We start from the raw sequence: 55137 nt of genomic DNA, 5'->3' as shown, positions 1-55137 counted from the left end.
ATCCTTCAAATCCAACACTTCGCTACCCTCCGCCGAAAACGCAAATTGCCACTCAAATTTGACATGCTGCGCAGGCTATAGGTATCCAATGACTGCACCCCTGACGATTATTCAATGGATACTACTAGAACAACCCCAACCTAAATAAATGAGTCACACCCTTTTGGCTGTTAAGCCAGAGTGTGTAAAATGTCAGCACGGTATTTTGTATATCTGCGATATACGCGCCATGCTCGCGCTTCCGCTAGCTGATTAAGGTCACTATATTTCGGTAACAGTTAGACAGACTCAAAAGCCAAATGAAGGCAAGCGTCCCGCCCATCCACGTAGGTCAGGCGATACCGAAGCAGCTCTTGACTGAATCAAATTGCAATGCGAAGCAACTAATGATCGAAACGATAATGGCGGCTGTAGCTAGCCATCCCGTAAGCGGTACTTTGTCTCTCCAAAAGCTAAAAGTTTTCTGGTTTGCAATCCAGTCAATTTGATACTGCCAGAAGAATTTGTAGTGAGCGTACCAGTCGCTGAAGAGGATTTGTTTGCTGATAGAAGCATCATAGTATTGCGATTCAAATGCCGCCAAGCGCGCCCGGTAAAGAGAAAAGTCTGCATTCGGCGCGAGCGCTTCAACCTCCCGATACAGGTCTCGCAGACCATTAAAAATCTTGGTTATCTCCACGGCGGACTTTTCATAGTCCGATTTTTTTGAATCGTAAACCGAAATGTAAATACCCATAACCCCCAAAACAGCCAATGCTGCGGAGACGTCTTTGGCTGACAAAGAATCATAAACCAGAGAAAAAATGCCTATGGCAGTGCCAATGAATCCAATCAACCCCGGAATCTTTTCTACGATGTCATAGGTGGCCCAGTGCTTACGCCCCCCAAAACCAACGTTGTAGCCCGTTTCTGCGATGCTTTTGAGTAAAGACACTTGGCTCATATGCTTTCACTAATAGGTACGATTATTTCACTGCGGGCTACGACAACATCATCCTTCAGGATGTAGCACTCAACCAAGTGGTCGCCTTTGAAACTCGTGGACTCCTGAATTGTCTCATGTCCTTGGTCTGCTGTTATGTAGCCCCGGACGCAATCGCGCTTCTCAGCTTCTTGCCCGATATTGAGCACCTTCCATTTCACGGTGTACGGCTTTGGAACGTCGTTTCGAGCGATTTTAAATTTGAGTGTCTTGCGCGCTTGGAGTGGCAACCCAAGTGAAATCAGCTCACTCAGCAACCGTTGTTGGCGCTGATTGAAAACTGACCCACCCTGCCGATTGAAAATTGACCCAGGACGGATTGCTGATTTCTGTCCCAGCAATTGTGGATAAGCTTAGCAGCAGTGGGCCGATTCAAGACGCATCAACCCCCACCGCATGTAGGCATGCAGCAGGGTATTTATGGTGCGGATCAAAATGGCTCATCGTCCTCGACATCATCTCCGTCCTTGCGCTTTCGTTCCCGTGACTTGATCTTTGTCTGGGCGGCCAAGGTGCTGTGTTGTAGGCGGTAGGACTCGTTGCCCGTTTCGACGATGTGGCAGTGATGTGTCAGCCGATCCAACAACGCGGTGGTCATCTTGGCGTCGCCAAACACACTCGACCATTCCGAGAAGCTGAGGTTGGTGGTGATGACCACGCTGGTGTGTTCGTACAGTTTGGACAGCAGGTGAAATAACAGGGCACCGCCGCTTTGGCTAAAGGGCAAATATCCCAGCTCATCCAGTATCACCAGGTCTGTGCGAAGCAGTCCCTGGGCGATTCGCCCTGCCTTGCCATCGTACTTCTCACGCTCCAGCAGATTCACCAGATCCACCGTGGAAAAGAAGCGCACGCGTTTGTTGTGGGCCGTGATTCCGGATACAGCCAAGGCACTGGCCAGGTGTGTTTTCCCGGTTCCAGGGCCGCCAATGAACACGACATTCTGCGCCGTTTCAGTGAACGCTAAGCTGGATAGATCGCTGACCAGCCGGGCATCAGCGCTGGAAGCGCTGAAGTCAAAGCCAGCTAAGTCACGGTGCATGGGGAGTTTTGCCATGTTCATCTGATGATTCACCGAGCGCACCGCGCGATCCGCATGTTCCTGCTGAAGCAGATGTTCCAGCAGCCATTTCGATGAAGCCGTCGACGCTGTTCCTTGAGAGACCAGTTCTTCCCAAGCACTGGCCATGCCGTGCAGGCGAAGTTCTTTGAGTTCAGTCATTAGGTCACGCATTGCGATTCTCCTCATCGGTCGCACGGAGCCGGTCGTAGCGTGCTGTATTGGCAACAGGCGCGACCTTGAGTTGCAGGCTGGTTTCTACACTGGGAGGTAGTGCGGTGGAGGTCAGGCGGGCAAGGACATTGAGGATGTGATCGGCGCTCAGACTTCCCGATTCAAGTACCAGCTCCACCGCCACCAGCACAGGTTCGAGCCCCGCAATTGGCACAGCAGCCAGTACCTGCATCATGATTCGATCACCGTTGGTGTGACGCCTCAGTCCTCGTTTGAGAAGCCGTAACGGTTTTGGCAGATCAGCAAATGGCGCACCGTTGCGCAATGCACCAGGCTTGCGTTCGATGAGTGGGATGTAGTGCTGCCAGTCAAAACTGACCTGATCTCGATCAAAGAGGCGCTCGTGACTGGCGATCACCGTTTCGTCAGCAATGACCACGATCCGCGAAGGGTACAAACGGCTACTGACCCACTGGCCGACGCGCTCACATGGCACTGAATAGCGATTTCGCGCCACGCTGATCAGGCAGGTGCTGGAGACCCGCACGGTACGCTCGACGTAGCCATCAAATGCCGTCGGCATTGGCATCATTTCGACCTGCTCCAGCTCTAAGACCTCGGCCACCGTCAGCCCGTTGTACTGCGGATGCACCAGTTCGCTCCAGAGCGACCGACAACGTTGGCCGAGCCAGACATTCAGTTCCTCGAAGGTGTGAAACATACAGTTTTGAGCATCGAGCCAGATTCGCCTCCGGCTGTCCTGAACGTTCTTTTCGACGATGCCTTTTTCCCAGCCAGAGGCCACGTTGCAGAAGTCCGGATCGAACAGATAGTGCGCGCACATCACGGAAAACCGGGCGTTGACCGTGCGCCCTTTGCCTTTGTTGACCTTGTCGACAGCCGTTTTCATGTTGTCGTAGATGCCGCGACGCGGCACACCACCCAACGCTCCAAACGAACGGGTGTGGGCATCAAACAGCATCTCGTGGCCTTGGCTGGGGTACGCAACTAACCAGAATGCGCGGCTGGCACACAGCTTCATGTGGGAGACCTGGATACGTCGAAAAAGACCACCGATCAGCAGACCTTCTTCGCTCCAGTCAAATTGAAAGGCCTCACCGAGCGCAAACGTCAGCGGTACAAAAGCGCGTAAAGACTTGCCTTGCTCGCCTCGCCAAGAGCGCACAAACGCCGTGAGCTGGCTGTAACCGCCGTCATAACCCTCGGCTTTGATCTGCTCAAAAAGTGCTTTGGCGCTCCTGCGGTTGTGTTTTGGCCGGAACGAATCGGCCTTGAGCGCCTGCTCCAGGGTCTCGTGAAAAGGGCTGAGCTTATTGAAGGTTGCGCACCGTTGGTACGCTGGCTGAATGGCTTCGGGCGCTCTGACCCATTTTCGGATGGTGTTTCTCGACAGCCCGGTACGCTTGGCTATCTGATGCAGCGAGAGCTTGTCGCGGAAGTACATCCGCCGGATTTTTCCCAACATTTCCATGCTGATCACCCTGTGTTCTCCTGCTCGAAAAGTGAGCAGAAGCAGTTGAACACCTGGGTCAGTTTTCAGTCGGCAGAAGAGCCTCTACTGGGTCAGTTTTCGGTCAGCGGCAACACTGAAACCGTTCAAAGCAAAAGCCCAAACCCCTTCCATTCAGCCGAAACGCACCCTAGTATCAAGAGATAGGCCGCTGCACGAACCTCAAAAAAAATTCGTGCCCTACCGAATCAGATAACGGACTCTTCAGTACTCAAATGCTCAAGTCATTTTCAGTTGAAAACTATCGATCCTTTTCGCGAAAACAAGATATTGAATTGCGTCCATTAACGCTTTTCTTTGGCTGGAATAGTGGAGGAAAAAGCGCATTACTCCGCTTTTTACCGCTAGTCGCAGAGTCACTTAGAACTGGTGGCTCACCGATCTGGCTAGGGGGGGGAGGTCGGACGCCAAGCGACATGGCCATCCCTAGTGTCCAAAGCAACGGGGCGAGACGCTCTGTCTTTTTCGCTTAGCTGGGAAGAACCGCAAGAACTCACTGCGGAATGGAAGATCAAAGGTGATCTCCAAGGCCGCTGGCAGGAAATAGAATCGCTAGTAATTGACGGAGAAATAAATGATCCATCAGCTCGTAAATGGCTAGGGCTACTCCCAGAGAAAAAAAATGGAGTACCGCTTCCCGATGGCCTAACCAGGGCCCGCGAGAATCTGCTTGAGATCAGAGATCAAGTGCAGTGGATAGGTGGAGTTCGTAGCCGAGTTCCCAGAGCAACAATTTCCAGTGGTGATGCACAGCCTCTTATAAACCCGAATGGCTCTGACGCGGTTGAGCATCTAGTTTCAGCACAATTGAAAAGCACCGCAAACCCAGTTCTAGAGGCGACAAATAGTTTCTTTAATGAACTAAATGAACAACTTATTCTAGACAACCCGGCTGACGGCATATGGCGCGTCATTGTTCAACCAACTGGCAGCCCACATGTCCGAGTAGACCTGTGCGATACAGGAGAGGGCTACTCACAAGTTCTGCCAGTTCTAGTCGCACTTGCCCGCGCACGCACGGGCGGCCCAAAACTATTATGTTTAGAGCAACCAGAACTACACTTACATACACGCGCTCAGGCGGAGCTAGCAAGACAACTAATAACCACGGTAAAAAGTTCTAACACCCCACAAATCCTCGTTGAGACTCACTCCGAGGTACTACTAACAAGCATACAACTAGCAATTGCCAAAGGCGAAATCGCTCCGGAGCTTGTTCGTGTCTACTGGATCGAATCCCTTCAAGATGGAACCAGCGATGCAATTTCTGTAGATTTTAACGAAAAAGGTCAAGCAGAAAACTCCACTTTGAGCGGCGCCTTTGCAGAGGCCGTACAACTCGGCCAAGACCTTATCACCATGCAACTTTCTGCAGTTAAATCATGATAGCCATATTATCAGATGGTGTAATCGACACCTCATCAAAAACAGCGGACGTTATCAAACTACATAAATTATTTGGATTTGCAGCAGAGGGGAGGCACGTTCTCATTGCAGCCTCTACCGACGAGGCTTCTCGTTGGCTAGATACTCTTGACCCTCCGACACGCGCCATCTACCAACAGGCTCTACTGCTGTCGATTAGATCATCATCAACTCTTTCTATAAATACTGCCACGGTTCGCATAACGGCTACTGACACCCCTGCTAACTGGGACAAATTTTCAGCAACTTTAAACATAAACGATGCGTTAAATCTACTTCAAGAACCACTTGGAATTCTACTGGAAAATGCTAACAACGATTGGCATTTTTTGAGACGTATCATTCGCAGCTCAGAAAGGGTAAAGCTACAACGAGCCATAGACGCTCGTTGGGCGGAACCACTTCACGGTGGCGGTAGCGACCTAACCCAGCGCATAGCCGAACGAGCGAGCGTAGTTACAAAAAGACTTCGAACCTTTGTGCTCTTTGATAGTGATCGTCGTCATCCAGACGAACTAAATCCTGATTGGGCGCCTCAAGCTCCAGAAGCGTGCCAGGGATTTACTACCGAAAAAGTTGTAACCGAAGCTGCAATTGGTGGTTACTGGAGACTCAACAGACGGTTTATAGAGTCTTATATGCCAAAGCAAGAGATGACCCAAGTCTCCGCATTAAAAATTGAAACTGTAGATGCCTTTTTTCGACTAAGCAGGCAAGAACAATGGCACTTCAATATAAAAAAAGGATTCAAAGATGATGCGAAAGTTGAGAACGCGCATCGCGCAAAAAATTTATATGCCAACGTGAGCCCAGAGGACAAAGAACTACTTCATGATGGTCTCGGCAGAAAGGTAGCAGATCGCTACAGTGCCTCAGAGGCAATAGAGTTTGACTGGGATCAGGATGCACGACAAGAAGCATTGCGCGCCGTGCCACAGCTAATGCGTTTGCTATAAGTGAGATATTTATGTCAGAAGGCTTAACCGCTCTCGCATCAGAGAACTTGAACCCTAGCCTGCGCAGCTTGCTAGAAGATGTTCAAAAAGGGCACATCCGGGTGCCGCGCTTTCAACGACCATTTGTATGGATGGATTCGCAACGCTTAGATCTTCTTCGATCTATTCGCGACAACATGCCCATTGGGAGCCTACTCGTTTGGCGAACAGTAAAATTCAAACTAGCCTCCTTCGGAAATGTAGGCCCCCACAATATCCCCTCTATTATTGACATTGCACCCGCAACAGGATGGCAGTACCTCTTAGATGGTCACCAGCGGGTTTCAACATTATTAGGCCTTCTACTTCAGCCACTCCAACCAAGCCAGATTAGCGACGACCAGGATAGTGAAAGCATTGATTGGGATATTCAGTATAACTTACTAGAAAATGACTTTGTTTTCCGACGCAAAGCAGACCGAGGTAGAACCAAACAGCCCCTGCTTCCCCTATGGACGTTGCTAGATGGACGGTTGGTAAACAAACACATGCGGGACCTTCGAAAGCGAGCCGAACATGAAGGCTGGACCGATCAAGACTTAGAAGACTGGGAAGAGCGTGCGGATCAACTGTCTTATCGTTTTCAGCAGTGTCGTGTCCCCATCGTAGTAATGGTTTCCGACGATCTCGAACTTGCTGCGAGAACGTTTCAACGCATCAACAGCCTCGGAACTCCGATGGGTGAGGCACATCTTGTTGCGGCTCTAACTTGGAGAGATGACTTTGACTTGAGAGATCAAATCTCCCAGAGGCGTCGCGATCTACCTGCAGGGTGGCGACATATCGATGAAGGGCTATATCTACAAGTCTGCAAAGGGCTTACAGGCTTAGACGTCACGAAAGCAGGACAAACCGAGCTTGTAAAAAAACTATCCGACGACGCATCACTTCTCGACAGGGCAAGCAACTCAATCAAGCAAATAATAGACTGGTTGGCTAATGATATCGGTGTATCGCATGACGACCTTCAACCATACATACTCCAAATTGTAATTCTTGCGAGCATACTTGATAAACTAGCACTAACCAACATACCTAAACCCCAGTTCGAATTATGGCTTTGGAGAACAAGCTGGTCGGAAGTATTCGCAACCGCTGCTTATCGAGATGTACGCTTTGAAACAGAAGCTCTCGAAAACTTGGTAAAGAACAATATAAATGTGTCATGGACTAGAGAGTCCAAGCTACCAGACCGATTCGACTTTAGGTCTGCTAGAGTCCGTCTTTTCACACTTAGACTTGCAAATCAAAAAAATCTCACGGACGCATCAGGCCAAATCACATCAGGAAGAAAGCTTTTAACGGAACATGGTCGAGATGCACTAGTACGAATATTTACAACACCTAAAGGGGCTACACCATCCTTGAAAAAACTGATTCAAGGACCAGGAAATCGCTTCTTGCTATCACCCGAAACCGACACTATTTTTCGAGAAAGACTTAAACATGGGCCGGACTACTCTGAGGATGCATTAGCCGCTCACTTTATTGACTACCACAGCCTTCAATCTCTCCGCTCAGGTGATTTGGAAAGTTTTCTGAAAAATAGGGCTACCGCAATGGAGCAATGGGATCATGATGAGTGGACTTCTTGCGTTGCCCGGGCTGAGGTCTAACCCATTGGTTTGGGTATAAATGTAATTGTATTAACTTCACCGCCCCTACTGCAGATGTATCGTTCTTGAGAAAATCATTCAGCGATTCATCTACGGGGGGCCTTTCAAAACTCCCCATGATACCCATATTGGTATACTACAAGAGGTGGAAAACTTATACACATTCAGCATCTGAGGAGTGCTCGCCGGACATGACAAAAAAATACGCCACTCCCCCAGCTCACCATCGAACAGTCGAGCATGGCGCATCGCCGCCGCCTCTATCGGTCGCTCACGGTAATGGCTCACCATGATTTCACCCCCGAAACTTGTCGCGCACAAACCCTCCAGGGACTTATCCAACTCCGCATACAATAAACCCTTTAACGCTAAGAATTAACTCGACCCGTAAACAACCTTGCTCATAAGCGACCTCACTTCTCCTAGTAGCTCACGAAACTTTACCATCATGGCGTCATCGTCCACCGCCGGTGCTCCCTGCCCACGCTTCTCGCCCAGCCACAACTTCAATAAGCCCGCGACCCGCCCAAGGTCGCCAGCGACCTTGGCCAAGTCGGCGACGGCGGTCAGGTCAACGACAGACTTTATTGGGGTGTTCATATCAACGGCCAAGAGGTAAGCAGACAGGGACAAGTCCGTCTGATCGGGCCGCTCCTGAATCACGCCCCGTTCTTCATCAGACACCTCAACCTTGGTCGGTGGAAGCTCCCGCCGTGTCCTTGGCTTTTGCTCTGTTTCCATGCTTTTTCATTTCTGCTTTTTGAGTCACGGCACCGACGATAAGCCTCGCAGAGCAAGACTGTCCGTTGAGCCAAAGGCGAATAAGGCAAGGCGGTGGCGACCCTAGTTGCGGAGCAGCGTAGGCCTACAACACGCATTTTGCCGTCTCTCTATGCGTAAAACTGCGCAGTTTCGCGCTTGGATTTTGAAATCGTTATCGCGCATGGTTACGCGCTATTAATTGTTCCACTCGGTCAGAAAGAGAACCCCAGGATCTCATTTTGCCGAACGGCGTTGCCGAGCGATTTGCGAGGTGTTAGTAGGACGCCCTGGCCGAGCGCGATGATGCTCGGCACCAGGCGTTGCAAACTCACTACCGAGAACATGCTATGCCAGCCATGCCTCAACGTCCTCCAATCGCCCATACAAGGTAGCCTCGAGCTAGCGGGCCTTTGCTCAATCAGTCGCAATGCGTGGAACAAATCCGGCACACAAAAAAAGCAAAGTACTGCTGAATTCCGCTTCACACTGCACTACCATGCAACCACACAACTATATGATTTAAATTGAAAAAATTTAATTTCAACTATAATTCAATTACTTACGGTTCCGCTCATTTGTGCAGTTGCACTGCAACGGCCCGACGGGAAAGGTTTCGCGAATCAACGGTTGTTTTTCAATAGTCATGGGTGTCCTGCAAGCTCTCTGGCGCGTTCCAAGTGCAGTATGGTGTAGCTTGCCCCTGCTCTGGAAGGAGTCGATTGCGCGGTCTATCCGCTGCTAAGCTACACACGCGCCATTGAAATCCCCCGCTGCAGTCAGTCGCATTTGGAGCAACACCCATGGCGAATCAACAGATCATCTGCGAGCACTGCGACTGCGTGTACGAGAAAGTCACGCTCGCCAAACATCAAAAAGCCTTATGCGTACGTTGCTCGGGCGTACTGCAGCGCTATAACGGCTTGTCGGTGCAGCAACGCCTCGCCCTGACGGTGACTGCCGCAGTGCTGTGGACCTTCGCCAACTTTTATCCGGTGATGAGCATCAGCCTGCAGGGCTTGAAAAACAGCGCCACCCTCTGGGACTCAGTGGTTGCACTGAGCCTGGGGCCGATCACGTTCATTGCCTTGGTAGCGGCGATTTCCATCATTATCGCGCCGGTGTTTCAGCTGCTATTGCTGATCTGGGTGCTGAGTTTCGCCTTGGCCGGCAGGCGCTCGCCGGCGTTCAAGCTGTGCATGCGCTGGCTCGAAGCACTCCGGCCCTGGAGCATGCTGGAGGTGTGCCTGTTGGGCGCGATGGTCGCGGTGTTCAAGCTGGCCGGCATGCTGGATGTGATCCCAGGCACCGGCCTGTTCGCCTTGGCCGCCCTGAGCCTGTTGCTGATCCGCATTGCCGGGCGCGATGTGCGCGACCTGTGGGACACCGTATGAATTCACCGCCCACCGCCCGCGAGCTGAACCTGTGCCTGTGCCACACCTGCGGCCAGCCCTGCGACATGCGCCTTGAGCCCACCGAGTGCGACCGCTGTGGCGCCGCGCTGCATCGGCGCAAGGTGCAGTCCCTGACCCGAACCTGGGCCTACATGCTCACCGCCCTCGCCTTTTATGTTCCGGCCAATTTATTGCCAGTGATGAACACCACCATGCTCGGCTCGGGCGCAGACAGCACCATCATGAGCGGCGTGCTGGAGTTCTGGCAACATGGCGCCTGGGACATTGCGCTGATCATTTTCATCGCCAGCATTGCCGTGCCGGGCATCAAGTTCCTGTCGCTGGGGCTGCTGCTGGTCACTGTGCAGCGCAATAGCCAGTGGGCGCGCAAGGAGCGTTCGAAGCTGTTTCGGTTTATCGAACTGATCGGCTATTGGTCGATGCTCGATGTCATCGTGGTCGCCCTGGTGGCCGCACTGGTGAAGTTTCAAGCCCTGGGCACGATAGAACCGCGCCTGGGCATTCTGTTTTTTGGCCTGGTGGTCGTGTTTACGATGCTCGCGGCCATGAGCTTTGATCCCCGGCTAATCTGGGAAAACCCACATAACGAGGAGACCTCGGATGAGCTCATCCAAGGCTGACACCCCTGCGGGGCAACCCGTGATCAAGACGCGTCGTTTCAGTGTCTCGCTGGTCTGGATCGTGCCGATTGTCGCCGTACTGGTGGGGATCTCGCTGGTGATTCACAGCGTCATGCAACAAGGGCCGACCATCGTCCTCAACTTCAAGACCGGCAGCGGGCTGGTTGCCAACAAAACCGAGGTCAAATACCGCAACGTGGTGATCGGCCAAGTAACCGCCGTAGCTCTGAGTGATGACCAGAAAAGCGTCAATGCCACCGTCGAGCTGGTCAAACAGGCCGAAAGCTTCACCCGCGAAGATTCGAAATTCTGGGTGGTGCGCCCGCGCATTGGCGCAGGCGGCGTGTCGGGCATCGACACGTTGTTGTCCGGCGACTATATCGGCGCGGACATCGGTCAATCCGAGACCCGCGCCAAGCACTTCACCGGCTTGGAAAACCCGCCGCCCATCACCTACGGCGAGCCGGGCAAGCGCTTCACCCTGCACACCCAGGCCCTGGGTTCCCTGGACATCGGCTCCCCCGTCTATTACCGCAAGATCCCGGTGGGCCAGGTGGTGGCCTATGAGCTGGACAACGAGGGCAAGGGCGTGAATGTCGAAATCTTCGTGCATGCGCCCAATGATGTGTACATCACCGAGAACACGCGGTTCTGGAATGCCAGCGGCGTCGACTTGAGCGTCGGCGCCAATGGCTTTGCGCTGAAAACCGAATCCTTGTCGTCCATGTTGATGGGCGGGATCGCCTTCCAGGCGCCGCCCTACAACCCCAATGACAAACCGGCCGAAGAAAGTCGCAGCTTTGAATTGTTCGAAGACCAGCAAAGCGCCCTCGCCCCGCCCAACGGCAAGGGGCAATACATGGTCCTGCGCTTCGATCAGGCCCTGCGCGGGCTGAAAGTCGACGCACCGGTGGAGTTCCTCGGCGTCGAGTTCGGCAGGGTTGTATCGATCAACCTGGATTTCGATGCGAAGAAACGCACCTTCCCGGTCAATGTCGGCATCGTGATCTACCCGCAACTGCTCGGCGAGGCCCACACCAAGCTGCTCAAGGCCATGAACAATAACCCTGACGATGAGGCAGCCGGCGTACGCCTGATCGGGACCTTCATCGAAAACGGCCTGCGCGCCCAGGCTCGCAGCGGTAACTTGCTGACCGGCCAGCTCTACATCGCCCTGGACTTCTACCCCAAGGCGGAAAAAGTCGCGTTCGACCCGAACCAGCGCCCCGTGGGCATCCCCACCATCCCGGGCAACCTGGAACAGCTGCAAGAGAAGTTCGAAGGCATCGTCAACAAGATCAGCCAACTGCCTGTCGAGCGTATTGCCGGCAACCTCGACGCCAGCCTGGTCGAACTGCGCAAGGGCCTGGCGCAATTCAACGCCAAGACGCTGCCGGGTGTGCAAACGACCTTGGCCGACGTGAGCAAGACCCTGCAATCGGCCAGTTCAACCCTGGCCGAAGACTCGCCGCAGCGTGAACAACTGACCCAGACCCTCGACGAGTTGGGGCGCATGTCGCGTTCCCTGCGCGAGCTTTCGGATTATCTGGGCCGGCATCCGGAGTCGCTGATTCGCGGCCGCCCCGATAACGCCGCACCGACGGACCTGCAAGGGCCACCCCGCAAATGACCATTGGAGCCGCCATGACATTGCCGTTGAAGATCACGTTACTGAGCGCCCTGCTGCTGCTCGGTGCCTGTCGCAGTGAACCCATCGCTTTTCATACCCTGACCCCGGCGCACTTGAGCCCGAGTACGCGAGCAGAGGCCGGCGGTGTGCGCATTGAGAGCATCAGCGTGCCGCCTCAGGTCGACCGCGCGCAGATAGTGATCCGCCAGGGCGACAGCGGCCTGGCGATTCTTGAAACCCAGTGGTGGGCCGCCACCCTCGCCGATGAACTGAGGAGCGCCTTGGTCGATCAATTGGCCAACAGCAATGCCCGGCAAGCCGTGGCTTTACGCGTAGACGTGCAGCGGTTTGACTCGGTACCGGGGCAGTACGCATTGCTCGATGTGCGCTGGCGCCTGAGGCAAGTCAATGGCGATCGCCCGGCCTTGACCTGCCGCACCACCTTGCAATCACCTGCCGGGCCGAGCATCGACGAGTTGGTGGTGGCGCATCAGAACAACCTCAAGCGTTTCGCGGCGCTGATCAATCAGACCGTCGACACCTCACTCAAAGGCTGCCCGACCACGCCATAAACCCAGGGCTCAGGCCAACAAGCCCATGGCCTTGGCCCGCGCTACTGCCTGGGTACGACGCTCCACGCCGAGCTTGCTGTTGATGTGGCTGGCGTGGGTCTTCACCGTGTGCAGAGAGATGAACAACTGGTTGCTGATTTCCTGGTTTGAACAGCCTTGGGCAATCAGTTGCAGCACCGCCAGCTCTCGGGTGCTGAGGGTTTCCTGTTGAGGTGCGGCTTCAACTGCGCTGACTTGGGGCAGCAACGCCAGCAAGCTCTGATTGAGCAGCCCATGGGAATCCTTGCCCAACTGCTCGCGCATCCACTGCGGGTAACCCTCCAACAACCGTTGAAACGGCTGCAACGCACCACCCGAACCGGCTTCCAGGGCACGGGCGAACACCGGCCTGGCCTTGGCTTCCTGGCCATTATCCAGAAGTAACTGCACCTGCTGGACCAGCGCCATCAGGGCAATCATCTGGCGCCCACTGTCATGAGCCTGCTGGGCCAGCGCTTCCAGGCGTTGCAGCGCACTGTCGGGCTGATGGCGCGTGGCATCGAGCGCGGCTTGTTGCAGCTCGATATGTTGCGGCAGGTGCGGATGAAACTCGGGGGCGGCCGCGGCGTGCTCGCCGTTGTAGGTCTGCCCCAGGCGGGCCAGCCAGGCGTCGGCCAGGTCAGTGCGCCCCTGGGCCAGCCACAACTCGCATTTGATCAGGGTGATCATCGCCAGGTAATAGATCGGCGGCACATCCCAGATGTGCATCAAGCGTTCGGCCTCGGCCAGTTCGGCAAAAGCATGGGCAAACTCCCCACGCCGCCCTTCGAAGCTGGCGATGACGCAGTGCCCGATCAGCACGCTGATATCGCGGCAAGCACGGGCCTCGGCCAGGCCGGCGCGCAAACGCGCCAGGCCGGCTTCGGGCTGGTAACGCACCAGCAGCAGGTACCCCTCGTACAGCGACAGGCGTGCGCGCACGGCATACAGGCGCTGGGGCGCCAGCCCATGCAGGCGCTCGAGGCCCTGGCGGGCTTCATCCAGGGAACGCAGGATCTCCCCCCGCGCCTGCAGCACCCGCGCCCGGTCGTAATGGGCCAAGGCTTCAAACAAGGGGTTACCGACGCGCTGCGCCAGCTCCAACGATTCGCGGTTCAGACCACGAGCGCGCCACAGGTCGGCATCGACGATCGCCAGGTTGGACAGGGTCGAGAGGCACATCAGGCGCTGGCCGTAACGCTTTGGCGGCAAGCTTTCCAACGCTTCGTTGCAATAGCGCTGGGTCAGCTCACGGTCTCCGCGCCCACGGGCAATAATCCCGCTCAGCGCCAACCATTGGGCCAACATGGATTTTTGCGCGGTGGCCGATGGCGCCGGCAGGAAGCGGCTGAGGTAGCTGGACAGCTCCTGCGCTGCATCCAATTGGCATGCGAGCCCCAGCGCCCAGCTGTACAGCACGATCAAACGCGGCGTGCTGATCAGCAGGCTGTCGGGCAAGTCCATCTTCCAGCGCAGCAGCATGCCGATGTTCTGCTCTGCCAGCAGTTGCTCTTCGGACAGGTTCTGCACCAGATTCGCCGCCACATCCAGATGCCCGGCCCGCAGCGCCTGCTCCACCGCCTCGTCGATCAAGCCCTGGGTGTTAAACCAGCGACAGGCGCGCAAGTGCAGGCTGGCCGGCGGCAAGGTGGCGCTTTTCTCGCGGCGGGTACGCAGCAGATCGGAGAACAAATGGTGATAACGGTACCAGTGCCCTTGCTCATCCAACGGCACCAGGAACACTTGATGAGCCTGCAAATAGCGCAGGATTTCTGCGCTGTCATGGGCCTCGCGGACGGCGTCGCATAATTCGCTGCAAAAACGCTCCTGAGGTGCGGTGTCATACAGGAACGCTTGCACTTCTGCGGGCAGGCAGTCGATGACTTCTTCGAGCAGGTAATCGCGAATCAGCCCTTCGCCACCGTGCAGGCTTTGCGGCAAGGCGCCCTCACTGCCGGCTTCGGAGGCCGCCAACAACCAGAAGCGCAGGCCGGCGACCCAGCCCTCGCTACGACGGATCAGGTTTTCCAACGCCTCACCGCGCAATGCATTGCCGTGTCCATCCAGCACCGCCAGGGATTCGTCATGGGTCAGGCGCAGGTCTTGCTCATGCAGTTCCAACAGGTGTCGCGACAGACGCAGGCGTGCCAGGTGCCAGTCCGGACGCTGCCGGCTGGTGACCAGCACCACCAGGCCATCAGGCAAATGATTGAGAAAAAACTGCAGGCAGCGATCCAGCACCGGGCCCTGGGCCAGGTGATAGTCATCCAGCACCAGCAATAACGGCGAACGTGCAGACAGGTGCACGGCCAGTTCGTCGAGCAGGCCATCGAGCCATTCTTCGAAGGCAAAGGGTTGGTGACGCTGGCGCATTTTCAGCAACCCCAGGGATTGGGCGCCGAGTTGCGGAAAATACTGTTGCAAGCCGTCGAGCAGCCGCTCCAGGAAACGGCCGGGGTCACTGTCACGAGGGCTCAGGCCCAACCACAGGCTTTGCCACTGGGCTGGCAAGCCCTGGCAGAACTCCACCGCCAACGAACTCTTGCCGAACCCCGCGGGCGCGCTGACCAGCAACAGTCGCCCATCAAGGCCCGCATTCAGCCGTTCGCACAGGCGCGGGCGCAGCACGTAGCCGTCAGGCAACGGGGGCCGGTAGAAGCGGCCTTCCAGCGGCGGCATCACCACACTGGCAGGCCCATGGGTTCGGGACAGATCAGTCATCGCCGGGCTCTTGTAGAAGGCTGTTGTCGGCATTGCAGATGTCCGCAGACTAGCGGTAAAAGCGGCGGGATTGTAGATCTTTGCAACAAATGGCTGAAAAAGAACTGCGACAAGAAATATCCCTTCCAGCCGCCAAGCAAGAAGCAGGAGCGAGCTTGCTCGCGAAGCACAAAAAAAACGCGCCCATCCAGGAATGATCGTTCCCACGCTCTGCGTGGGAATGCAGACTTCGACGCTGCGCGTCGACTTTTGAGGCGTGACGCAGAGCGTCACAGGAAGCACTCCCACGCAGAGCGTGGGAGCGATCATTCAGAGAGCATCAGCAGAGGTTAGCGAACACCGTCCTGGCGCAGGGCCGCTGGGGTGAAGTCGCTGGTGCTGGCGGTGAAGCCGAAGTCATAGGCCTGCTTCTCTTCGTTCTTCATGCCCAGGGCCAGGTAGCGGCCGGACTGCAGGTCGTAGAGGGTTTCCAGGGCGTACCACGGCACTTGCTTGTCGTAGTAGTTCTCGCCATGGGCCTCGGCGACGCGCCACAGTTGGCCACGACCGTCGTAGTGGTCGATCACCGCTGCCTGCCAGGTGTCTTCGTCGATGTAGAAGTCACGCTTGGCGTAGATGTGGCGCTGGCCTTCCTTCAAGGTGGCGACCACGTGCCAGACACGGCGCAGCTCGTAGCGAGCCAGGTCCTGGTTGATGTGGCCAGCCTTGATGATATCGGCGTACTTGAGCTTGGGATCGTCGATCTTGTAGCTGTTGGAGGCAATGTAGATTTCTTTCTTGCCTTCCAGCTTCCAGTCGTAGCGGTCCGGCGCACCGTTGTACATGTCGAGGTTGTCGGAGGTGCGCAGGCCATCGGCGGCAGTACCCGGCCCGTCATAGGACACTTGCGGCGCCCGACGCACACGGCGCTGCCCGGCGTTGTAGACCCAGGCCGAACGCGGTTCTTTGACCTGGTCCAGGGTTTCGTGCACCAGCAGCACACCACCGGCCAGGCGCGCTGGCGCAGTCACTTGCTGCTTGAAGTAGAACAGCACGTTGCCTGGGTTTTTCGGATCGAAGTCCTTCATCTTGTCGCGGAACACGAACTGGTCGCGGAAGTACACCAGGCTGTAGGAACCGTTGGTTTGCGGGGTGGCCTGGGTAACCAGGCGGGTCACGCTGCCACCGCGATAACGGGTGATGTGGTTCCAGATCACTTCAACGCCGCTCTTGGGAATCGGGAACGGGACGGCGGTTTCAAAGTTTTCCAGACCGTTGCCGCCGGACACCAGGTTGGTGGTGGTGGCGTTTTTCTTGATCGAGGCAAACACCTCGGCCGGCACGGTGGCGCCGCGATGGGTCGGGTACACCGGCATCTTGAAGCTGTCCGGGTAACGCTTGAACATCGCGTATTGCCCGGGGGCCAGCTTGTCTTTGTACTGCTCGACGTTCTGCGCGGTGATGGTGAACTGCGGTTGCTCGCTGGCATACGGGTTGGCGAGGAAACCACGGGCGTCGACCGCACCGGCATTGGTCGGCAATGGCGACCATTTTGGAATGGTGCCGGCCGCGTTACCGGCCATCTCGGCGCCCATCGGGGTCAGGGTCGTGCCGAGCTTGGCGGCTTCATCTGCCGAGACTGCCGCCATGACGTTACTCGCCAGGATCGACAGCCCAAGCACACCCACGTGCAACAGACTTTTTGTTATTTTCATGCTCTGGTCTTCCTGAATACATGCCACTTGAAAAGAGTGTGCTTAGAAGTTGGCGCCGAAGCTCAAGGCGACAAAGTCGCGGTCATCCACAGTGCTGAACTTGCCACCAAAGAAGTTGGTGTACGCCAGGCTCGCGGTATAGGTGTTCTGGTATTCGGCATCCAGGCCCAGGCTGACCGCCTTGCGACCTTCTTCAAAGTTGCCGCCAGGGCCTGGCGAGTAACCTTTGACGTCATGGGACCAGGCCACGTTGGGTTTGAGGTTCACGCCCGCGAACACGTCCGGGTATTCCCAGATGGCACGGGCGCGGTAGCCCCAGGACGTTGCGGTGGTATAGCCGTCGTTGTTGCAGTTGGTGTTCAGGCCAGCAGCGTTGGGCAAGCCGGCGCCGTTGGCGGTGGAGTTGTTGAGGGCGTTGCAGAACCCACCTGGCAGCGTGCCTGGGCCGAACACCGGGTCGCGGCCGTAACGAGCCTGGGATTTGCTTTCCAGGCCACCCACGTGGGTCACGCCGATTTCACCGACGGTGGTGAGGCGGCTGGCGCCCATGACCTGGTCGAAGAAGTGCGTGAAGGTGGTCTGGAACTGGGTGACCTCCTTGCGGTTGTAGCCGTGCAGGTCCTGGCCCGGCGTGCCCTTGAGCACGGACGCATTGCCAAAGCCGGGGATCGGCGTGACACCGGCGAACAGAATGTCAGTGGTGCTCAACTGCACCGGCGCATTCGGACGGTAGCTCAACTCACCGCTCCAGGCGGTGCCGGTAGGCAAGGTGGTGGAGAAGCTCAGGCCGTAGAGGCGAATATCTTCCGGGTACTCGACGAAGTAGTTCGAGCTGCCCGCCACGATCAACGGTCGCAAGGCCCCCAGTGGCCCCAGCGGACGCGTGTAGGCCGCCGATGGCGCGCCCTGCGCGCTGAAGATCGGCGCACGGCTGTGGTAGTTCATGAAGTAGGCGCCGAATTCGGTATCCAGCGGTTCGAAGTTGTAGCGCATGGCCACGCCAAACTGGCCGCTGTCGCGGGCATCACGGTCCGGCCCACGGCGCACCAGCACGCCTTCGCTGTTCACGTCCACCCCCAAGGCACCCAGGGTCGGCAGGGCGGCGGCAGGAATGGTCGAACGCTTGTTCAGTAACCGCAGGTTATTGCTGCAACCATCGGAGATCACGTCCGGCTGCGAGAAGAACGTGCCGCAGTTATCGGTCACGGTCTGGTCCCACTCCAGCTGGTAAAACGCCTCGGCCGACAGGTTGTCGGTGAGCGACTGGGACACGTAGAACATGTTCACCGGGATCAAGCCTTCCTTGATCTCGGCCCCCGGACGGCGAAACGCCGACACGTCGATCGGGTTGATGGAGTTGATGCCGCCGCCGATGAAGGTACTTTCCCCCCAGCTCACCACCTGCTTACCAAAACGCACGGAACCCGGCGCATCGGCAATCGAGTAGTTGTGGTAGACGAACGCATCGAGAATCTGCCCGCCCGAAGACTTGGCGCCTTCCTTGCGGTTGTTGTCGCTGATGTCCTTGAACGGACGGCTTTCGTCCTTGAGTTCAAAGTCGTACCAGTACTTGCCCCGCACAAACACACCGGTGTCGCCGTACTTCAGTTCCAGGTCGTGGATGCCCTTGAAGATCTTCGAGAACGTTTCGCCGCGCTTGAAGTTCAAGTGCCCGTCATCGGAGGTCTGGGACAGGCCCTTGCCGCCGTTGTTGGCACCGATCAGGTCACGATTGGGTTTGGCCGTGGACCAGCTCGCCCCCACGGAAAGCGACGAGTCAAAGCTCCCTTCGATTTCACCAATGTTGAAACTGACGCCGAATGCCGGCCCGGCGAGCGTAGAAGCGAGGCTGACGGCCAGGGGCAGTCTTGCCCGGCGCCAGAACTGGTTTACTGAGGTCATCGACGCTACTCCATGTGCATATTTTATTGTTATGGCAGTGAGCCCTTTCTTCAGATGTAACGGCCGGGATACAACGATTCCAATGCCGCATCGCCACCGAGCCTCCATGGCTCGAAGCGCAACATCCGCGAAAAACTCTGAAAGGGACTATAGCCAGAGGGGGGTAGTGCTTGATCCCTCTAAAGTGTGATTTGCATCACCAACCTGTCTGCCACAACCCTTTCGCCACGCCGACGAAGGTCGACGCGGGAAGGATGGCTGAAATTCGGCAAATCACAAGTAAAGGCTTGATATAGAGCATTGCCGCGCCCGAACGGGCGCGGCGAGAGGGTTTAGAGCGTGGACAGGAACGTGCTGTTGTTGGCCTGCCATTCGATGATGTCGACACGGATACGTTTCTTGTCGAGTTTGCCGACACTGGTCTTGGGAATTTCAGTAACAACGGCGATCTGGCTCGGGATCGCCCACTTGCTCAAATGGCCCAGCTCGACAAAAGGCTTGAGGTGTTCCTTGAGCTCTCGCGCATCGATCACATGCCCTTCACGCACCACCAACAAGGCGAAGGGCCGCTCGCCCCATTGCGGGTCGGCAATGCCCACCACCGCCACTTCCCGTACCGCCGGGTGGCGGCTGACCAGATCTTCGAGTGCCAGGGAAGAGATCCATTCGCCGCCGGTCTTGATCACATCCTTGATGCGGTCGCGGATATCAATCACACCGAAGGCATCCAGCGTGGCCACATCACCGGTGTGCAGCCAGCCACCGGCCCATAGCTCGGCGCCCTTGTGCGGCTCGTTGTAGTAACCCTCGGTCAGCCACGGCGCGCGCAGCACCAGTTCGCCCTGGGTTTCGCCATCGGCGGGTAGGAAACGACCGTCGGTGTCCATGATTGCCGCCTCGACCAACGGGCCCGGCACACCGGCCTTGATGCGGTAGGTGGTGCGCTCATCTTCGCTGCCGGCCATCAGCTCATCATTGAGGTGAGCGCAGGACACCAGCGGCCCGGTCTCGGACATGCCATACGCAGCGGTCAGCTGAATGCCACGAGCCTTGGCAGCTTCATACAGCGAACGGTTGAGGGCGCTGCCGCCGATGACGATTTTCCAGCCGCCGAAATCCACGTTCTGCGCAGCCTTGGCGTTGAGCACCATTTGCAGAATGGTCGGCACACAGTGGGAGAACGTCACCTTCTCCTTGCGCCACAGTTCCACCAGGTATTCGGGGTCGTAGCGGCCGGGGTACACCTGTTTGAGCCCGAGCATGGTCGCCACATACGGCAAGCCCCAGGCGTGTACGTGGAACATCGGCGTGATCGGCATATACACATCGTTGGTGCCCAGCAGGCGCACACTGTCGACGCTGCCCATGATGGTCGCCACGCCAATGGTGTGCAGCACCAGTTGCCGGTGGGTGAAGTACACGCCCTTGGGGTTACCGGTGGTGCCGGTGGTGTAGAAGGTGGTGGCGACCGAGTTTTCGTCGAAATCCTCGAAGTCATAGATGGGGCTGGCCGCGGCCAGCAGGGTTTCATACTCACCCACCAGGTTGGGTAGCTCGGCGGTGAGGGTGTCACCATCGGTAATCAACAAGGTCTTGTCGACGGTGGTGAGCTGCCCGGCAATGGCCTGGTAGAGCCCCACGAACTCACTGTTGACCAGCACAAAGCGGTCTTCGGCGTGGTTCATGGTGTACAGAATCTGTTCTGGCGACAGGCGCACGTTGATGGTGTGAATCACCGCGCCGATCATCGGGATGGCGAACATACACTCTAGGTAACGGTGGCTGTCCCAGTCCATCACCGCCACAGTATCACCAGCCTTGACCCCGGCTTCGGTCAGCACATTGGCCAGGCGCGCAACGCGCTCGATCAGCGTCGGGTAGCTGTAGCGCAGCTTGTCGCGGTAGATAATTTCCCGGGTCTTCTCGTAGCGAGTCCCGGACATCAACAGGCGCTTGATCAACAGCGGGTACTGGTACGCACCTTCGGCGGGCGGGATAACACGGGTCTGCAACATAAGAATCCCTTTAATGACTGCACGGTCTTGGCTTGAAGACCTGCACTGTAGAGCGCTTATGTTTCAGCCAAATCAGCCAAAGGAATGATTTGCAGGGACCAGCAAATGCTAGCGTTACGCCATTACCGAGGACCTAATGAGACCCAATGTGGGAGCGGGCTTGCTCGCGAATGCGGAGTGTCAGCCAGTATATCTTTGACTGAACCACCGCATTCGCGAGCAAGCCCGCTCCCACATTTGGACTGTGCTGACTTGAGAAAAGTGATTATTTCATGCTGGTAAAGGCCAGCTTCACCCCGATGGCAATCAACACCGCGCCCATGGTCCGATCAAACCAATGACCCATCTTTGCAAACCCGGCGCGCACGCGCTGCTGGCTGAACAACATGGCCACCAGGCAAAACCACAGGGCCGTGGCCACCGCCAGGTACACACCGTAACCAGCCTGTACCGCCAGCGGCGTGTGGGGGTTGATCACCACGGTGAACAGCGACAGGAAGAACAGCGTGGCCTTGGGGTTCAAGCCATTGGTCACAAAGCCTGCGGTAAACGCGCCGCGTGGGGTGCGCTCGCCCGCTTCACGGTGCAACTCGCCCTCGGCTGCAGGCTTGGCCGGCTGAGCGCGCAGGGCCTTGAAGCCGATGTACAGCAGGTACGCGGCTGCGGCCCACTTCAACGCATTGAACAGCACAATAGACTGGGACACGATCAAGCCGATACCCAGCAACGAGTAACCCACATGCAGGAAAATCGCCGAACCGACACCCAAGGCCGTCCAGGTTCCGGCACGGCGGCCGTGGGTCACGCTTTCACGCACCACCACGGCGAAATCCGGGCCGGGGCTCGCCACTGCCAACAAGTGAATCAAGGCTACGGTCAAAAACTCGGCGACGTACATGCTCACTCCATTAAGTAACTGATTATTTCATCTGATAGGCTCGGCAGATTACGCCTTCGAACCTCGTCGCAAAAGGTACAGTTGATCATGAACAATCGCCGCGCCGTCTTCCTCGACCACCCTTCCCTGGACTTGGGCGACCTCGACCTCAGCGGTTTGCATGACTGCTTCAGCCAGCTTCAGTTGTTTGAACAGACCACGCCAGAAAATGTGCTGGAGCGCTTGCAGGGCGCCCAAGTCGCCATCAGCAATAAAATCCCGCTCACGGCGCAAACCCTGGCCGCCTGCCCCGAGCTCAAACTGATCCTGGTGTCGGCCACTGGCACCAACAATATCGACCTTGAAGCGGCCCGCGCCCACGGCATCACCGTGAGCAACTGCCAGGGCTATGGCACGCCGTCGGTGGCACAACATACGATCATGCTGCTGCTCAACCTCGCCACGCGCTTGAAGGACTATCAACAGGATGTGGCCGCTGGCAAATGGCAGCAGGCCAAACAGTTTTGCCTGCTGGACCATCCGATCGTCGAACTGGAAGGCAAAACCCTCGGCCTGCTCGGCCACGGTGAATTGGGCAGTGCCGTGGCACGCCTGGCTGAAGCGTTCGGCATGCGCGTGGTGCTCGGCGCGATACCTGGGCGCCCTGCCCGCGCCGACCGTGTGCCGCTGGACGAATTGCTGCCCCAGGTCGATGCGCTGACCCTGCATTGCCCACTCAATGAACACACCCGCGACTTTATCGGCGCTCGTGAACTGGCGCTGCTCAAGCCCGGCGCGTTTATCGTCAACACCGCACGCGGTGGCTTGATCAATGAACAGGCCCTGGCCGACGCGCTGCGCAGTGGTCATCTTGGCGGCGCGGCGACTGACGTGTTGAGTGTCGAGCCGCCAGTCACTGGTAATCCGCTGCTGGCGGGAAACATTCCACGCTTGATCGTCACGCCCCACAACGCCTGGGGCAGTCGCGAAGCGCGGCAGCGCATCGTCGGCCAGCTCACGGAAAACGCCCAGGGCTTTTTCAACGGCACCCCGCTGCGCGTCGTCAGTTGATAAACTGCGCCCCTTTTCAAGGAGCAGACTATGGATCCGCGCAGTGAAGTACTGCTTCGCCAGGCCGAACTTTTTCAAGGCAACCTGCTGCTCGTAGGTTTGCCTGCCGACGATTTGCTTGGGCGCCTGCCCAATGCCCACGGCTGGTGCTGGCATGCCGGTGACCAGGCGGCGCTCGATGCGCGCTTCGCCGAACGCAGCCAGTTTGGCGTGACGGTGCCCGAGCGCGCCTTTGATGCGGCGGTGATTTTCCTGCCCAAGTCCAAAGACCTCACCGACTACCTGCTCAACGCCGTGGCCGCGCGCCTGCCTGGCGCTGAGCTGTTTCTGGTGGGCGAGAAAAAGGGGGGTATCGAAAGCGCCGCCAAACAGATGGTTCCGTTCGGCAAACCGCGCAAGCTCGATAGTGCACGGCATTGCCAGCTGTGGCAGGTCACCGTCGCCAACGCGCCGCACGCCGTGGAGCTTGAGAGCCTGGCACAGGTCTTCGACGTACCGCTGGCCGAAGGCCCGCTGAAGGTGGTGAGCTTGCCAGGGGTGTTCAGCCATGGTCGCCTGGACCGCGGCACCGAGTTGTTGCTGGAGCACTTGGACAAGCTGCCCAGCGGCAACCTGCTCGATTTCGGTTGCGGCGCCGGGGTGTTGGGGGCTGCGGTCAAACGCCGCTACCCGCATAACACCGTGACGATGCTGGATGTGGATGCCTTCGCCGCCGCCAGCAGTCGCCTGACGCTGGCAGCGAACGGCCTGGAAGCTGATGTGTTGACCGGTGACGGCATCGACGCCGCGCCCATGGGTTTGAACGCGATTTTGAGCAATCCGCCGTTCCATGTCGGCGTGCACACCGATTATTTCGCCACGGAGAACCTGCTGCGAAAAGCGGCGAAACACCTGGCAAAAGGTGGCGAACTTCGCCTGGTCGCCAATAGTTTCCTGAAGTACCAGCCACTGATCGAAGAGCATTTGGGCATCTGCGCAATCAAGGCCGAAGGCAATGGTTTTCGCATTTACCGCGCCAAGCGTCCCTGACGGAGGTTTGAAAAAGAACGCTTGCCGAATGGGTTTTGCCTAGGCAGAATCCGCAGCGTCCTAGGGGAGTAGTCTCCCACGAGCGCCATGCTCGTCCGGCATACGTCAACATACTTGGTCAGCAGACCATGGCGTATGCGACCCAGGAGTCCGCACAGACGGACCGGGGTTTGACAAGACCTATGACACGCACACCTTACCCGGGGCGGGAAGGCTGTACGTGTCATAGCCGTGTCGACCCGCCCCTGGAAACTACCTGATGCTGGATTCACTACTCGTTCCTACCGCAATCGTTGCCTTGGCCGAAATCGGCGACAAGACGCAACTGCTCGCACTCATCCTTGCTGCGCGCTTTCGCAAGCCCTGGCCGATCATCGCCGGTATCGTCGCCGCGACCCTGGCCAACCATGCGGCGGCCGGTGCCGTGGGCGCCTGGTTCGGGAGTTTCTTCTCGGATGCGGTGCTGCACTGGATCCTCGCCGCGAGCTTCTGCGCCACGGCGCTGTGGACCCTGGTGCCGGACAAACTCGATGATGACGAAGCCAGTACCACCCGTAAGTTCGGGCCCTTCCTGACCACCTTGATTGCATTCTTCCTCGCCGAAATCGGTGACAAGACCCAGATCGCCACGGTGATGCTGGCGGCGCAATACCCGGAACTTTGGCTGGTGATTATCGGTACCACCCTGGGCATGTTGATTGCCAACGTTCCGGTGGTGCTGGCGGGGAATTTTGCCGCGGAGAAGCTGCCGCTGACCTTGATTCGTCGCTTGGCGGCTACGGCGTTCTTCGTGCTGGCGATTATTGCGGTGTACAAGGCCATGCAGAGCAGCGGCTGGCTGTAAACCGATCAGGGCGGGAGGAGCGGGCTTGCCCGCGATAGCGGCGTATCAGTCACTGAATCTGTTGCTGAACGGGCGTTATCGCAGGCAAGCCAGCTCCCACAGTGGTCCAGAATCAGCGCCTGGCATAGGACCCTGTGGGAGCGGGCTTGCCCGCGAAGGCGAGGTATCAGTCACTGAATGAGTCACTGCAACACCGCATTCGCGAGCGAACTCGCTGCCACAGGGCGTCGATCAGGACTTCTTGGCCTGCTGGTAGAGCGGCATTACCTTCGGAATCGCCGCCTGCAAGGACGCGATGCGGCTGTCGGAAGCCGGGTGCGTGCTCATGAATTCCGGCGGTGCGCCTTCCGAAGCCTTGGCCATCTTGCTCCACAAGGTGATGGCCGCGTTCGGGTTGTAACCAGCGCGGGCGGCCAGTTCCAGGCCGATCAGGTCGGCTTCGTTTTCATTGCTGCGGCTGTTGGGCAAGGTCATGCCGTAGTTGGCCACGGTATCGGCCAGTGCCAGGCTGTCCTGGCCGAGACCGAATATTGCCCCGGCGCCCTGCTTGGCCATCTGGATACCGTAAGCCTTGGACATGGCTTCTCGGCCGTGCTCACGCAAGGCGTGGGCGATTTCATGGCCCATCACGGCGGCCAGTTCGTCATCGGTGAGCTTGAGGTTGTCGATCAAGCCGCTGTACACCAGGATCTTGCCGCCAGGCCCGCAGTTGGCGTTCATCTCATCGCTTTTGATCAGGTTAACATCCCAGTTCCACTGGGCCGCATCCGCGCGGAAAGTCGGAGCCTGGGCGATCAGGCGCTTGGCAATGGCCTGCACGCGCTTGGCGTTGGCGCTGGTCTTGTCCAACACCCCTTTGCTGCTGGCTTCACCCAGGGTCTGCTGATAAGACTGGGCATACATCTGGTCGACTTCCTGGCTCGACAGCATGCTGAACATGTACTGCTTGCGCTCCACCCCAACGGCGCCGCCGCTGGTGGTATTGACCGACTGACAACCCGCCAGCAGCATCGCTGCAACCAAACCGCTTACCACCAATGACTTCTTCATGAACACGCTCCCTGAAAACATGGCGCGTATCGTAGGCGGTCATTGGTATCTGCGCCAGATACACCAGACGTTTAACCGCTGAATTTCAGATACATCCGAACGCGACCGGACTGGCAAAGCTCACGCCGGGGTCAGGCACTCGGGCCCATTGAGCTTCGGATCGTTGACCATATTGGCCAGCACCCGCTCGCGCAGCACGGCAGGCTCAGCCGCCAGCAGGCTCTGCAATACATGCAGCGGTGTCTCGGGGTCGAGCCAGGCGGCCTGCGCTGCCGCGTCCAGGATCAATGGCCGGCGCTGACTTTGCGCCGCTTGGGTAACCACCGCCGTACTCAGCCATACCTGCTCCTGCACCGGATACGCTTCCCACACTGCGGCAAAGAACAACGTGGAGCCCTCCCCCGGCGTGAGCCAATACGGGCGCTTGCGCTGGGTGCCGCGCCATTCGTAGAAACCGTTGGCCGGCAGCAGGCAGCGGCGCTGGCGGAACGCTTCACGGAACATCGGTTGTTCGGCCAGGGTTTCGGCGCGGGCATGGGCTGGGGTACGCGACAGGTCTGTCAGCCAAGGCGGCGTAAGGCCCCAACGGGCACGCGCCAGGGTGAGCTGGCCTTCGCTCAGGCGCTGGATCAGTACCGAATCATTGGGGGAAATGTTCCACTGGGCCTGCTGATCCGCGGGGAAGCCGGGCAAGGCAGCAAAGGCAGGGTTCCAGCGAAACAGGGCATAACGTCCACACATGGGGCAACACGACTCTTGGGGTAAACCGACCGACAGCCTAACAGACCAATACGTCGGGGAAGCTGTCGGGTTCGTCGCCGGGCAACGGTTGCGCGCCGATATAGGCAGTGATCAGCTCGCGGGCAACAGCCGCCTGATCGTTATCGACCTCCAGCCCCAGCAAGCCGAAGATCGGCAACTCGCCCGTGCCGCCGAGCAGGTGGCGCCCCACCAGATGCGCCTCGATGCCTTCACTGGCAAGCATCTGCTGCAGCAACTCGCCCTCCATCAGGTTTTCCGGTTCGTAGACTCGCTGCATGGGCGTACCTTTTTATTCGTTCCCGCTGCGCATTATTCATTTTCGCTGCGGGTTTCAAGCATCCACTCTTCACCATGAACTTGCAGGTCGAATGTGATCGGCCGGCAACACACTTGGCAGTCTTCTATATAGGTCTGGTCACCACCGGACAAATCCACCGTTGTCTCGACCTCTTCGCCACAATAAGGACAATCGTACAGCGCAGTTTCGAGCATCGCAGTCTCCCAGGTGACTTGTGCGTATAATCGCCGGTCTATTTACAGGGCTATTCTTGGCCGGCCCCTTATTCGGACCGCACCCTGACATTTCCTTTTACTTACCCTAGCCGTTTCTAACAAGAGAGCATGATGGGCGAATTCGATACCATCCGACCTTACAACGACAGCGAAGTCCCGGCAGTGCTGGCGCGCCTGTTCAGTGACAAGGCCTTTCTGGACATCCTGACCCACTTCCGCTTCCCGCGCTTTGCAGGCGCCCTGGGCTGGCTGCTCAAGCCAATGATCGCGCGCAAACTGCGCCGTGAGTTCGCTGGCGTCACCACCGTGGCCACGCTGCAGGACAAGGTCGAGTACTACGTTGACCACACCATTGACCGGGCGACCGACGGCGTGACCTATACCGGCGTCGAGCAACTGAAATCCGGCACCGCCTACCTGTTCCTGGCCAACCACCGCGACATCGTGATGGATCCGGCCTTCGTCAACTACGCCGTGTACCACGCCGGCCTGCCGACGCCGCGCATCGCCATCGGCGACAACCTGCTGCAAAAGCCGTTTGTCAGCGACCTGATGCGCTTGAACAAGAGCTTCATCGTGCACCGTTCGATCACCGGGCGAAAGGAGAAGATGGCGGCTTACAACCTGCTGTCGGCCTACATCAACCATTCGATCCGCAACGACTGCCAGTCGATCTGGATTGCCCAGGCTGAAGGCCGGGCCAAGGATGGCGATGACCGTACCGAATCGGCGATCCTCAAGATGTTCCACGTCAGCCGCAAGGACGAGCCATTTGCCGAGGTCATCCAGTCGTTGAACCTGACGCCGGTGTCCATCAGCTACGAGTACGACCCTTGCGATGCCGCCAAAGCCCGCGAGTTGTATATCCGCGCCACCACCGGTACCTACAGCAAGGCACCGGGCGAGGATGATGTGAGCATTGCCCTGGGCATTACCGGCTATAAAGGCCGGGTGCACGTGAACTTTGCGCCGCCGATCACCGAGCGTTTCGAAGACACCAAGCTGCTGGCCGTGGAAATGGACCGGCAGATCCTGGGCGGCTATCGGTTGTTCCCGGTGCACTACCTGGCATATGCGCAGTGGAGTGACGCCGACCCGCAATTGCAGGTGCCCAAGGCGGCGGACGTATTCCCTGCCGATGAGCTGGCCAAGGCCAAGGCGGAATGGGAGCGGCGCTTGAACGAGTGCCCGGCGGAGCACCGGCCTTATCTGGTGGTGCAGTATGCGACGCCGGTACGCAACCAATACCGAGTCAAGGCTGGGATCCCTCTATAAACACCCAACCCAAATATGTGAGCCCACAGGGGATATGGGGCAGGCGCTGATTCTGTGGGCAGTACATGGCCAGTGTGGGAGCTGGCTTGCCTGCGATAGCGGTGGGTCAGTTAAAGATTCAGCGGCTGATACACCGCCTTCGCGGGCAAGCCCGCTCCCACATTTGGTTTTGCAGTGGAATTAGAAGTGGGTGCTGAGCCAGGAGATGGCCAGGGCCAGGCCAAGGCAAGCAAAACCGACGCGGTACGCCAGGCGATGCGCCCGTTCGGTGCGTGTATCCAGAAACAGCATCGGCTGGTCGATAGCGCGCTCTTCGCTGCGCAGGGCCAGGTCGGCCATCGCACGCTGTGCATGCAGGCGGGTGATGAACAGCACCCAGGCGCCCGAGCAGGCAACCAACAGGGCAACAATATTAATGAGCAGTGCGGGCAGCGCCATCGCAAACCTCGGTGAACCAGTGTTCGGGTATCAGTCCAGATACACACCTGAACGACAGTCGCCTCCTGCGCCTTTAATGCTCCTTCCCCATGGACGGCTAATGTATCCAGTAATTTACGCCGTCACCTGAACGTCACCTTAACAAGCCACTCTGTTGCCCTTCGACGCTTGAGGAGCTTGTCATGCTGCATGCGCAAAACCAGGATCGGCTGTATCTGATCGCCCAGAGCGATGAACAGGAGGCGCTGATCGGCAGCCTCGCGTTCAACGTTCAGGACCGCCATTGGCTGGTGTATTGCGCCCTCGGCGGGCACCAGCATGCCGATCTGCCGGAGCTGGATGTACTCACCGGCGTGAGCATGCTGGACTTTTATGTCGATACGGCGGCATGACAAAACCACAGGCATAAAAAAACCGGGCTCAGCGATGAGCCCGGTTTTTTTGTGAGCGGCTTATTGCGCGCTGAGCAGTTGGCCGATGCTTGGGTCCTTGAACAGGCGGGTCAGGGCATCGCTGAGCACGTCGCTGACCAGCTTGGTGTTGGTTTCCTGGTTGGGCGACATGCCGAAACGCTGGTTGAGCGAGGCGGCGTAGCGGCCACTGTAACGGCGGGTGCCGGCACTGACGTCAGACTTGAAGGTGGCGCCGATGGAAGCCTCGGTCACATACAGGCCATCTTTGGGCGACTGGTATTTAAGCTCGGCCAGGGTCACGGTCAGTTGTGGTACGCCTGGCGAGTTGGTCGGCGTAAAGCCCAACAAACGCACAGCAGCTTCAGCCTGGGCCTGCAACTTGGGCAGCACATCCTGGCCGGTCACCGAAATCAGTGCGGTCTCCGGGTACAGGCCGCCACGCGAGCCCAGGGTCGGCGACGGACGACCGTCGACCACGCGCACCGACACCGGCTGGCCATGGCCTACCGCAGCCAACGGCGCAGTGACTTTAGGTTGCGGGCTGAGTTGTTGCGGGCTGTTGGCGCAGCCGACAAGGGTCAAACTGGTCACAGTGATCAAACCGAACAACAGGCGTTGCAACATCGCATTTCTCCAGGACTAGGTGCAGACAGGTCGCCAGTATAACGGTGCACGCGCGCCACTCACCAGCGATCCTGAACGACGACTGAAGCCCCGGTGCAAATTACAAATTCGCATAAATTCGTCACCCCAGTGTCATGCCACACTGGCAACCTTCAAGCATGTAACACACCAGGTACACAGCCATGCGCCTTCTCAAGACCCTGTTCATGTCACACACCCGCCATCGTCACTTTGCCTTGCTCGATGCCAAAGGCCATTGCCAGGCATTCAAGCAGTGCAGCCTGCCGCCCGTCGGTGAAGGCTGGGTGGAAGTGACCGAGACTCACCTGGGCTGGATGCACCGCCCACTGCCGGCCAGCGCCCGGGTCAGCCCGCAGGTTTTTCGCGCACAACATCGGCAAGCGTTGGCCTCCTGACCGGGACCCGAATAAAAGTCATAAAACACGCCCATTTCCTTGGCGTTCTTCGCTACAATCTCCCCCCGATTATAAGGACGTCTCCTGATCGGGCCCCGCAGCATCGTTAATGCCCAGGCATTAGCCCCCAAAATCGCCCACAGAGAGCCGCCCACACAGATCGAGTGAAGCTGGCGTGCTTGCTGTTTCCTTTGCAAACCACCCCGTCTTTTATCGAATCTGCCAGAGCTGCCATTGCGCTCGGCCACTTGAGTTGTTTGCCCGTTTTGCCGCGTGTCGGCAGAGGTTTACGGGCCAGGTGCCAGGCTGGGGCAGCCCTTTTTTGAGGTTCACGTCTTCAAAAGAGCGTGAAAAAACGGGTTTTCACAACTTCACAAGAGTGTGGCGAGCAAATGAATAGTTTGGCGTTTGTACAAGCACCATCAGCGTCTGGGTCAGCCCAATTACACAGGATCGAGCACGCCTCAAAAACCGGAGCTTGAGCCTGTCCGCTACGGATTGGTTGCACGAATCGCACGCTTTGACCATAAGTCGAATTGCCACAGGCGCCCATGAATGCGTTCATAGGCAGATTAGCCCGGCAGGAAGCGTGTGCTGAAGTTGCAAAGAATTGCGAAACGGACATGGCGATCCTGGCCATGGGTAACCTGGGGCAACACGTGAATCGCCCCGTCACTCCTGGCAGCCATGCCGTCAATTTGGTGCTGCAGATTTTGGAGACGCGTTAAATGGCGCATAACGAAGCAGTCGACGTAGTACTGGTAGGGGCCGGCATCATGAGTGCCACCCTGGCCGTACTGCTCAAAGAGCTCGACCCCAGCCTCACGCTGGAAGTCGTTGAGCTGATGGACTCGGGTGCCGCGGAGAGTTCCAACCCGTGGAACAACGCCGGCACCGGCCATGCCGGGCTGTGTGAGCTGAACTACACGCCACAGGCCGCCGATGGTTCCATCGACATCAAGAAAGCCGTGCACATCAACACCCAGTTCGAGGTGTCGAAGCAGTTCTGGGCTTACCTGACCAAGAAAGGCACCTTTGGCTCGTCCAAGTCGTTCATCAGCCCGGTGCCGCACCTGAGCTTCGTGCAGGGCGACAAAGGCGTGTCCTTCCTCAAGAAGCGCTTTGAGACCCTCAGCCAGCACCACGCGTTTTCGGACATGCACTACACCGAAGACCGCAGCGAAATGGCCGAGTGGATGCCGTTGATGATGCCGGGCCGCCCGCTCGACGAGAAAATCGCCGCCACCCGCGTGATGAACGGCACCGACGTCAACTTTGGCGCCCTGACCAATCAGCTGCTCAGCCACCTGACCAGTTCGCCAGACGCCCAGGTCAAGTACTGCAAGCGCGTAACCGGCCTCAAGCGCAACGGCGCAGGCTGGACCGTGAGCATCAAGGACGTCAACAGCGGTAACAGCCGCGACGTCGATGCCAAGTTCGTGTTCCTCGGCGCTGGCGGTGCGGCGCTGCCGTTACTGCAGGCTTCGGGCATCGAAGAGAGCAAAGGCTTCGGCGGCTTCCCGGTGAGCGGCCAGTGGCTGCGTTGCGACAACCCGGAAGTGGTCAAGCAGCACCAGGCCAAGGTCTACAGCCAGGCTGCCGTGGGCTCGCCGCCGATGTCCGTGCCGCACCTGGACACCCGCGTGGTGGATGGCAAGAAATCCCTGCTGTTCGGGCCATACGCCGGTTTCACCACCAAGTTCCTCAAGCACGGCTCGTTCCTTGACCTGCCGATGTCGATTCGCGCCGGCAACATCGGCCCGATGCTGGCCGTGGCCCGCGACAACATGGACCTGACCAAGTACCTGGTCAGCGAAGTGCGCCAGTCCATGGAACAGCGCCTGGAATCCCTGCGTCGCTTCTACCCCGAGGCGAAAGCCGAAGACTGGCGCCTGGAAGTGGCCGGCCAGCGCGTGCAGATCATCAAGAAAGACCCGAAGAAAGGCGGCGTGCTGCAGTTCGGCACCGAACTGGTCGCGGCCAAGGACGGTTCGCTTGCGGCACTGCTGGGCGCGTCTCCAGGCGCTTCGGTCACGGTCTCGATCATGCTGGAGCTGATCGAGCGCTGCTTCCCGGAGAAAGCCGCCGGCGAATGGGCTACCAAGCTGCATGAGATCTTCCCGGCACGCGAGAAAGTGCTGGAGACGGACGCCGAGCTGTATCGCAAGCTCAACACGCAGAACAACATCAGCCTGGAGCTGGTGGAGCAAAGCAACGAGGCTGAAAGCTACGCGTGAGGTCGTGACGCAGAGCGTCACAGAATGCATTCCCACGCAGAGCGTGGGAACGAGCGCGAAACGCCCCGGCCTCTCATGAGGCCGGGGCGTTTTTTTGTGGCTCGGATAATCAGCCGCGGGCGTTGTCGATCAGCTCGATGTATTCGGCGGCGTTGCGCTGGTCTTTGATCAGGTCGACGAAGGTCTGGCCATGCTCGTCCTTGCCGTCCAGGTCCAGGCCTGCTTCTTTGAAAAAGCCCAGGAAACGCTCGAAGTCGTCGATACGCAGGCCGCGATAGGCCTTGATCAGTTTGTGCAGGGACGGCGACGTCGCATCAACCGGCTCGAAGTCCAGGAACAACTTGATCTGGTCGTCACCGATTTCGTCGCCAATCACCTGTTTCTTATCTTTACGCATTACCGACTCCAGCCTGCAGACATTTACACGGGGCTTGAAGTCTACCTGCGCGACGCCGGCTTCGAAAGCGGTGAGAAAGCAATGTGGGACGGGGCTTGCTCAGTCGAACTGGGCAAGCATCCAGCGATGATACTCAGCCATACCTGCCTCGCCTTCACGGGGAGCCCAGTCGGCCAGCTCACCCTCACCCACAGCGCGGTAAGGGCCAGCCTTGCACTCAAACATCACGCTGTCCGGCTCAAGCACTACCAGGCCATGGAACACGCCGGGCGACAGGTCGACGCCCTGGCATTCCCCGCCCGCTTCCAACACACGCGTGCTCAACACTTCCCCCGTCTCGCTGAAAATCAGGATTCCCAGACGCCCTTTGAGCACCAGCAACGTCTCCGCCTTATCGGCACTCAGGTGACGGTGAGGCTGTACATAGGTGCTGGGCTGCAAACCCACCGCCATGCGATGACAAGGCTCTTGCATCTCATGGAAGTTAACGTTTTGACGACCACGGGGATTGGCGGCCGCTTTCTCGGCCAACTCGGCAAACAGCGTCTGATCAAGAAAGCGGGCCATCGATTACATTCCTTTAACGGCGTAGATGCCATTGGCATTACGCCAGTAGCCCTTGTAGTCCATGCCATACCCGAAGATATAACGGTCGACGCACGGCAACCCGACAAAGTCGGCTTTCAGCTCTGGGCGCGCCTTGCGGTCGTGGTCTTTGTCGATCAGCACGGCGGTGTGCACTTTGCGTGCGCCGGCATGTTTGCAGAAATCGATGATAGCGCCCAGGGTGTGACCTTCATCGAGAATGTCATCGATGATCAACACATCGCGGTCGATGAACGACACTTCCGGCTTGGCCTTCCAGAACAAGTCGCCGCCGCTGGTCTCATTGCGATAGCGGGTGGCGTGCAGGTAAGAGGCTTCCAGCGGGAACTGCAGGTGAGTCAGCAATTTACCGGCGAAGATCAGGCCACCGTTCATCACGCAGAAGACCACCGGGTTGGTGTCGGCCATTTCGCGGGTGATGTGCTCGCCGACCTTGGCGATTGCTGCTTCGACCTGCGCTTCGGTGTACAGGCAGTCAGCCTCGTGCATGATTTGACGGATATGCTCGAGATCAGCAGACATGGCGCTCTCCAAGGGGGTGCTGTGGCAAGAAAAGCGGGCGAAGGTACGCTTCTCGTGCGCTCCAATCAAGCCTTTATGGACTAACGTACTTGATGTCTATAGGACAACACCCTCGGATAGATTAATCTAGGCCGGTTTTTTTGCCCGCCGCCGGAGCCTTTCCTATGCCCACTCGCGAGATCCGCCACCCGCTGATCCGACACAAACTCGGCCTTATGCGCCGTGCCGACATTAGCACGAAGAACTTCCGTGAGCTTGCTCAGGAAGTCGGAGCGTTGCTCACTTACGAAGCCACCAAGGATTTGCCCTTGGAAACCTACGAGATCCCCGGTTGGGCCGGTCCCGTACAGGTGGAGAAAATCGCCGGTAAGAAAATTACCGTCGTCCCTATCCTGCGCGCCGGTATCGGCATGCTTGAAGGTGTACTCAGCCTGATTCCGGGCGCCAAGGTCAGCGCCGTGGGCGTGGCCCGCAATGAAGAAACGCTGCAGGCCCACACCTACCTGGAAAAACTCGTCCCGGAAATCAACGAGCGCCTGGCCATGATCATCGACCCGATGCTCGCCACCGGCAGTTCCATGGTCGCCACCATCGACCTACTGAAAAAAGCCGGTTGCCGGGACATCCGCGCCATGGTGCTGGTGGCCGCGCCCGAAGGCATCGCCGCCGTCGAGAAGGCCCATCCGGATGTACAGATCTACACCGCATCCATCGATGAGCGCCTGAATGAACACGGCTACATTATCCCGGGCCTGGGCGATGCCGGTGACAAGATCTTCGGCACCAAGCAGAAGGACGCGTGAGCATGCAGGATGAATTCAACGACCCGCTTTGGCGCCAGATCCTGTCTGGCGCACAAATGCTCTTCGTAGCATTTGGCGCGTTGGTGTTGATGCCGCTGATCACAGGTCTTGATCCAAACGTCGCGCTGTTTACCGCAGGCCTGGGCACGTTGTTGTTCCAGGTGGTGACAGGGCGGCAGGTGCCGGTATTTTTGGCATCGAGCTTCGCGTTCATCACCCCGATCATTCTCGCCAAGGGCCAGTTCGGCCTGGCGGCGACCATGGGCGGCGTGATGGCGGCGGGTTTCGTCTATACGTTCCTGGGACTGGCCGTGAAGGTCAAGGGCACCGGTTTTATCGACCGGCTGCTGCCGCCCGTGGTGATTGGCCCAGTGATTATCTCGATCGGCCTGGCCATGGCGCCGATTGCCGCCAACATGGCCATGGGCAAGTCTGGCGACGGTGCAGAGCTGATCCACTATCAGACGGCGATGCTGATCTCGATGCCAGCGCTGCTTACCACTTTGATCGTGGCGGTGTTCGGCAAGGGCATTTTCCGCCTGGTGCCGATCATTTCCGGCGTGCTGGTGGGTTTTGCCATGTCGTTCTACTTTGGTGTGGTCGACACGGCGAAGATCGCCGCCGCCCCCTGGTTCGCCCTGCCCCACTTCACCGCGCCGGAGTTCAACTGGCAGGCCATCCTGTTTATCGTCCCGGTGGCCCTGGCCCCGGCGATCGAGCATATCGGGGGGGTGATTGCGGTAGGCAGCGTGACCGGCCGCGATTACCTGAAAAAGCCTGGCCTGCATCGCACGCTGCTGGGTGACGGTATCGCCACCACGGCTGCCGGCATGTTTGGCGGCCCGCCGAACACCACCTACGCCGAAGTGACCGGCGCCGTGATGCTGACCAAGAACTACAACCCGAAAATCATGACCTGGGCGGCAGTGTTTGCCATCAGCCTGGCGTTCATCGGCAAGTTCGGCGCGCTGCTGCAGAGCATCCCGGTGCCGGTGATGGGCGGGATTCTGTGCCTGCTGTTCGGCTCGATTGCCGCGGTGGGGATGAACACGCTGATTCGCCACAAGATCGATCTGGGCGAGGCGCGCAACCTGGTGATTGTGTCGGTAACCCTGGTGTTCGGGATTGGCGGTGTGCTGGTGGGTACCGGCACCGGCCCGGATGATTTCGGCCTCAAGGGCATCGCCCTGTGTGCAGTGGTGGCAATTGGTTTGAACTTGCTGCTACCGGGCAATGATGGCTGGAAGAACAAGAAGCCGGATGAGCCGCTGCTGTAACTGACTAAACGCAAATCAGTGTGGGAGCTGGCTTGCCTGCGATAGCGGTGTATCAAACGACAGATAGGTCGACTGTTACACCGTCATCGCAGGCAAGCCAGCTCCCACATTTGATTTTCAGCGTCTGTTAGAGCTCACCGAGCCCGTCGATCAGCGCCTGGCTCTGCTCCGGCGTCCCGATGCTGATCCGCAGGAACTGGGCAATCCGCTCCTGCTTGAAGTGCCGCACGATCACCCCTTGCTCACGCAACTTGGCGGCCAGCCCTGCAGCGTCATGCCGCGGGTGACGGGCGAAGATGAAGTTCGCTGCCGATGGCAACACCTCGAATCCCTTAGCTTCCAATTGCGCGACGACCTGGTTGCGGCTGTCGATCACCCACTGGCAGGTTTTCTCAAAGTATTCACGGTCGTCAAAAGCGGCCGCCGCGCCAACAATCGCCAACCGATCCAACGGGTAGGAGTTGAAGCTGTTCTTGACCCGCTCCAGCGCCTCGATCAGGTCTGGGTGGCCCACAGCCAGGCCCACACGCAAACCGGCCAGTGAGCGCGATTTGGACAGGGTCTGGGTCACCAGCAGGTTCGGGTAACGGTCGACCAGGCTGATGGCAGTTTCGCCGCCAAAGTCGATATAGGCTTCATCGACCACCACCACCGAATCCGGGCTGGCCTTGAGGATCTGCTCCACCGCGTCCAGCGCCAGTACGCAGCCGGTGGGCGCGTTAGGGTTGGGGAAGATGATCCCGCCGTTGGGCCTGGCATAGTCAGCGGCCCGAATCTGGAACTGTTCGTCCAGTGACACCGCGTCGAACGTAATGCCGTACAGGCCGCAGTACACCGGGTAGAAGCTGTAGCTGATATCCGGGAACAGCAGCGGCAGATCGTGCTGGAACAGGCCATGGAAGATGTGCGCCAGGACTTCGTCAGAACCGTTGCCGAGGAACACCTTGCCGGCATCGATCCCGTAATACCTGGCCACGGCCTGCTTGAGCAGGTCGCTGTTGGGGTCCGGGTACAGGCGCAAGTTGTCGTTCAACTCGGCCTGCATTGCCGCCAGCGCCTTGGGGGATGGGCCGTAGGGGTTTTCGTTGGTGTTGAGCTTGACCAGTTTGGTCAGCTTCGGTTGCTCACCGGGTACGTAAGGCACCAGGTCCTTGACGAAAGGGCTCCAGAATTTGCTCATGCCTTACGCTCCCTTGACGATGCGGTATTCAGCGCTGCGTGCGTGCGCGCTGAGGGATTCACCACGGGCCAGCACCGAGGCGGTCTTGCCCAGCTCGGAAGCGCCTTGTGGCGAGCAGAAGATAATCGACGAGCGCTTCTGGAAGTCGTACACCCCAAGCGGCGACGAGAAACGCGCAGTGCCGGAGGTGGGCAACACGTGATTGGGGCCGGCGCAATAGTCGCCCAGGGCTTCGCTGGTGTGACGGCCCATGAAGATCGCCCCAGCGTGACGGATCGATGGCAACCAGGCCTGTGGGTCCGCCACGGACAGCTCCAGGTGCTCCGGTGCGATGCGATTGGCCACTTCAATGGCCTGCTCCATGTCACGCACCAGAATCAGCGCACCACGGCCGTTGATCGACTTCTCGATGATCTCGGCACGCTCCATGGTCGGCAGCAGCTTATTGATGCTGGCGGCGACCTTGTCGAGGAACTCGGCATCGGGGCTGACCAGGATCGCCTGGGCGTCTTCATCGTGCTCCGCCTGGGAGAACAGGTCCATGGCGATCCAGTCCGGGTCGGTCTGGCCGTCACACACCACGAGGATTTCCGAGGGCCCGGCGATCATGTCGATACCGACCTGGCCAAACACATGGCGTTTGGCGGTGGCGACGTAGATATTGCCGGGACCGACCACTTTATCGACCTTCGGCACGCTTTCGGTGCCATAGGCCAGCGCTGCAACGGCCTGGGCGCCACCAATGGTGAATACCCGGTCGACACCGGCGATGCAGGCGGCAGCCAGCACCAGCTCGTTGATCTCGCCACGGGGGGTCGGCACCACCATGACCACTTCGGTCACGCCGGCGACTTTGGCCGGGATCGCATTCATCAACACCGACGATGGATACGACGCCTTACCGCCCGGCACGTAAAGGCCGGCGCGGTCCAGTGGCGTGACCTTCTGGCCCAGCACAGTGCCGTCGGCCTCGGTGTAGCTCCAGGAGTCCTGCTTCTGTTTTTCGTGATAGCTGCGTACCCGCGCCGCAGCGACTTCGAGTGCTTCGCGCTGCGGTGCGGTGATGCGCGTCAGCGCCAGCTCCAGGCGTTCACGCGGCAGGATCAGGTCAGCCATGGACTGCACGTCCAGGCCGTCGAACTGGCGGGTGAAATCCACCAGCGCAGCATCACCGCGCTCACGCACGGCCTTGATGATGTCGAGCACCCGCTGGTTGACCGAGTCGTCAGACACGCTTTCCCAGCTCAGCAGATGATCCAGATGATGGGCGAAATCCGGGTCGGCAGCGTTGAGTCGGGCAATTGCAGTGGACGTGGTCATAGCGAGGGCCTCAATAGAATTGGCAAAAACTCAGGCGCCCTAAACTAGCAGTCGTTTCCGCTTGGGCACCTGAGAATTCTGGCTATGAGGCGGATAGACGGGCGCAGCTCTTCAGCTACGCGGGTGAGTCAACCGCGGTGTCGAGACTCCACTGCCTTGCGCAGGGTGTCGATCAACGCCTGAATACGGGCGTGCTGCATCTTCATCGATGCTTTGTTGACGATCAGGCGGGAGCTGATGTCAGCGATAAAATCCTGGGGCTCCAAACCGTTGGCACGCAGGGTGTTGCCGGTGTCGACCACGTCGATGATCTTGTCCGCCAGCCCGATCAGCGGTGCCAGCTCCATGGAGCCGTAGAGCTTGATGATATCGACCTGACGGCCTTGTTCGGCGTAATAGCGCTTGGCAACGTTGACGAACTTGGTGGCGACCCGCAGGCGGCCCTTGGGCTCGACATCACCCACGCGGCCAGCGGTCATCAGCTTGCACAGGGCGATGCGCAGGTCCAGAGGCTCGTACAGGCCCTGGCCACCGTATTCCATCAGCACGTCCTTGCCGGCAACACCCAGGTCGGCGGCGCCATGTTCAACGTAGGTCGGCACGTCGGTAGCCCGCACGATCAGCAGGCGCACGTCGTCCTGGGTCGTGGGGATGATCAGCTTGCGGCTCTTGTCCGGATTCTCGGTCGGCACGATGCCCGCTTCAGCCAGAAGCGGCAACGTGTCGTCAAGGATGCGGCCCTTGGACAGTGCGATGGTCAACATGGGAAATGTCAGTCCTTCATCAGGCTATTGCTGTCCGGTCGCAAACGGCGCCAGACACAGATCGAGGCCATGACAGCCTCGATTTGAAACAAACCAGTGTTTGTAGGAGCGAGCTTGCTCGCGAAGAACGTCAACGATAACGCGTTTATTCAGAGTCAACGCGGTGCACATGAGGCCTTCGCGAGCAAGCTCGCTCCTACAGGGCAGCGGGGACTAGCCCGGTACGCGGCGAATCTTCGCGCCGAGCATCTGCAGTTTCTCTTCGATGCACTCGTAACCACGGTCTATGTGGTAGATGCGGTCGATCAGGGTGTCACCTTCGGCGCACAGTGCCGAGATTACCAGGCTGGCCGAGGCACGCAGGTCGGTTGCCATGACTGGCGCGCCCTTGAGCTTGTCGATCCCGGTGACGATGGCGGTGTTGCCTTCGACCTGGATCTTGGCGCCCATGCGGTGCAGTTCATACACGTGCATGAAGCGGTTTTCGAAGATGGTCTCGATCACAGCACCGGTGCCTTCGGCAATCGCGTTCAAGGAGATGAACTGCGCTTGCATGTCGGTCGGGAACGCCGGGTACGGAGCGGTACGCACGTTGACGGCTTTTGGCCGCTTGCCGTGCATGTTCAGCTCGATCCAGTCTTCGCCGGTGGTGATCTCTGCGCCGGCTTCCTTGAGTTTTTCCAGGACGGCTTCCAGGATGGTCGGATCGGTGTCCTTGACCTTCACACGGCCACCGGTCACGGCAGCGGCAACCAGGTAGGTACCGGTCTCGATGCGGTCAGGCATGACTTTGTAGGTGGCGGTGTGCAGACGCTCTACACCATCAATAGTGATGGTGTCAGTGCCAGCGCCGGAAACTTTGGCGCCCATGGCGTTGAGGAAGTTGGCCAGGTCGACCACTTCCGGCTCGCGTGCGGCGTTCTGCAACACGCTGCGACCGTTGGCCAGGGCAGCGGCCATCATGATGTTCTCGGTACCGGTGACGCTGACGGTATCAAAGAAGAAGTTCGCGCCGCGCAGGCCGCCTTCCGGCGCCTTGGCTTTGATGTAGCCGCCTTCGACGTCGATGACTGCGCCCATGGCCTCAAGGCCACGGATGTGCAGGTCGACCGGACGCGAACCAATGGCGCAACCGCCAGGCAAGGCTACTTCGGCTTCGCCGAAACGGGCAACCATCGGGCCCAGCACCAGGATCGACGCACGCATGGTTTTCACCAGTTCGTACGGGGCAATCAGGGTCTTGATGGTACGTGGGTCAATTTCGACGGCCAGTTTCTCGTCGATCACCGGCTCAATGCCCATGCGACCGAACAGCTCGATCATGGTGGTGATGTCGTGCAGGTGCGGCAGGTTGGCCACAGTCACCGGGCCATCGCACAGCAGGGTCGCTGCCAGGATCGGCAAGGCGGAGTTTTTCGCACCGGAAATGCGAATCTCGCCATCAAGGCGGGCACCGCCGGTAATAATCAATTTATCCATAAGAATCTCGACGCCTTGGGGGCTCAGGTGCGCTCGGCCCAGGCCGCGCGGCTGAAAAATTTCATAGTGACCGCATGGATGCTGCCATCGGTGATCCATGGGTTCAAATGGGCATAGATCTGCTGCTGACGCTTGACCGGGCTCAATGCCGCCAGTTCATCGCTAATCACGTTCAGCTGGAAATTGCAGCCTTCGCCTTCGACTTCTACAGTCGTTTCAGGCAGCTTTCCTTCAAGGAAGCTCTTAACTTCTAGGGCCTGCATGCTCAACCTCTATCGGCGCCCAGTGCGCACGGGTCGCACATCATACAAAAAAGCCCCGCGCCTGCGAACCCCGCATAGCAGGACTCTGACGGGGGGCTTCTTTAACAATGTGTATTAAGGATGCGCCAGTAGCTCGGTCAAACCGGAAACTTCGGCAATTTCGCGCATGTCTTCCGGCAACGCACGGATACTGACGGGTTTTTTCGCCGCCTCGGCATCACGCATGAAGCACAGCAACAACGACAGGCCGACGCTGCTGGACTTGGTCACCGCCGAGCAATCAAGCACCAGCTCTGGCGCTTTGCTGGCCTTGATCAGCGCCTGGCCCTGCTTGCGCAGGTCAGGCCCGGTGCGGTAATCCAGCACGCCGCTGAGGAACAGCTCGCCGGCATCGCCGATACGAACAGCCGACTCGGTCATTGCGCAGGCTTCCCGGCAGCTTTGTCGGTTTCTTCCTTGGCCTTGGCCACTTCACCGGCCCAACCGTTGATGGTCTTGTCCAGATCGTTGCCATTGCGCTGCATCGCGTCGGCGAACTGATCACGGAACAGCTTGCCGATGTTGATACCGTTGATGATCACGTTACGCAGCTTCCACTCACCGTTGATCTTCGTCAGGGTGTAGGACACAGGGTACACGGCGCCATTGCTGCCGGAGACTTTCATCCCGACTTCAGCACGGTCGCCCGACTCGTCCTTGGGCGCATCAACGATAATGCCCTGGTTGTTGTATTCCAGCAGAGCGTTGCCGTAGAACTGGAACAGACCCTTCTTGAAGTTTTCCTGGAACGTCTGCATCTGCGCAGGCGTAGCCTTGCGCGAATACTTGACCGTCATGATGCTTTTGGAGATGCCTTCAGCATCGACCACAGGGCCAACGATCGTGTTGAGCGCGTTGTAGAACTTGGAAGGGTCTTGCTTGTACTGTTCTTTATTAGCCTTGAGGTCAGCCAGCATTTTGCTGGTGGTGTCCTGCACCAAATCGTGGGCAGAACCTGCCGCGTTGGCCATCATCGGCAATGCTGCAAGCAGTACCAGCAGGCCACGTCGCAAGGTAGAGATCATGAACAGATTCCTCATTTGGCGTCTTTATTGACCGTATTGAGCAAAAATTTTCCGATCAGGTCTTCAAGCACCAGCGACGACTGTGTGTCGTGGATGGTCGAACCATCCTTGAGCAGGGCTGTTTCCCCGCCCACGCTGACCCCGATGTACTTCTCGCCCAGCAAACCCGCAGTGAGGATAGATGCCGTGGAGTCAGTTGGCAGATTATCTACCTTCTTGTCCAGTTGCATCGTCACCCGACCGGTAAAGCTGTCGCGATCCAGATCGATTGCCGTGACTTTGCCGATGGTGACACCGGCCATGGTCACTTTGGATCTGACCGTCAAACCGGCGATATTGTCGAAGTACGCGTAAAGTTTATAGGTATCGGCGGTAGGGCTGGCCGACAGGCCGCTGACTCGCAGGGCCAACAACAGTAAAGCCAGGATGCCAGCCAGCAAGAAAAGGCCGACACCGATTTCCACAGTGCGGTTTTGCATCAGAAATCTCCAAACATCAAGGCGGTCAAAATGAAGTCAAGGCCCAGTACCGCCAACGAGGCGTACACAACGGTCTTGGTGGTGGCACGGCTGATCCCCTCTGAAGTGGGCTCACAGTCATAGCCTTGGAATACGGCAATCCAGGTCACCACAAAGGCAAAGACGATGCTCTTTATAATGCCGTTGAGCACGTCACCGGTGAAGGTCACGCTGTTTTGCATGTTGGCCCAGTAGGAGCCGTCGTAGACCCCCAGCCAGTCAACCGCCACCCACGAACCACCCCAGATACCCACCACGCTGAAGATCATTGCCAGCAGTGGCAGGGAAATGAAGCCGGCCCACAGGCGCGGGGCAACAATGTACTTGAGCGGGTCCACGCCGATCATTTCCAGGCTGGACAGCTGCTCGGTGGACTTCATATTGCCGATTTCAGCGGTCAACGCCGAGCCCGCACGCCCAGCGAACAACAAGGCGGTGACCACCGGGCCAAGCTCACGCAACAGGGTCAGGGCCACCATCTGCCCTACCGCCTGCTCCGAGCCGTAGCTGGACAGGATATTGAAACCCTGCAGGGCCAGCACCATGCCGATGAACACGCCGGAGACCACGATGATCACCAGGGACATCACCCCCACCGAGTGCAGTTGCTTGACCAGCAGGCCAAAGCCGCCGCCGATGCCGCCGCGCCCCAGCAAGGCGTGAAACAGGAAAATGGTCGAACGCCCCAGCACTTCGACGATGTCGATGCCCGAACGACCGAAAAGGCGAACCTTCTCGATAAGAGATGTCTTGCGCATCAGCGCTTCCCCAGAAGATCTGAGCGGTAGTCCGCCGCCGGAAAGTGAAAAGGCACCGGGCCATCGGGGTTGCCGGTCATGAATTGGCGAATGCGCGGGTTATCGGCGTTCATCAACTCTTCAGGCGTACCCTGCCCCAGCACCTGGCCATCACCGACTACATACAGATAGTCGGCAATGCTCGCGGTTTCGGCCAGGTCGTGGGATACCACGATACTGGTGATTCCCAGTGCATCGTTGAGCAGGCGGATCAGGCGCACCAACACGCCCATGGCGATCGGGTCCTGCCCCACGAATGGCTCGTCATACATGAGGATCTGTGGGTCGAGGGCAATGGCCCGCGCCAGGGCGACACGGCGCTTCATGCCGCCGGACAACTCGTCCGGCATCAGGTCGATGGCGCCGCGAAGGCCTACGGCCTGCAGCTTCAGCAACACGATGTCACGAATCATTTCATCGGACAGCTGGGTGTGCACCCGCAGCGGGAAGGCCACGTTTTCGAACACATCGAGGTCGGTAAACAGCGCGCCGCTCTGGAATAGCACGCCCATATGCTTGCGCGCATCGAACAGATCGCTGCGTGACAGCGTCGGCAGGTTCTGGCCGTTGACCCACACTTCCCCGGCACTGGGGCGCAATTGCATGCCCATCAGGCGCAACAGGGTGGTCTTGCCGCAACCGGAAGGCCCCATGATGCCCGTGACCTTGCCGCGAGGAATGCGAATATCGACGTTATTGAAGATGCTGCGCGTCCCGCGCTTGAAGGTAAGACCCTTCAGCTCGACCGCGTAGGCGTTATCGGCACTCATCTAATCTCCTTGGGATGCAGCCTTTCACTCAGACACCATGTGTGCGACTTTGGTTTTCAACAGATGCGCAATAGTTGAGCACATGGGTTGGGCGGACCGAACTGGCGGCGAACTATATCACTGCTGGTACAGAGCGCCCAAGGCCGGAACAGCGCTGGTTCAGATTTGAGACAGGGAAAAAACGTTGCTTGCTATGTTGCCCACGGTGCTTTTCAGTTATCCCGCGCACAAAGCCTGACGAACTTGCGTGAGGGAATCGATCATTACCGCTATAATCGCCGACTTTTCGTCAGGCTATACGATTTCAGACATGAGCCAATCCAGCGACCTTATTCAATCCGCACAACGCACCATACGCCTTGAGCTTGAAGCCGTAGAAGGCTTGCTGGCCCATATCGACGCGGATTTCGTGCGCGCCTGCGAGATGATTCTGGCGAGCAAGGGCCGCGTTGTGGTGGTCGGCATGGGCAAGTCCGGCCACATTGGCAACAAGATCGCGGCGACCTTGGCGAGCACGGGGACCACTGCGTTTTTCGTGCACCCGGCCGAAGCCAGCCACGGCGACATGGGCATGATCACCAAGGATGACGTGATTTTGGCGCTGTCCAACTCCGGCACCACCAACGAAATCGTGACCCTGTTGCCGCTGATCAAGCGCCTGGGCATCCAGATGATCAGCCTCACAGGTAACCCTGAGTCAACGTTGGCCAAGGCTGCCGACGTCAACCTGAACGTGCACGTGACCCACGAAGCCTGCCCACTGAATCTGGCGCCCACCTCCTCCACCACCGCCGCGCTGGTAATGGGCGATGCCCTGGCGGTGGCATTGCTGGAGGCCCGCGGGTTTACGGCCGAGGACTTCGCATTTTCACATCCGGGTGGCGCACTGGGCCGTCGCCTGCTGCTGAAAGTGGAAAATGTCATGCATCGCGGCGCCGAGCTGCCGAGCGTTCCACGCGGCACTCTGCTTCGGGATGCGCTGATGGAAATGACGCGCAAGGGCTTGGGCATGACCGCCATCGTCGAAACCAATGGCCGGCTGGCCGGGATATTCACCGACGGCGACCTGCGTCGCACCCTCGACCGCACCATTGATATCCATACCGCGACCATCGACGCCGTGATGACCCCTCACGGCAAGACCGCCCGCGCCGAAATGCTCGCGGCTGAAGCGTTGAAAATCATGGAAGACCACCGGATAGGTGCACTGATCGTGGTCGACCACGATGATCGGCCGATCGGGGCCCTAAACCTAGGCGACTTGCTGCGCGCAGGAGTGATGTAAATGATCAGCGACCTGATGCAACGCGGTAAAAACATCAAACTGGCGATTTTCGACGTTGACGGCGTGCTGACGGATGGCCGCCTGTACTTCCTCGAAGACGGCAGCGAATTCAAGACCTTCAACACCCTCGATGGCCAAGGCATCAAAATGCTGATGGCAGCGGGCGTGCAAACCGCAATTATCAGCGGTCGAAAAACACCGGTTGTGGAACGCCGCGCACAAAACCTCGGTATTCCTCACCTGTATCAGGGCCGCGAGGATAAACTGGTGGTGCTGGACGAGCTTCTTGGCCAACTCAACCTAAGCTATGAACAGGTCGCCTATCTGGGCGACGACCTGCCAGACCTGCCGGTGATTCGCCGGGTGGGCCTGGGCATGGCCGTCGCGAATGCCGCGGCGTTTGTCCGCGAACACGCCCATGGCATCACCACCGCCCGTGGCGGCGAAGGTGCCGCCCGCGAGTTCTGCGAGTTGATCCTGCGTGCCCAGGGCAGTCTTGAAGCGGCCCACGCCGCCTACCTATAGAGCGTTATATGCTGAGCAAAAAGATTCGCAACTTCCTGTTATTCGGGGTCATCGCCGCGCTGCTCCTGGCGGTGGGCTACTGGAATATCAGCCCGGAGCGCTTTCTCGACAAGCCTGTTGCGCAGGTTGACGAAGGTCTTATCGACTATTACGCCACCAATGCCTACAGCATTCAGTACCTGCCTGACGGCAAGGTGCAGTATGAGATGACATCGGACAAGGTCGAGCACTTGAAGGCTTCCGAAGTCAGCCTGCTGACCAATCCGGACCTGAACCTGTATCGCGGCACCGAATTTCCCTGGCACGTCACCAGCAAGCGTGGCGAGGTCAACCCGGATGGCACCGAAGTTGAACTGATCGACTCGGTTCGCGTCGCACGTACAGACGCGCAGAACCGCGACACCATCATTACCAGCAGTCGCATGACCGTATTCCCACAGAAGCAATATGCGCAGACCGAGCAAGACGTTAGAATCGACGGCGCTGGCGGTGTATCGACTGGCAAGGGAATGAAAGCGTATTTGAAAGAAAGCAGGATACACCTGCTATCGAACGTAAGAGGACAGTATGAGGCTCGTTAAAACCCTCCCTATTTTGCTCGGTCTGGGCGCAGCACTGGGAAGCGTGAGCGCCTGGGCTCTGCCGAACGATAGCCAGCAACCGATCCATATTTCGGCTGACGATGCACAGCTCGATGACAAGAAAGGTGTTGCCACCTATACAGGCGGCGTGATCATCACCCAGGGCTCGATGAAGATCACCGGCAACACGGTGACTCTGACGCGCACCCAGACAGGCGACATTGACGTGGTGACGTCGGTGGGCAACCTGGCTTATTTCGAGCAGAAGCAGTCCGCTACCGACACCGGCCCGATGAAAGGCTACGGCAAGACTATCCAGTATCACGCCCAGCAGAATCGTATCGTGTTGATCGACCAGGCCAAGGTACTGAGCCCAGACGGCAACTCGACCGAAGGTGAAAAGATCACCTATGACACCGTCAAGCAGATCGCCAACGCCGGTCGCGCCAACGGCTCCAAGGTCACTGCACCGCGCCCGCGCATCGACATGGTTATCCAGCCGAAGAAGAAGGCCGAGTAATGGCAACCCTGAAAGCCCAGCATCTGGCCAAGGCCTATAAAAGCCGCCAGGTGGTACGCGACGTCAGCCTGTCGATCGACAGCGGCCAGATCGTCGGTTTGCTCGGCCCCAACGGTGCCGGCAAAACCACTTGCTTCTATATGATCGTCGGGCTGGTCCAGGCAGACCAGGGTCGTGTATTGATCGACGACCTGGATGTCAGCCATCAACCCATGCACGGTCGTGCACGGGCAGGTATTGGCTATCTTCCCCAGGAAGCGTCGATCTTCCGCAAACTGTCGGTAGCCGATAACATCATGGCGATTCTCGAGACCCGCAAGGAACTCGATCGCGATGGCCGCCGCCAGGAGCTGGAAAGCCTGCTGCAGGAATTCCACATCAACCATATTCGCGACAACCTCGGCATGAGCCTGTCCGGTGGTGAGCGCCGCCGCGTGGAAATCGCCCGCGCCCTGGCGACCGCGCCGAAATTCATCCTGCTGGATGAACCCTTTGCCGGTGTCGACCCGATTTCGGTGGGTGACATCAAGCAGATCATCCATCACCTCAAGGCCAAGGGCATTGGCGTGCTGATCACCGACCACAACGTGCGCGAAACCCTCGATATCTGCGAAACAGCGTATATCGTCAACGATGGTCAGCTGATTGCCGAAGGCGATGCCGAGACTATCCTGGCTAACGAGCTGGTGAAGGAAGTGTACCTGGGTCACGAGTTCCGCCTGTAAACACAGGGGTATCGCGCTTTTCCCTGGAGCGCGCGGGAGTCAATGGAAACCTCGGTTTTTTTATTGTTACCGCGCTCTAGGCAAAGGCCCCGAGATCAGGCATATAATTTGCTTATGTTTGGCGCTCACGCGCCCTGTCGTGGATGGCGCATTGCGCCGGCGAATAAGGTGTTAAGCCCCTGCCATGAAACCATCGCTAGTCCTGAGAATGGGCCAGCAGCTGACGATGACACCGCAGCTGCAACAGGCCATCCGCCTGCTCCAATTGTCGACCCTGGACCTGCAACAGGAAATCCAGGAGGCCCTGGAGTCCAATCCGATGCTCGAACGCCAGGAAGAAGGCGACGACTTCGATAATGCAGACCCGCTGGCCGACAACATCGAGCAAAAACCCAATCCCGACGTGCAGGAACCCTCCTATCAGGAAACCGCCCCGACGGTGGACAACCTGGAGGAAGGCGACTGGAACGAACGCATTCCCAACGAGCTTCCCGTGGACACCGCGTGGGAAGACGTCTACCAGACCAGCGCCAGCAGCCTGCCGAGCAACGATGATGACGAGTGGGACTTCACCACCCGTACGTCGGTGGGCGAGAGCCTGCAGAGCCACCTGTTGTGGCAACTGAACCTGGCGCCGATGTCCGATACCGATCGCCTGATCGCGGTCACCCTGATCGACTGCATCAACAACCAGGGCTACCTGGACGAAACCCTCGAGGAGATCCTTGAGGCCTTCGACCCGGAACTGGATATCGAACTGGACGAAATCGAAGCCGTCCTGCACCGCATCCAGCAATTCGAGCCCGCCGGCATTGGTGCCCGCACACTCAGCGAGTGCCTGTTGCTGCAACTGCGCCAATTGCCGGCCAAGACCCCATGGCTCACCGAAGCGCAACGCCTGGTCAGTGACTACATCGACCTGCTGGGCAGTCGCGACTACAGCCAACTGATGCGCCGTATGAAGCTCAAGGAAGATGACTTGCGCCAGGTCATCGAGCTGGTGCAAAGCCTCAACCCGCGCCCAGGCTCGCAGATCGAATCCAGCGAAGCCGAATACGTAGTGCCCGACGTCATCGTGCGCAAGGACAACGAACGTTGGCTGGTGGAGCTGAACCAGGAGTCGGTACCGCGCCTGCGGGTCAACCCGCAATACGCAGGTTTTGTGCGCCGCGCCGACACCAGCGCCGATAACACCTTCATGCGCAACCAGTTGCAGGAAGCGCGGTGGTTCATCAAGAGCCTGCAAAGCCGCAACGAAACCCTGATGAAAGTCGCAACCCAGATCGTCGAACACCAGCGCGGTTTCCTGGAGTACGGCGACGAGGCCATGAAGCCTCTCGTGCTGCACGACATCGCCGAAGCCGTCGGCATGCATGAATCGACGATTTCCCGGGTTACCACGCAGAAATTCATGCATACCCCACGGGGTATTTATGAGCTGAAATACTTTTTCTCCAGCCACGTCAGCACCTCTGAAGGCGGTGAATGCTCGTCCACGGCGATCCGCGCGATCATCAAAAAACTGGTTGCCGCTGAAAATCAGAAAAAGCCGTTGAGTGACAGCAAGATCGCTGGTTTACTGGAGGCACAAGGCATTCAGGTCGCCCGTCGAACCGTCGCCAAGTACCGCGAGTCCCTAGGGATCGCGCCATCCAGCGAGCGTAAGCGTTTGATGTGACGGGCGGGCCACAGCGTTCCAGTGGTGGGTATTCCTGCCCACCGCTTTATGCACTGGCAACGAAGGAGAAGCTGTATGCAAGTCAACATCAGTGGACACCAGCTGGTAGTCACCAAGCCCCTGCGTGAATACACCGAGAGCAAACTGAACAAGCTTGCGGGACATTTTGACAAGATCACCAACGTGCAGGTCACCATGGAGGTCGATAAGCTCAAGCAGAAAATCGAGGCCACCCTGCACGTACCGAATGCCAAGCTCGTTGCCAATGCAGAACATGAAGACATGTACGCGGCAATTGACTCGCTCTACGACAAGCTCGACCGCCAACTCATAAAGCATAAGGAAAAGAATCTGCACCTGATGCAAGGTACAGGTCGTTAACTCTCCCCCCATGATCCGACTTGAAACCATCCTGACCCCCGGCCGTTCCCTCGTGAACGTGCCGGGCGGCAGCAAGAAAAAAGCCCTCGAACAAATTGCCAACCTGATCGCACGCGAAGTGCCGGATCTGGAGATGCAAGATGTCTTCGAAGCGTTGATTGCCCGTGAAAAACTCGGTTCCACCGGTTTTGGCAACGGCATCGCCATTCCGCACTGCCGCCTCAAAGGCTGTGAAACACCTGTGAGCGCCTTGCTGCACTTGGATCACCCCATTGATTTCGACGCCATCGACGGCGCCCCGGTCGACCTGCTCTTCGTGCTGCTGGTCCCGGAAGCCGCCACCGATGCGCACCTGGAACTGCTCCGGCAGATCGCCAGCATGCTGGACCGCAAGGATGTACGCGACAAACTGCGCAGCGCCTCCAGCAATGAAGCGTTGTACCAAGTTGTCCTGGATGAACAAAACGGGCAGTAATCATGCGTTTGATCATCGTCAGCGGTCGCTCCGGCTCGGGTAAGAGCACCGCCCTCAATGTGCTTGAGGACAACGGCTTCTATTGCATCGACAACCTGCCCGCCGGCCTGCTGCCAGAGCTGGCGGAACGCGCACTGATCCATACCGAATTGGCGCAGCCGCTGGTGGCGGTCTCGATTGATGCGCGCAACCTGCCTAGCCACCTCTCGCGGTTCCCGGAACTGTTGGAAGAAGTGCGTGCCAAGCACATTCATTGCGATGTGCTGTACCTGGATGCCGACGAAGAGACCTTGCTCAAGCGGTTCTCCGAAACCCGTCGACGCCACCCCCTCAGCAGCGCCAACCGCTCCCTGGCCGAAGCCATCGAGGACGAGACCAAGCTGCTCGGGCCGATCATTGACCTGGCCGACCTGAAGATCAACACCACCAATCTGAACCTGTATCAGTTGCGCGACGCGATCAAGCTGCGCCTGCTGAACCAGCCTGAGCCGGGGACGGCGTTTCTGGTCGAGTCATTTGGCTTCAAGCGCGGCATGCCGGTAGATGCCGACCTAGTGTTCGATGTGCGCTGCCTGCCCAACCCTTACTGGAAGCCGGAGTTGCGCGATCAGTCCGGGCTGGATCAGCCTGTGATCGACTACCTGGCCGCACAACCGGATGTGGAAGAGATGTTCCAGGACATCTCCAGCTACCTGCTCAAATGGTTGCCGCGCTTTGCCGCCAGCAATCGAGCCTATGTCACCATTGCCATTGGCTGCACCGGCGGCCACCACCGCTCGGTCTATTTGACTGAACGGCTGGGCCAGGTGCTGCAACAAACCCTCAAGAACGTCCAGGTTCGCCACCGCGACCTGAGTTGAAAGGAACACCTGCGCGATGCCTGCTCTGGAAATTGAAATCATCAACAAGCTGGGCTTGCACGCCCGGGCGTCGGCTAAATTCGTCGGCGTGGCCGGGCAGTTCCCCTGCCAGATCCGTGCTGGGCGTACGCCAGAGTCCATGGTCGATGGCAAAAGCATCATGGCGATGATGATGTTGGCGGCCGGCAAAGGCACCAAAATCCATCTGCGCACCGAAGGCGAGCAAGAAGACGAAGCAATGGCCGCACTGGTCGCGTTGATCAACAACTACTTCGACGAAGGCGAATAACCCTACTGTAGGAGCTTGCTCGCGAAAAACGTCAACGATAACGCGGGCATCCTGGTTAACGCAGTGCTCTCAGTTTTTTTTGCGAGCAGGCTCCCTCCTACAGGGAACCACCCTCAGCCTAACGCCGTATCCATCACCATCATCAGGCAAAACCCGAGGCACAGCCCAAGGCTGGCGAGATTTTCATGGCCATTGCGGCGCGACTCGGGGATGACTTCATGAGTCACGACCAGCAACATTGCCCCGGCGGCCAACGCCAAACCCAGCGGCAACAACACTTCGGCAAGGCTCACCAGCCATGCACAGAGCACCGCAAATACCGGCTCAACCAAGCCTGATGCAGCGCCAATCAAAAAGGCTTTGATCCGCGACATTCCCGCCCCAGCCAATACCAGCGCAATCACCAGCCCTTCAGGCACATCCTGCAGGGCAATGCCCATGGCGAGGCTGTCGGCATCCGCCATGCCTCCGCCCGCAGAAACCCCCACAGCCATGCCTTCCGGAATGTTGTGCGCAATGATGGCAAACACGAACAACCAAATACGCGGCGGGATAACCGGTTTATCCGGTGTACCCACCAGCATTTCCGGGCTGGCGCCAGAAACCTTGCGGTCTACGAGGTACAGGCCGAACGCCCCGAGCATGATGCCGAAGCTGATCAAGCCACTGGCGCCCCAAGGTGAAAGTCCCAGGCTTTCGGCGGCGGCGATGCCCGGTACCACCAGAGAAAACGCAGTCGCCGCCAGCATCACACCGGCACCAAAGCCCAGCAGGGTGTCGCTAAGCGCCATCGGCATGCGCCGAATCACCAACACCGGCACCGCGCCCAGCGCCGTGCCAAGCGCGCAGATCGCCCCACCCTGCAAAGCACGCAGTATGCGCGGTTCCAGGTTCAACCAGGCCAGCCCATGGGCCACCAATAACGCAGTACCTGCCAATAGCAGCAGCGTGCCAAACGCATAACGAAACATTCGCACGCTACCGATCGCCAGTGTTTGAGTGCCCATAGTCGGCCTTAGATCTTGTTATGGAGTGAATGTCAGGCCAAAGCGGCCTGATAGCGCGCGGCAACCTCCGGCCAGTTGATGACGCTATAGAATGCATTGATGTACTCCGGTCGTCGGTTTTGATATTGCAGGTAGTAAGCGTGCTCCCAGACGTCCAGGCCCAGCACCGGCGTATTGCCGCTCATCAGCGGGCTGTCCTGGTTGCCGCTGCTTTCCACCACCAGCGTTTTTTGTGGCGTAACGCTCAGCCAGGCCCAACCGCTGCCGAATCGCGTCAAGGCCGCCTTGGTGAACGCCTCCTTGAAGCTGTCGAAACCACCCAATTGCTCGTCGATAGCCTTGCCCAGCGCGCCCTCGGGTTTGCCGCCCCCTGTCGGTGACATGACTGCCCAGAACAACGAGTGGTTCGCATGCCCGCCTCCTTGGTTGACCACAGCAGCGCGTAATTTCTCCGGCAATGTTTGGACGCTGGACACCAGCTTCTCCACCGACCAGCCGGCGAACTCAGTCCCCTCGACCGCAGCATTGAGGTTATTGATGTAGGTCTGGTGGTGCTTGGTGTAGTGAATTTCCATGGTTTGCGCGTCGATATGCGGCTCGAGGGCGTCGTAGGCGTAAGGCAAGGCCGGCAAGGTATAGGTCATATCAATGTGCTCCATAGTGGGACGTGGACGTTGGCGTCGCAGCACTGCCCAGCAGCCGATGAGTGCGTGGGTATTCGCCGTGATCGCTGATGAAATTCAGCAGCTCGACGTAGGTCTTGCTGCTTTGGCGCAGCGCGGCCTCGCGCAGTGACGGGCTGAGTCGCGGGTTCTGCATGGTCTGTAAGAGGCGCTGATGGATAGCGCAGAGGTATTCCGCGCTTTCCTCAGGCTGGTTCAGGCGCAAGTGCAGGTCCGCCAGGCTGTGATGGGAAATGACGCAAGCCGCCACTGCTTCGTCAGCATCCGCCCAGCGTTCGAACAACACTTGGGCCAGGGCCAGGGCTTGCAGATAGGCCTCGCGAGCGTCAACCAACTCGCCTGCCATAAAGCAGCGATTGGCCCGTTCGATCGTGCGTTTCCAGTGCTCCATGGTGAGCCTCCAAAGCGGGGTCGTTGATTACACGCCGCCGGCGGTGAGCTTTTCCGGGTCCAGCAGGACTTCCAGTTGGCTGCGAGGCAGGTCGGTGTGTTCGAGGGCGACATCGATCACCGGGCGGCCTTGCTGATACGCCTTCTTGGCGATTTCAGCGGCTTTCTGGTAGCCGATGATCGGGTTAAGTGCGGTGACCAGGATCGGATTGCGTGACAGCGCTTCCTTGAGCTTGGGTTCGTTGACCTTGAAGCTGGCAATGGCCTTGTCCGCCAGCAACCGGCTGGCATTGGCCAGCAACTCCAGGCTGCTGAGCAGGTTTTGGGCAATGATCGGCAGCATCACATTCAGCTCGAAATTGCCCGACTGACCGGCCACCGTGATCACTGTGTCATTGCCGATAACCTGGGCGGCCACCATGGCGGTCGCTTCCGGGATGACCGGGTTGACCTTGCCCGGCATGATCGACGAGCCCGGCTGCAGCGCCTCCAGTTCGATTTCACCCAGGCCGGCCAATGGCCCGGAGTTCATCCAGCGCAGGTCATTGGCGATCTTCATCAGCGACACCGCCGTGGCTTTCAACTGACCAGAGACCGCAACGGCGGTGTCCTGGGAGCCAATCAGCGCAAACAGGTTCTTGCCGGGTGTGAACTTCACTCCAGTCAACAGGCTCAGTTGCTGGCTGAAACACCCGGCAAACTCGGGGTGCGCATTGATCCCGGTACCGACCGCCGTGCCGCCCTGAGCCAATGCTTGCAGCGCCGGTAGCAGGTCCTGCAAGTGACCGATATTGGCCTTGAGCTGCTGCGCCCAGCCGTTCAGCACCTGGCTCATGCGCACCGGCATGGCGTCCATCAAATGCGTGCGGCCGGTCTTGATGAACGGGTGAACCGCCTCGGCTTTTTGCTCGATGACCTGCACCAGATGCAGCAGGGCCGGCAACGTTTGCTCGTGCAGCACCAACGCAGCACTGACGTGAATGGTGGTGGGGATGATGTCGTTGCTGCTCTGGCCGCAATTCACATGATCGTTGGGGTTGACCGCCTCGCCCAGCAAACGGCTGGCAAGGGTCGCGATCACTTCATTGGCGTTCATGTTGGAGCTGGTGCCGGAGCCGGTCTGGAAGATATCCACCGGGAAGTGCTGCATGTAGTCGCCTTCCAGCAATCCTTGGGCAGCATCGACAATAGCCTTGCCCTGCCCTTCGCTGATTTGCTTGAGGTCGACGTTGACCTTGGCCGCGGCTGTCTTGGCCAGGATCAGCGCGCGGATGAATTGCGCCGGCATGGGTTGATGACT

General features: G+C 58.5%; 61 protein-coding genes and 1 riboswitch (2 of these 62 only partly in view). Of the genes, 27 read left to right on the top strand and 34 right to left on the bottom strand.

Annotated elements, in window-relative coordinates:
• The 5 genes from RHM69_RS26460 to istA form a co-directional block, all read right to left on the bottom strand.
• Positions 1–18 carry the 5' portion of an McrB family protein gene (locus RHM69_RS26460; protein WP_200601227.1) on the bottom strand. The gene continues 2250 nt to the left of window position 1, outside the view, so 18 of the gene's 2268 nt are visible here — the first part of the coding sequence; the start codon lies at positions 16–18; its stop codon lies off the left edge, out of view.
• A 313-nt stretch (positions 19–331) separates the two neighbouring features.
• Positions 332–943 (bottom strand): SLATT domain-containing protein, encoded by a 612-nt coding sequence (locus RHM69_RS26455; protein WP_046484619.1) that lies wholly within the window; start codon positions 941–943, stop codon positions 332–334.
• Positions 940–1212, bottom strand: coding sequence for a nucleotide-binding domain-containing protein (locus tag RHM69_RS26450; RefSeq protein WP_322255511.1), 273 nt, complete (start codon positions 1210–1212; stop codon positions 940–942). The genes RHM69_RS26455 and RHM69_RS26450 overlap by 4 nt, the downstream gene beginning before the upstream one ends.
• A 200-nt stretch (positions 1213–1412) precedes the next feature.
• Positions 1413–2216: an IS21-like element ISPsy20 family helper ATPase IstB gene (gene istB / locus RHM69_RS26445; protein ID WP_029241171.1), complete on the bottom strand. Its 804-nt coding sequence runs from the start codon at positions 2214–2216 to the stop codon at positions 1413–1415.
• Positions 2209–3708 (bottom strand): IS21 family transposase, encoded by a 1500-nt coding sequence (gene istA / locus RHM69_RS26440; RefSeq protein WP_102619021.1) that lies wholly within the window; start codon positions 3706–3708, stop codon positions 2209–2211. Before istA ends, istB begins: the two co-directional genes overlap by 8 nt.
• 254 nt (positions 3709–3962) lie before the next feature.
• Here istA and RHM69_RS31185 point away from each other — a divergent pair, with 254 nt between their 5' ends.
• From RHM69_RS31185 to RHM69_RS26425, 4 genes are read left to right on the top strand one after another with little or no spacing between them, the layout of a single operon-like run.
• A complete protein-coding gene (locus RHM69_RS31185) occupies positions 3963–4220 on the top strand; it encodes an AAA family ATPase (RefSeq protein WP_200601112.1) in 258 nt (85 codons plus the stop codon).
• On the top strand, positions 4177–5133 hold the full coding sequence (locus tag RHM69_RS26435; RefSeq protein WP_200645860.1) for an AAA family ATPase: 957 nt from the start codon (positions 4177–4179) through the stop codon (positions 5131–5133). The genes RHM69_RS31185 and RHM69_RS26435 overlap by 44 nt, the downstream gene beginning before the upstream one ends.
• A complete protein-coding gene (locus RHM69_RS26430; protein WP_200599241.1) occupies positions 5130–6128 on the top strand; it encodes a hypothetical protein in 999 nt (332 codons plus the stop codon). The genes RHM69_RS26435 and RHM69_RS26430 overlap by 4 nt, the downstream gene beginning before the upstream one ends.
• Before the next feature lie 11 nt (positions 6129–6139).
• Positions 6140–7783, top strand: a complete 1644-nt coding sequence (locus RHM69_RS26425; protein ID WP_200645859.1) for a DUF262 domain-containing protein — start codon at positions 6140–6142, stop codon at positions 7781–7783.
• A gap of 375 nt (positions 7784–8158) precedes the next feature.
• Here the strand turns inward: RHM69_RS26425 and RHM69_RS26420 are convergent, their stop codons facing one another.
• On the bottom strand, positions 8159–8524 hold the full coding sequence (locus RHM69_RS26420; RefSeq protein ID WP_200599243.1) for a plasmid mobilization protein: 366 nt from the start codon (positions 8522–8524) through the stop codon (positions 8159–8161).
• Between the two features lie 821 nt (positions 8525–9345).
• On the opposite strand from RHM69_RS26420, the gene RHM69_RS26415 reads away from it, so the two are divergent.
• Genes RHM69_RS26415 through RHM69_RS26400 form a run of 4 tightly spaced genes read left to right on the top strand, consistent with a single transcriptional unit; the run spans position 9346 to position 12779 of the window.
• A complete protein-coding gene (locus RHM69_RS26415; protein WP_014716964.1) occupies positions 9346–9936 on the top strand; it encodes a paraquat-inducible protein A in 591 nt (196 codons plus the stop codon).
• Positions 9933–10577: a paraquat-inducible protein A gene (locus RHM69_RS26410; protein ID WP_014716963.1), complete on the top strand. Its 645-nt coding sequence runs from the start codon at positions 9933–9935 to the stop codon at positions 10575–10577. The genes RHM69_RS26415 and RHM69_RS26410 overlap by 4 nt, the downstream gene beginning before the upstream one ends.
• Positions 10558–12207 carry an intermembrane transport protein PqiB gene (locus RHM69_RS26405; protein WP_014716962.1) on the top strand — a complete coding sequence of 550 codons (1650 nt, stop codon included), beginning with the start codon at positions 10558–10560 and terminating at the stop codon, positions 12205–12207. Before RHM69_RS26410 ends, RHM69_RS26405 begins: the two co-directional genes overlap by 20 nt.
• Before the next feature lie 14 nt (positions 12208–12221).
• Positions 12222–12779 (top strand): PqiC family protein, encoded by a 558-nt coding sequence (locus RHM69_RS26400; RefSeq protein ID WP_019816952.1) that lies wholly within the window; start codon positions 12222–12224, stop codon positions 12777–12779.
• A 9-nt stretch (positions 12780–12788) separates the two neighbouring features.
• Here the strand turns inward: RHM69_RS26400 and RHM69_RS26395 are convergent, their stop codons facing one another.
• The 5 genes from RHM69_RS26395 to RHM69_RS26375 form a co-directional block, all read right to left on the bottom strand.
• Positions 12789–15518, bottom strand: a complete 2730-nt coding sequence (locus tag RHM69_RS26395; protein WP_014716960.1) for a LuxR C-terminal-related transcriptional regulator — start codon at positions 15516–15518, stop codon at positions 12789–12791.
• A gap of 329 nt (positions 15519–15847) precedes the next feature.
• Positions 15848–17212 carry a DUF1329 domain-containing protein gene (locus RHM69_RS26390; RefSeq protein ID WP_014716959.1) on the bottom strand — a complete coding sequence of 455 codons (1365 nt, stop codon included), beginning with the start codon at positions 17210–17212 and terminating at the stop codon, positions 15848–15850.
• Positions 17213–17254: 42 nt separating this feature from the next.
• A complete protein-coding gene (locus RHM69_RS26385; RefSeq protein ID WP_200599244.1) occupies positions 17255–19114 on the bottom strand; it encodes a DUF1302 domain-containing protein in 1860 nt (619 codons plus the stop codon).
• 332 nt (positions 19115–19446) lie between these two features.
• Positions 19447–21129, bottom strand: a complete 1683-nt coding sequence (locus tag RHM69_RS26380) for a fatty acid--CoA ligase (protein ID WP_014716958.1) — start codon at positions 21127–21129, stop codon at positions 19447–19449.
• 265 nt (positions 21130–21394) lie between these two features.
• Positions 21395–22027, bottom strand: a complete 633-nt coding sequence (locus RHM69_RS26375) for a LysE family translocator (protein ID WP_014716957.1) — start codon at positions 22025–22027, stop codon at positions 21395–21397.
• 84 nt (positions 22028–22111) lie between these two features.
• Here RHM69_RS26375 and RHM69_RS26370 point away from each other — a divergent pair, with 84 nt between their 5' ends.
• The 3 genes from RHM69_RS26370 to RHM69_RS26360 all read left to right on the top strand — a co-directional run bounded on the left by RHM69_RS26370 (position 22112) and on the right by RHM69_RS26360 (position 24950).
• Positions 22112–23077 (top strand): 2-hydroxyacid dehydrogenase, encoded by a 966-nt coding sequence (locus RHM69_RS26370; protein WP_200599257.1) that lies wholly within the window; start codon positions 22112–22114, stop codon positions 23075–23077.
• A gap of 30 nt (positions 23078–23107) precedes the next feature.
• Positions 23108–24106: a class I SAM-dependent methyltransferase gene (locus RHM69_RS26365; RefSeq protein ID WP_014716955.1), complete on the top strand. Its 999-nt coding sequence runs from the start codon at positions 23108–23110 to the stop codon at positions 24104–24106.
• A gap of 51 nt (positions 24107–24157) precedes the next feature.
• A riboswitch (yybP-ykoY riboswitch) is annotated at positions 24158–24277 on the top strand.
• Positions 24278–24365: 88 nt separating this feature from the next.
• Positions 24366–24950, top strand: a complete 585-nt coding sequence (locus tag RHM69_RS26360; RefSeq protein ID WP_014716954.1) for a TMEM165/GDT1 family protein — start codon at positions 24366–24368, stop codon at positions 24948–24950.
• A 231-nt stretch (positions 24951–25181) separates the two neighbouring features.
• On the opposite strand, the gene RHM69_RS26355 is transcribed toward RHM69_RS26360, so the two are convergent.
• The 4 genes from RHM69_RS26355 to RHM69_RS26340 all read right to left on the bottom strand — a co-directional run bounded on the left by RHM69_RS26355 (position 25182) and on the right by RHM69_RS26340 (position 27254).
• A complete protein-coding gene (locus RHM69_RS26355) occupies positions 25182–26000 on the bottom strand; it encodes a M48 family metallopeptidase (protein ID WP_200599245.1) in 819 nt (272 codons plus the stop codon).
• Between the two features lie 120 nt (positions 26001–26120).
• Entirely contained in the window at positions 26121–26741 is a 621-nt protein-coding gene (locus tag RHM69_RS26350) for an SOS response-associated peptidase (RefSeq protein ID WP_014716952.1), read from the bottom strand.
• Positions 26742–26778: 37 nt separating this feature from the next.
• Positions 26779–27039 (bottom strand): putative signal transducing protein, encoded by a 261-nt coding sequence (locus tag RHM69_RS26345; RefSeq protein WP_014716951.1) that lies wholly within the window; start codon positions 27037–27039, stop codon positions 26779–26781.
• Positions 27040–27071: 32 nt separating this feature from the next.
• The gene (locus RHM69_RS26340) at positions 27072–27254 is read right to left on the bottom strand and encodes a CPXCG motif-containing cysteine-rich protein (protein ID WP_014716950.1); all 183 of its coding nucleotides are present in this window, start codon (positions 27252–27254) and stop codon (positions 27072–27074) included.
• A 132-nt stretch (positions 27255–27386) separates the two neighbouring features.
• On the opposite strand from RHM69_RS26340, the gene RHM69_RS26335 reads away from it, so the two are divergent.
• Complete coding sequence (locus RHM69_RS26335) at positions 27387–28550, top strand: 1-acyl-sn-glycerol-3-phosphate acyltransferase (RefSeq protein WP_014716949.1); 1164 nt, start codon at positions 27387–27389, stop codon at positions 28548–28550.
• 180 nt (positions 28551–28730) lie between these two features.
• On the opposite strand, the gene RHM69_RS26330 is transcribed toward RHM69_RS26335, so the two are convergent.
• Positions 28731–28988, bottom strand: a complete 258-nt coding sequence (locus tag RHM69_RS26330; protein WP_014716948.1) for a hypothetical protein — start codon at positions 28986–28988, stop codon at positions 28731–28733.
• Between the two features lie 182 nt (positions 28989–29170).
• On the opposite strand from RHM69_RS26330, the gene RHM69_RS26325 reads away from it, so the two are divergent.
• On the top strand, positions 29171–29380 hold the full coding sequence (locus RHM69_RS26325; RefSeq protein WP_014716947.1) for a hypothetical protein: 210 nt from the start codon (positions 29171–29173) through the stop codon (positions 29378–29380).
• Positions 29381–29440: 60 nt separating this feature from the next.
• Here the strand turns inward: RHM69_RS26325 and RHM69_RS26320 are convergent, their stop codons facing one another.
• On the bottom strand, positions 29441–30025 hold the full coding sequence (locus RHM69_RS26320; protein WP_014716946.1) for a YajG family lipoprotein: 585 nt from the start codon (positions 30023–30025) through the stop codon (positions 29441–29443).
• 182 nt (positions 30026–30207) lie between these two features.
• Here RHM69_RS26320 and RHM69_RS26315 point away from each other — a divergent pair, with 182 nt between their 5' ends.
• Positions 30208–30441: a hypothetical protein gene (locus RHM69_RS26315; RefSeq protein WP_014716945.1), complete on the top strand. Its 234-nt coding sequence runs from the start codon at positions 30208–30210 to the stop codon at positions 30439–30441.
• A gap of 728 nt (positions 30442–31169) precedes the next feature.
• Positions 31170–32678 (top strand): malate dehydrogenase (quinone), encoded by a 1509-nt coding sequence (gene mqo / locus RHM69_RS26310; protein ID WP_014716944.1) that lies wholly within the window; start codon positions 31170–31172, stop codon positions 32676–32678.
• 109 nt (positions 32679–32787) lie between these two features.
• On the opposite strand, the gene RHM69_RS26305 is transcribed toward mqo, so the two are convergent.
• The 3 genes from RHM69_RS26305 to RHM69_RS26295 all read right to left on the bottom strand — a co-directional run bounded on the left by RHM69_RS26305 (position 32788) and on the right by RHM69_RS26295 (position 34203).
• A complete protein-coding gene (locus tag RHM69_RS26305; protein ID WP_003188614.1) occupies positions 32788–33075 on the bottom strand; it encodes a PA4642 family protein in 288 nt (95 codons plus the stop codon).
• Between the two features lie 99 nt (positions 33076–33174).
• Positions 33175–33642, bottom strand: a complete 468-nt coding sequence (locus tag RHM69_RS26300; protein WP_020301262.1) for a WbuC family cupin fold metalloprotein — start codon at positions 33640–33642, stop codon at positions 33175–33177.
• Between the two features lie 3 nt (positions 33643–33645).
• A complete protein-coding gene (locus RHM69_RS26295; RefSeq protein ID WP_153838886.1) occupies positions 33646–34203 on the bottom strand; it encodes a hypoxanthine-guanine phosphoribosyltransferase in 558 nt (185 codons plus the stop codon).
• A gap of 164 nt (positions 34204–34367) precedes the next feature.
• Between RHM69_RS26295 and upp the strand changes: the two genes are divergently transcribed.
• Together upp and RHM69_RS26285 are read left to right on the top strand one after the other, a co-directional pair.
• Positions 34368–35006, top strand: a complete 639-nt coding sequence (upp, locus tag RHM69_RS26290; RefSeq protein WP_003188608.1) for a uracil phosphoribosyltransferase — start codon at positions 34368–34370, stop codon at positions 35004–35006.
• 2 nt (positions 35007–35008) lie between these two features.
• A complete protein-coding gene (locus tag RHM69_RS26285) occupies positions 35009–36283 on the top strand; it encodes a uracil-xanthine permease family protein (protein WP_003188606.1) in 1275 nt (424 codons plus the stop codon).
• Between the two features lie 127 nt (positions 36284–36410).
• Here RHM69_RS26285 and hisC read toward each other — a convergent pair whose 3' ends face one another.
• From hisC to RHM69_RS26235, 10 genes are all read right to left on the bottom strand, one after another.
• The gene (gene hisC / locus RHM69_RS26280; RefSeq protein ID WP_019816955.1) at positions 36411–37463 is read right to left on the bottom strand and encodes a histidinol-phosphate transaminase; all 1053 of its coding nucleotides are present in this window, start codon (positions 37461–37463) and stop codon (positions 36411–36413) included.
• 3 nt (positions 37464–37466) lie between these two features.
• Positions 37467–38783: a histidinol dehydrogenase gene (gene hisD, locus RHM69_RS26275; protein WP_014716941.1), complete on the bottom strand. Its 1317-nt coding sequence runs from the start codon at positions 38781–38783 to the stop codon at positions 37467–37469.
• Between the two features lie 128 nt (positions 38784–38911).
• Entirely contained in the window at positions 38912–39547 is a 636-nt protein-coding gene (gene hisG, locus RHM69_RS26270; protein WP_003188599.1) for an ATP phosphoribosyltransferase, read from the bottom strand.
• Between the two features lie 213 nt (positions 39548–39760).
• Positions 39761–41026 carry a UDP-N-acetylglucosamine 1-carboxyvinyltransferase gene (gene murA, locus RHM69_RS26265; RefSeq protein WP_003188598.1) on the bottom strand — a complete coding sequence of 422 codons (1266 nt, stop codon included), beginning with the start codon at positions 41024–41026 and terminating at the stop codon, positions 39761–39763.
• A gap of 23 nt (positions 41027–41049) precedes the next feature.
• The gene (locus RHM69_RS26260) at positions 41050–41289 is read right to left on the bottom strand and encodes a BolA family protein (RefSeq protein ID WP_003188597.1); all 240 of its coding nucleotides are present in this window, start codon (positions 41287–41289) and stop codon (positions 41050–41052) included.
• 114 nt (positions 41290–41403) lie between these two features.
• Complete coding sequence (locus RHM69_RS26255) at positions 41404–41709, bottom strand: STAS domain-containing protein (RefSeq protein WP_003188596.1); 306 nt, start codon at positions 41707–41709, stop codon at positions 41404–41406.
• Positions 41706–42353: an MlaC/ttg2D family ABC transporter substrate-binding protein gene (locus RHM69_RS26250; protein ID WP_014716940.1), complete on the bottom strand. Its 648-nt coding sequence runs from the start codon at positions 42351–42353 to the stop codon at positions 41706–41708. Before RHM69_RS26250 ends, RHM69_RS26255 begins: the two co-directional genes overlap by 4 nt.
• 11 nt (positions 42354–42364) lie before the next feature.
• Positions 42365–42832 carry an outer membrane lipid asymmetry maintenance protein MlaD gene (gene mlaD, locus RHM69_RS26245; RefSeq protein ID WP_003188593.1) on the bottom strand — a complete coding sequence of 156 codons (468 nt, stop codon included), beginning with the start codon at positions 42830–42832 and terminating at the stop codon, positions 42365–42367.
• Positions 42832–43629 carry a lipid asymmetry maintenance ABC transporter permease subunit MlaE gene (mlaE, locus tag RHM69_RS26240; RefSeq protein ID WP_003188592.1) on the bottom strand — a complete coding sequence of 266 codons (798 nt, stop codon included), beginning with the start codon at positions 43627–43629 and terminating at the stop codon, positions 42832–42834. Before mlaE ends, mlaD begins: the two co-directional genes overlap by 1 nt.
• Positions 43629–44438 (bottom strand): ATP-binding cassette domain-containing protein, encoded by an 810-nt coding sequence (locus tag RHM69_RS26235; protein ID WP_003188590.1) that lies wholly within the window; start codon positions 44436–44438, stop codon positions 43629–43631. Before RHM69_RS26235 ends, mlaE begins: the two co-directional genes overlap by 1 nt.
• A gap of 310 nt (positions 44439–44748) precedes the next feature.
• On the opposite strand from RHM69_RS26235, the gene RHM69_RS26230 reads away from it, so the two are divergent.
• From RHM69_RS26230 to RHM69_RS26185, 10 genes are all read left to right on the top strand, one after another.
• Entirely contained in the window at positions 44749–45723 is a 975-nt protein-coding gene (locus RHM69_RS26230; protein WP_200599246.1) for a KpsF/GutQ family sugar-phosphate isomerase, read from the top strand.
• Positions 45724–46248 (top strand): KdsC family phosphatase, encoded by a 525-nt coding sequence (locus RHM69_RS26225; protein ID WP_014716938.1) that lies wholly within the window; start codon positions 45724–45726, stop codon positions 46246–46248.
• 8 nt (positions 46249–46256) lie between these two features.
• Positions 46257–46829, top strand: coding sequence for an LPS export ABC transporter periplasmic protein LptC (gene lptC / locus RHM69_RS26220; RefSeq protein WP_014716937.1), 573 nt, complete (start codon positions 46257–46259; stop codon positions 46827–46829).
• Positions 46816–47349: a lipopolysaccharide transport periplasmic protein LptA gene (gene lptA, locus RHM69_RS26215; RefSeq protein WP_020301264.1), complete on the top strand. Its 534-nt coding sequence runs from the start codon at positions 46816–46818 to the stop codon at positions 47347–47349. The genes lptC and lptA overlap by 14 nt, the downstream gene beginning before the upstream one ends.
• On the top strand, positions 47349–48074 hold the full coding sequence (gene lptB / locus RHM69_RS26210) for an LPS export ABC transporter ATP-binding protein (RefSeq protein WP_003188582.1): 726 nt from the start codon (positions 47349–47351) through the stop codon (positions 48072–48074). The genes lptA and lptB overlap by 1 nt, the downstream gene beginning before the upstream one ends.
• A 184-nt stretch (positions 48075–48258) precedes the next feature.
• Positions 48259–49752, top strand: coding sequence for an RNA polymerase factor sigma-54 (locus RHM69_RS26205; RefSeq protein WP_014716935.1), 1494 nt, complete (start codon positions 48259–48261; stop codon positions 49750–49752).
• 75 nt (positions 49753–49827) lie between these two features.
• Positions 49828–50133, top strand: coding sequence for a ribosome hibernation-promoting factor, HPF/YfiA family (gene hpf, locus RHM69_RS26200; protein WP_014716934.1), 306 nt, complete (start codon positions 49828–49830; stop codon positions 50131–50133).
• Between the two features lie 10 nt (positions 50134–50143).
• The gene (ptsN, locus tag RHM69_RS26195; protein ID WP_014716933.1) at positions 50144–50608 is read left to right on the top strand and encodes a PTS IIA-like nitrogen regulatory protein PtsN; all 465 of its coding nucleotides are present in this window, start codon (positions 50144–50146) and stop codon (positions 50606–50608) included.
• Positions 50609–50610: 2 nt separating this feature from the next.
• A complete protein-coding gene (gene rapZ, locus RHM69_RS26190) occupies positions 50611–51468 on the top strand; it encodes an RNase adapter RapZ (protein ID WP_019816957.1) in 858 nt (285 codons plus the stop codon).
• A gap of 16 nt (positions 51469–51484) precedes the next feature.
• Positions 51485–51757: an HPr family phosphocarrier protein gene (locus tag RHM69_RS26185; protein WP_014716931.1), complete on the top strand. Its 273-nt coding sequence runs from the start codon at positions 51485–51487 to the stop codon at positions 51755–51757.
• A gap of 113 nt (positions 51758–51870) precedes the next feature.
• On the opposite strand, the gene RHM69_RS26180 is transcribed toward RHM69_RS26185, so the two are convergent.
• The 4 genes in view from RHM69_RS26180 to RHM69_RS26165 are tightly spaced (at most 32 nt apart) and all read right to left on the bottom strand, a layout consistent with a single transcriptional unit that may run on beyond the window.
• The gene (locus tag RHM69_RS26180; protein ID WP_014716930.1) at positions 51871–52764 is read right to left on the bottom strand and encodes a ZIP family metal transporter; all 894 of its coding nucleotides are present in this window, start codon (positions 52762–52764) and stop codon (positions 51871–51873) included.
• Positions 52765–52796: 32 nt separating this feature from the next.
• On the bottom strand, positions 52797–53408 hold the full coding sequence (locus RHM69_RS26175) for a superoxide dismutase (RefSeq protein ID WP_200599247.1): 612 nt from the start codon (positions 53406–53408) through the stop codon (positions 52797–52799).
• A gap of 1 nt (position 53409) precedes the next feature.
• Entirely contained in the window at positions 53410–53838 is a 429-nt protein-coding gene (locus RHM69_RS26170) for a hypothetical protein (RefSeq protein WP_200599248.1), read from the bottom strand.
• 27 nt (positions 53839–53865) lie between these two features.
• Positions 53866–55137, bottom strand: partial view of a class II fumarate hydratase gene (locus tag RHM69_RS26165; RefSeq protein ID WP_019816958.1) — the 3' portion only. 105 nt of this gene lie beyond the right edge of the window; only the last 1272 of its 1377 coding nucleotides appear in the window; its start codon lies beyond the right edge, outside the window; it ends in the stop codon at positions 53866–53868.

Origin of the sequence: Pseudomonas sp. CCI1.1 (assembly GCF_034348165.1) — a bacterium.
GTDB classification, from domain to species: domain Bacteria; phylum Pseudomonadota; class Gammaproteobacteria; order Pseudomonadales; family Pseudomonadaceae; genus Aquipseudomonas; species Aquipseudomonas paracarnis.
Note: the sequence above shows the minus strand (reverse complement) of the source record. Positions and strands in the feature narration are given on the sequence as shown.

Excerpts from the sequence above, each read along its gene's own strand:
- RHM69_RS26175 (WP_200599247.1), bottom strand. The coding sequence starts at position 53,408 with ATGACCTATACCTTGCCGGCCTTGCCTTACGCCTACGACGCCCTCGAG.
- RHM69_RS26305 (WP_003188614.1), bottom strand. The coding sequence starts at position 33,075 with ATGCGTAAAGATAAGAAACAGGTGATTGGCGACGAAATCGGTGACGAC.
- RHM69_RS26285 (WP_003188606.1), top strand. The coding sequence starts at position 35,009 with ATGCAGGATGAATTCAACGACCCGCTTTGGCGCCAGATCCTGTCTGGC.
- RHM69_RS26250 (WP_014716940.1), bottom strand. The coding sequence starts at position 42,353 with ATGATCTCTACCTTGCGACGTGGCCTGCTGGTACTGCTTGCAGCATTG.
- RHM69_RS26355 (WP_200599245.1), bottom strand. The coding sequence starts at position 26,000 with ATGAAGAAGTCATTGGTGGTAAGCGGTTTGGTTGCAGCGATGCTGCTG.
- upp (WP_003188608.1), top strand. The coding sequence starts at position 34,368 with ATGCCCACTCGCGAGATCCGCCACCCGCTGATCCGACACAAACTCGGC.
- RHM69_RS26400 (WP_019816952.1), top strand. The coding sequence starts at position 12,222 with ATGACATTGCCGTTGAAGATCACGTTACTGAGCGCCCTGCTGCTGCTC.
- RHM69_RS26295 (WP_153838886.1), bottom strand. The coding sequence starts at position 34,203 with ATGTCTGCTGATCTCGAGCATATCCGTCAAATCATGCACGAGGCTGAC.
- RHM69_RS26185 (WP_014716931.1), top strand. The coding sequence starts at position 51,485 with ATGCCTGCTCTGGAAATTGAAATCATCAACAAGCTGGGCTTGCACGCC.
- lptA (WP_020301264.1), top strand. The coding sequence starts at position 46,816 with ATGAGGCTCGTTAAAACCCTCCCTATTTTGCTCGGTCTGGGCGCAGCA.
- RHM69_RS26230 (WP_200599246.1), top strand. The coding sequence starts at position 44,749 with ATGAGCCAATCCAGCGACCTTATTCAATCCGCACAACGCACCATACGC.
- RHM69_RS26360 (WP_014716954.1), top strand. The coding sequence starts at position 24,366 with ATGCTGGATTCACTACTCGTTCCTACCGCAATCGTTGCCTTGGCCGAA.
- RHM69_RS26315 (WP_014716945.1), top strand. The coding sequence starts at position 30,208 with ATGCGCCTTCTCAAGACCCTGTTCATGTCACACACCCGCCATCGTCAC.
- hpf (WP_014716934.1), top strand. The coding sequence starts at position 49,828 with ATGCAAGTCAACATCAGTGGACACCAGCTGGTAGTCACCAAGCCCCTG.
- RHM69_RS26330 (WP_014716948.1), bottom strand. The coding sequence starts at position 28,988 with ATGGCGCTGCCCGCACTGCTCATTAATATTGTTGCCCTGTTGGTTGCC.
- RHM69_RS26255 (WP_003188596.1), bottom strand. The coding sequence starts at position 41,709 with ATGACCGAGTCGGCTGTTCGTATCGGCGATGCCGGCGAGCTGTTCCTC.
- RHM69_RS26235 (WP_003188590.1), bottom strand. The coding sequence starts at position 44,438 with ATGAGTGCCGATAACGCCTACGCGGTCGAGCTGAAGGGTCTTACCTTC.
- RHM69_RS26410 (WP_014716963.1), top strand. The coding sequence starts at position 9,933 with ATGAATTCACCGCCCACCGCCCGCGAGCTGAACCTGTGCCTGTGCCAC.
- RHM69_RS26455 (WP_046484619.1), bottom strand. The coding sequence starts at position 943 with ATGAGCCAAGTGTCTTTACTCAAAAGCATCGCAGAAACGGGCTACAAC.
- RHM69_RS26225 (WP_014716938.1), top strand. The coding sequence starts at position 45,724 with ATGATCAGCGACCTGATGCAACGCGGTAAAAACATCAAACTGGCGATT.
- RHM69_RS26260 (WP_003188597.1), bottom strand. The coding sequence starts at position 41,289 with ATGCAGGCCCTAGAAGTTAAGAGCTTCCTTGAAGGAAAGCTGCCTGAA.
- RHM69_RS26385 (WP_200599244.1), bottom strand. The coding sequence starts at position 19,114 with ATGACCTCAGTAAACCAGTTCTGGCGCCGGGCAAGACTGCCCCTGGCC.
- RHM69_RS26300 (WP_020301262.1), bottom strand. The coding sequence starts at position 33,642 with ATGGCCCGCTTTCTTGATCAGACGCTGTTTGCCGAGTTGGCCGAGAAA.
- RHM69_RS26180 (WP_014716930.1), bottom strand. The coding sequence starts at position 52,764 with ATGGGCACTCAAACACTGGCGATCGGTAGCGTGCGAATGTTTCGTTAT.
- ptsN (WP_014716933.1), top strand. The coding sequence starts at position 50,144 with ATGATCCGACTTGAAACCATCCTGACCCCCGGCCGTTCCCTCGTGAAC.
- RHM69_RS26205 (WP_014716935.1), top strand. The coding sequence starts at position 48,259 with ATGAAACCATCGCTAGTCCTGAGAATGGGCCAGCAGCTGACGATGACA.
- murA (WP_003188598.1), bottom strand. The coding sequence starts at position 41,026 with ATGGATAAATTGATTATTACCGGCGGTGCCCGCCTTGATGGCGAGATT.
- RHM69_RS26340 (WP_014716950.1), bottom strand. The coding sequence starts at position 27,254 with ATGCTCGAAACTGCGCTGTACGATTGTCCTTATTGTGGCGAAGAGGTC.
- lptB (WP_003188582.1), top strand. The coding sequence starts at position 47,349 with ATGGCAACCCTGAAAGCCCAGCATCTGGCCAAGGCCTATAAAAGCCGC.
- RHM69_RS26365 (WP_014716955.1), top strand. The coding sequence starts at position 23,108 with ATGGATCCGCGCAGTGAAGTACTGCTTCGCCAGGCCGAACTTTTTCAA.
- RHM69_RS26375 (WP_014716957.1), bottom strand. The coding sequence starts at position 22,027 with ATGTACGTCGCCGAGTTTTTGACCGTAGCCTTGATTCACTTGTTGGCA.
- lptC (WP_014716937.1), top strand. The coding sequence starts at position 46,257 with ATGCTGAGCAAAAAGATTCGCAACTTCCTGTTATTCGGGGTCATCGCC.
- RHM69_RS26380 (WP_014716958.1), bottom strand. The coding sequence starts at position 21,129 with ATGTTGCAGACCCGTGTTATCCCGCCCGCCGAAGGTGCGTACCAGTAC.
- rapZ (WP_019816957.1), top strand. The coding sequence starts at position 50,611 with ATGCGTTTGATCATCGTCAGCGGTCGCTCCGGCTCGGGTAAGAGCACC.
- istB (WP_029241171.1), bottom strand. The coding sequence starts at position 2,216 with ATGCGTGACCTAATGACTGAACTCAAAGAACTTCGCCTGCACGGCATG.
- mqo (WP_014716944.1), top strand. The coding sequence starts at position 31,170 with ATGGCGCATAACGAAGCAGTCGACGTAGTACTGGTAGGGGCCGGCATC.
- RHM69_RS26325 (WP_014716947.1), top strand. The coding sequence starts at position 29,171 with ATGCTGCATGCGCAAAACCAGGATCGGCTGTATCTGATCGCCCAGAGC.
- hisD (WP_014716941.1), bottom strand. The coding sequence starts at position 38,783 with ATGACCACGTCCACTGCAATTGCCCGACTCAACGCTGCCGACCCGGAT.
- RHM69_RS26420 (WP_200599243.1), bottom strand. The coding sequence starts at position 8,524 with ATGGAAACAGAGCAAAAGCCAAGGACACGGCGGGAGCTTCCACCGACC.
- RHM69_RS26395 (WP_014716960.1), bottom strand. The coding sequence starts at position 15,518 with ATGACTGATCTGTCCCGAACCCATGGGCCTGCCAGTGTGGTGATGCCG.
- RHM69_RS31185 (WP_200601112.1), top strand. The coding sequence starts at position 3,963 with ATGCTCAAGTCATTTTCAGTTGAAAACTATCGATCCTTTTCGCGAAAA.
- RHM69_RS26345 (WP_014716951.1), bottom strand. The coding sequence starts at position 27,039 with ATGCAGCGAGTCTACGAACCGGAAAACCTGATGGAGGGCGAGTTGCTG.
- mlaD (WP_003188593.1), bottom strand. The coding sequence starts at position 42,832 with ATGCAAAACCGCACTGTGGAAATCGGTGTCGGCCTTTTCTTGCTGGCT.
- RHM69_RS26335 (WP_014716949.1), top strand. The coding sequence starts at position 27,387 with ATGGGCGAATTCGATACCATCCGACCTTACAACGACAGCGAAGTCCCG.
- RHM69_RS26405 (WP_014716962.1), top strand. The coding sequence starts at position 10,558 with ATGAGCTCATCCAAGGCTGACACCCCTGCGGGGCAACCCGTGATCAAG.
- RHM69_RS26425 (WP_200645859.1), top strand. The coding sequence starts at position 6,140 with ATGTCAGAAGGCTTAACCGCTCTCGCATCAGAGAACTTGAACCCTAGC.
- hisG (WP_003188599.1), bottom strand. The coding sequence starts at position 39,547 with ATGTTGACCATCGCACTGTCCAAGGGCCGCATCCTTGACGACACGTTG.
- RHM69_RS26170 (WP_200599248.1), bottom strand. The coding sequence starts at position 53,838 with ATGGAGCACTGGAAACGCACGATCGAACGGGCCAATCGCTGCTTTATG.
- RHM69_RS26320 (WP_014716946.1), bottom strand. The coding sequence starts at position 30,025 with ATGTTGCAACGCCTGTTGTTCGGTTTGATCACTGTGACCAGTTTGACC.
- mlaE (WP_003188592.1), bottom strand. The coding sequence starts at position 43,629 with ATGCGCAAGACATCTCTTATCGAGAAGGTTCGCCTTTTCGGTCGTTCG.
- RHM69_RS26415 (WP_014716964.1), top strand. The coding sequence starts at position 9,346 with ATGGCGAATCAACAGATCATCTGCGAGCACTGCGACTGCGTGTACGAG.
- RHM69_RS26350 (WP_014716952.1), bottom strand. The coding sequence starts at position 26,741 with ATGTGTGGACGTTATGCCCTGTTTCGCTGGAACCCTGCCTTTGCTGCC.
- RHM69_RS26430 (WP_200599241.1), top strand. The coding sequence starts at position 5,130 with ATGATAGCCATATTATCAGATGGTGTAATCGACACCTCATCAAAAACA.
- hisC (WP_019816955.1), bottom strand. The coding sequence starts at position 37,463 with ATGAGCAAATTCTGGAGCCCTTTCGTCAAGGACCTGGTGCCTTACGTA.
- RHM69_RS26390 (WP_014716959.1), bottom strand. The coding sequence starts at position 17,212 with ATGAAAATAACAAAAAGTCTGTTGCACGTGGGTGTGCTTGGGCTGTCG.
- istA (WP_102619021.1), bottom strand. The coding sequence starts at position 3,708 with ATGGAAATGTTGGGAAAAATCCGGCGGATGTACTTCCGCGACAAGCTC.